Raw genomic sequence first — 45,712 nt, 5'->3', positions numbered from 1 at the left:
CCCCCGCCGAGATCGCCGGCCAACGTGTCTGGGGGCATGCCCCCAGACACGTTGCCATCCCATCAAACAACCATCATGAAAGAGCCAGACTCTCCCTCTGAATGGTAACAATCAGGGGAGCACGTCAGTGAAGTCTTCAATCTCGAATGATGTCGATCTTACGCGCGGACTGTTCCAGTGCGTAAAATATCGTTCAGTGATGGAAGCTGAAAGTGCGTTCAAAGGGGATCGAGTGAGAATTGAAACAAAGTTGGTTGTTGGGAAGGCGTTTCCAGACGTGCTTAAGCCCTTGCAAAACTCATTGGGCGTTGAGGTGATCGAGATCCTTCAACGGTGAATCAGCAACGGGGTCCCAGCGGGGTATCAGGCTCATCAAATGGGCTGCTAGAGACTGAAATGGGCTGCAACGAAATACGGGCAGGCGGGCCGCACAATCGCGTTCCCCAAGCAACGTTTCGCAACGTTATGCAATTGAAAACTAAGAGCTTATGGCCAACTTTTAATCAGTAGGTCGCTGGTTCGAACCCAGCAGGGCTCACCACCGGATTCCCCCCAATTCAGGCCAGCCGATAGGGCACCACGCTGCGGCTGTCGGGATCGACGCTGATCGCGCGGTCGCTGGGGGGGAAGGCGCGCTGGTCGCAGTCGGGGCGGGGGCACAGGCGGCAGGACACGCCGATCCGGGTCGCGGCGCGCTCGCTGGCCAGGTCCAGGCCGTCGGCATAGACGAATTCGCTGGCATGTTCCGCCTCGCAGCCAAGTGCCACGGCATAGCGGCGGGGGCTGCGGGCATAGCTGCCGCTGGGCTTGACCAGCCCCTTGGCCATCGAGACATAGCGCACCCCGTCGGGGGTTTCGGCCAGCTGGACCAGGATCCGGTCGGGGATCGCCACCGCCTCGTGCACGATCCACAGCGGACAGGCGCCGCCGAAGCGGGCGAATTGCAGACGGGTGGCGCTGTGCCGCTTGGTGATGTTGCCGGCCATGTCGACCCGGCAGAAGAAGAACGGCACCCCGCGCGCGTCCTCGCGCTGGAGCGTGGAGAGCCGGTGGCAGGTCTGCTCGAAACTGGTGCCGAAACGCTGCGCCAGCTGGTCGATATCGTGGCGCAGGCTACGGGCCTCGGCGCGGAAGCGGGCATAGGGCATCAGTAGCGCGCCGGCGGCATAGTTGCACAGCCCGACGAACAGCAGCTGGCGGCTGGCCGCGCTGTTGAGCCTGGCTGCTTCCACCACCGCCGCGATCTCGTCCTTGAGCGCCAGCGCGGCGAGCTGATGGGCCAGCTGGAAACGGCGGCTTTCGACCGGCTGGCCGGGATCGATCGTCAGGTGGCCCATCTCGGCGTCGTAGCTGCGCAGACCGGCCTGCCCCGAATAGATCAGCGAAACCGACAGCGCCTGCTTGAGATAGTCCTCGATTGCGTCGGTATCGGGGGAAAGCCCGCCCAGCCGCGCGGCGAGCGCCTCGGCGGCGCGGTCGATCGGATCGACATAGTTGCCGGCCAGGTGGAACCAGTCGCGCACTTCCTCCCACGGCAGGCGCGAGGCCCCGCTTTCGCTGGCCAGCGCTTCATCGACCATCTGCAGGCGTTGCCCGGTGCGGCGATAGGCTTCGTGCAGGGCGATGAAGCGGTCAGCCAGCGCGGGTTGCTGTTCGGCGAGCCGCGCAAGCTGCGCGGCGTCGAGCGGTTCGGGGAACAGCGGATCGGCGTTGGCTTCGCGCAGTGCGGCCAGCCGCGTCTCGGCCTCGCCCGCACCGATCTCGCGCCAGTCGAGCGGGAAGGCGCGGCTGAGGCGCTCGACCAGCACCGGCGTAAGTGGCCGGTCGTCGTGTTCCAGCTGCGAGAGGTAGGACGTGCTGATCCCCAGCAGATCGCCCATCGCCGCCTGGTTAAGCCCCCGCTCGGCGCGGAGCGCCTTCAACCGCTCCCCAGCGAAAATCCGGCGTTTTGCCATCGTCTCTGTTCCTCCATGTCTCCGCGCCTCCGCGTGAGATTGAATGGTTTCACGCGGAGGCGCGGAGACATGGAGATTTATAGGCCGCTTCGCGGAATTTTGCAAAACTGAACTTCGCAACTTCGCAAATTCACATTGGACATTGCGCCTCAGTCGCCGCATCCAGCAGGCTTTGACACGTGGGACGGGGTGCAAATGTCCGCAAATATCGCTGAAATGGAACGCCGCCGCGCCGCTGCCCGCCTGGGCGGTGGGCAGAAGCGGATCGATGCCCAGCACGCCAAGGGCAAGCTGACCGCGCGCGAGCGGCTGTCGATCCTGCTCGATGAGGGTAGCTTCGAGGAAATCGGCTCTTACGTCGAACACAACTGCACCGATTTCGGCATGCCCGATACGACGGTGCCGGGCGACGGGGTGGTGACCGGTTCGGGCACGATCAACGGCCGGCTGGTCTATGCCTATGCGCAGGATTTCACCGTGTTCGGCGGCGCGGTATCCGAACGCCACGCGATGAAGATCTGCAAGATCATGGACGCGGCGATGAAGGTCGGTGCGCCGGTGATCGGCCTCAACGACAGCGGCGGTGCGCGGATCCAGGAAGGAGTTGCCAGCCTTGGCGGCTATACCGAGATCTTCCAGCGCAACGTGCTCGCCAGCGGCGTGGTGCCGCAGCTCAGCCTGATCATGGGGCCTTGTGCGGGCGGGGCGGTCTATTCGCCGGCGATGACCGACTTCATCTTCATGGTGAAGGACAGCAGCTACATGTTCGTCACCGGGCCTGATGTGGTCAAGACCGTGACCAACGAGATCGTGACGCAGGAAGAGCTGGGCGGCGCAGTGACGCATTCGACCAAGACCTCGGTCGCCGACCTTGCGCTTGAGAACGATATCGAGGCGCTGCTGACCGCGCGCGACCTGATCGACTATCTGCCGCTCAACAACCGCACCGGCGTGCCCGAACGCCCGACCAGCGACCCGTGGGACCGGATCGAGGACAGCCTGGATACGCTGATCCCGGCCAATGCCAACCAGCCCTATGACATGCACGAAGTGGTGCGGAAGGTGCTGGACGAGGGCGAGTTCTTCGAAATCCAGCCGGGCCATGCCGCCAATATCATCGTCGGATTCGGGCGGGTTGAAGGGCGCACCGTGGGCGTGGTCGCCAACCAGCCGATGGTGCTGGCGGGCGTGCTTGATATCAACGCCAGCAAGAAGGCCGCGCGCTTCGTGCGGTTCTGCGATGCCTTCGAAATTCCGATCCTGACCTTTGTCGATGTGCCCGGGTTCCTGCCCGGCACCTCCCAGGAATACGGCGGGATCATCAAGCACGGCGCCAAACTGCTGTTCGCCTATGCCGAAGCGACCGTACCCAAGATCACTGTGATCACCCGCAAGGCCTATGGCGGGGCCTATTGCGTGATGAGTTCAAAGCACCTGCGCGGCGATCTGAACTATAGCTGGCCCACCGGCGAAATCGCGGTGATGGGCGCCAAGGGCGCGGTCGAGATCATCTTCCGCCAGGACCTGGGCGATCCCGAGAAGATCGCCGAACGCACCGCCGAATACGAAGACCGGTTTGCCAACCCGTTCGTGGCGGCCAGCAAGGGCTTCATCGACGAGGTGATCCACCCGCGGAATACAAGGCGGCGGATCGCGCTGGGGCTGCGCAAGCTGCGCGACAAGAGCCTCGAGAACCCTTGGAAGAAGCATGACAATATTCCGCTATAGACTGGGCTTTCGGACTTCTGCCCCGATCCAATTTCGGGTGGCCATCTGGCTGTTTTTGGCTGCTGCCATCCTCGGGTTCGGTCTGTCGGGGTATGCCGAAGCGACAGCACAGGCGGCCTTGCTGCCAGTGCCGGGGAAGGATGTGCCCGTTGCCTTCCACGGCAAAAAAATTGTCTACGTTTCAAGTCAGACTGCTTGGCAATACAGTGTCGGCTTGAGGCTCTTCTTCATTGGATGGCTTGCTGGTGCATGCACTCTGGCCGTCGCTGGGATGGCCGGGCACTTGGAACTGAAGGAGCGGGCGTGAACCTGGACCGTCTTGTCAATATCGTCCGCGGCTCCAAGAAGGCCCTTCACCTGAAGAGGAGGGGCTTGGGCTTGAACCTCCCTGTTCCGAACGCAATCAAGGCCTAACCGCATGACCGACCATCTCGATGCCATCGAACGCCTGCACCGCCTGAAGGAATCGGGCGCGCTCAGCGAGGCTGAATTTGCCGAGCAGAAGGCGCGGCTGCTGGCTGGCGCTGACACGCCGGCTGCGCCTGAGGCCTGGTCTGATGCCCCCGCATCGCCCACGCTCAACAAGGGGCTGCTGGCGGGGATCGCGGCGGCGGTGGTGATCCTGGGTGCAGGGGCCTGGTACGGCCTTTCGGGCGGCAGCGATCCGGCGGCGGAGCCGACAACTGCGGCCAGCGATGCGGCGGCGGCAGTGGCCCCCGAGGCGGTCCCCGCGATCGCCAGCCTGCCCGAAGGCGAGCAGCTGCGGCTCGCCTCGCTCGCCGCGCTGGGCTTTGTCGGCAGCCGCACCCGCAAGGAAGGCAGCCAGGCGGTGATCACCAAGGCCGAGCGGCTGCTGCAACTGCCGTTCGGCGCGGTGCTGCTGACCAGCACCCAGCGTCCCGATGGCTGCCATGCCTGTTCGGGCTTTGTCGGGGTCTATTACCTCAAGGACGAAGGCGGCAAGTTCAAGGTAACCGGCAAGTGGCCCGAAGCCGTTTCGGGCTGGGGCTGGGGCAACGTGCCCGAATGGCGGCTGTCGAGCGAATACACCGCCAGCCCGGCGGTGGTGGCCAGCGGCACCGATGGCAACCAGGGCTATTTCTGCGGCGGTACGACGATCACCGAACTGACCGCCAAGGGCCCGGTAACCTCGTTCATCGCCACTTCGACCACCAACGATGGTGCGGTCGATCCCGATACCGGCACCGATATGGGCGGCAATCCGCTGCGCACGCTCGATGGCAAGATCGTGGGCGTGCAGAAGGGCAAGTCGCTGCAGGTCAAGGTGACCGGAACCGAGAGCTTTACCGAAAGCTATGTGATGCGCGGCGGCAAGTACGTGATCGCTTCGGGCGAAACGAAGCTGGGCTGCTGAAAGGAGCGATGATGAAACTGGGCCGACTGAACCACATCGGAGTTGCCACCCCGTCGATCGCGGATTCGATCGTGTTCTACCGCGACGTGATGGGTGCGACGAAGATCCATGACCCGTTCGACCTGCCCGATCAGGGCGTGAAGGTCTGCTTCGTCGATACGCCCGGCGCGGATGGCGCGCTGAACGGCACCCAGATCGAACTGATCGAGCCGCTGCCCGGCAACACCAGCATTGCCAGCTTCCTTGAGAAGAACCCGGCCGGTGGGCAGCACCACATGTGCTACGAAGTGCCCGACATCCACAAGGCCAAGGCCGAATTCGAGGCAATGGGCAAGCGCGTGCTGGGCGAACCCCGGATCGGCGCGCACGGCACGCTGATCTTCTTCGTCCACCCCCGCGACATGCAAGGGGTACTGACCGAAATCATGGAGACGCCGGATAACGCGGCACACTAACCAACACCGTCACCCTGAACTCGTTTCAGGGTCCATCGCGCCGCATGTTCGGTGGATGGTGAGAGACGAAAACGGAGCCGTCCGGTTCCCCAACAGGGCGTCGGGGCGGGACGAGAAATGGACCCTGAACCAAGTTCAGGGTGACGAATTTTTGAATTGGAGAGAGAAATGGCTGATTGCGAAACGATCCTGACCGAGCGCGTGGGCAATGTCCTCAAGATCACGCTCAACCGGCCCGAACGGCTCAATGCCGCCTCGATCCAGCTGGCCGAGGAACTGGGCGCGGCGTTTTATGATCTGGGCGATGCCCGGGCGGTGGTGATCACCGGGGCGGGCAAGGGCTTCTGCTCGGGCGCGGACCTGGCGGCGCGGGGTGATCGCAGCCCGCTGGAACAGAAGGGCGGCAGCCACCGGGCGCTGCAGAACTTCTACAATCCCGTGATCACCCAGATCCTGCGCGCGCCGGTGCCGGTGGTCTGCGCGGTCAACGGTGCGGCGGCGGGCGTGGGCTGCTCGATTGCGCTGGCCGGCGATTTCGTGCTGGCGGGCAAGAGCGCCTATTTCCTTCAGGCTTTCGTCAATATCGGGCTGGTCCCCGATGGCGGCAGCACCTGGCTGCTGGCCCGGGCGATCGGCCGCGCGCGCGCGACACGGATGATGATGCTGGGCGAAAAGATCGGCGCCGAACAGGCCGAGGACTGGGGCCTGATCTACAAGGCGGTCGATGATGCGGCCCTGATGGACGAGGCGATGGCGCTCGCCACCCGGCTCTCCGAAGGGCCGACCGTGTCCTATTCGACGATGAAGCTGAACATCCAGACCGCGCTCGACGGCACCCTGTCGCAGGTGCTGCTGGCCGAGGCTGAAGGTCAGCGGATCGCGGGCGCTTCTGCCGATGCGATGGAAGGCGGCCTGGCCTTCATCCAGAAGCGCAAGGCGGAGTTCAAGGGGCGGTAGAGAAAATCCCTTCCCCCTTGATGGGGGAAGGATACGGAGCCTTGCGAGCTTGCTCGCTAGGCGCAGTTGGAAGGGGGTGAGGGTGCCCTTTGCGCAATGCAGCGCGATCACCCCCACCCAGCTACGACTAGGCGGCACGCCGCCAAGTCTGCGCATCCCTCCCCCATCCAGGGGGAGGAAAGAGGAAGCGATGACGAACGTACAAGACTGGCAGGCCGCAGCGGCGAAAGAGGTCAAGGGCAAGGACCTGACCTGGCAAACCCCCGAGGGGTTCGAGATCAAGCCGCTCTATACCGCCGATGACGCGGGCGATCCCGGCCTGCCGGGCTTCGCGCCGTTCACCCGCGGGGTGCGCGCATCGATGTATGCGGGCCGGCCGTGGACGATCCGCCAGTACGCCGGTTTTTCGACCGCCGAGGAATCGAACGCCTTCTACCGCCGCAACCTCGCGGCGGGACAGAAGGGGTTGTCGGTCGCCTTCGACCTTGCCACCCATCGCGGCTATGACAGCGATCACCCGCGCGTGGTGGGCGATGTCGGCAAGGCCGGGGTGGCGATCGACAGCGTCGAGGACATGAAGATCCTGTTCGACGGGATTCCGCTGGGCGAAATGTCGGTTTCGATGACGATGAACGGCGCGGTGATCCCGATCCTGGCGTTCTTCATCGTTGCCGGGGAAGAGCAGGGGGTCGATCAGGCCCAGCTCGACGGGACCATCCAGAACGACATCCTCAAGGAGTTCATGGTCCGCAACACCTACATCTACCCGCCCGAGCCGAGCATGCGGATCGTCTCGGACATCATCGCCTACACCTCGGCACATATGCCAAAGTTCAACTCGATATCGATCTCGGGCTATCACATGCACGAGGCCGGGGCGACCGCGGTGCAGGAGCTGGCCTTCACCATCGCCGACGGCAAGGAATACGTCCAGCGGGCGATGGCCGCCGGGCTCGATATCGACAAGTTCGCCGGGCGGCTTTCGTTCTTCTTCGGCATCGGCATGAATTTCTTCATGGAAGTGGCCAAGCTTCGCGCCGCGCGCACGCTGTGGCACCGGGTGATGGATGGCCTCGGCGCCAGGGACGAACGCAGCAAGATGCTGCGCACCCACTGCCAGACCAGCGGCGTTTCGCTGCAGGAGCAGGACCCCTACAACAACGTGATCCGCACCACGGTGGAAGCGATGGCGGCGGTGCTGGGGGGCACGCAGAGCCTTCACACCAACGCGCTGGATGAGGCGATCGCACTGCCGACCGATTTCTCCGCGCGGATAGCCCGCAACACCCAGATCGTGCTGGCCGAGGAAAGCGGGATCACCCGCGTGGTCGATCCGCTGGGCGGGTCCTACTATGTCGAGGCGCTGACAAGCACGCTGGTCGATGAAGCCTGGGCGCTGATTCAGGAAGTCGATGGCCTGGGCGGGATGACCCGTGCGGTCGCCAGCGGGCGGCCCAAGGCGCTGATCGAACAGGCCGCCGCCGCCAAGCAGGCCCGCGTCGACAAGGGCGAGGACGTGATCGTCGGCGTCAACAAGTATCGCCCGGCGAGCGAAGAACAGCTCGAAACGCTGGAGGTGGACAACCACGCGGTGCGCGAGGCGCAGATCGCGCGGCTCAAGCAGGTGCGCGCCGCCCGCGACGACAGCGCCTGCCAGGCCGCGCTCAAGGAACTGACCCACGCTGCGCGCGAGGGCGGGAACCTGCTCGAATTCGCAGTCCGCGCCGCCCGCCAGCGCGCCACGCTGGGCGAGATTTCGGACGCGATGGAAGTGGCCTTCGGGCGCTATGGCACTTCGCCCACGCCGGTCACCGGCATCTATGGCAAGGCCTATGCCGAGGATGCGCGGTATCGGGCGGTGGTCGAAGGCGTCGAAGCCGTCACCCGCCGGCTGGGCCGCAAGCCGCGCCTGCTGGTCGCCAAGATGGGCCAGGACGGGCACGACCGCGGCGCCAACGTGATCGCCAGCGCCTTCACCGACATGGGCTTTGACGTCACCAGCGGGCCGCTGTTCCAGACGCCTGAGGAGGCCTGCGCGCTGGCGCTGGCGCAGGACGTCGATGCGGTCGGCGCTTCGTCGCTGGCGGCGGGCCACAAGACGCTGATCCCGCAGCTGATCGGCCTGCTGAAAGAGGCGGGTCGCCCTGACATCAAGGTCACCGCCGGCGGCGTAATCCCGCCGCAGGACTATGATTTCCTGCGCGAAGCAGGGGTGCAGGGGATCTATGGCCCCGGCACCAACGTGGTCGAATGCGCGGCGGACATGCTGCGGCTGCTGGGGCACAACATGCCGCCGGTGGAGGGGTAACGGTGCCGAAGCGCCTTCCCAGAATGTTCGGCTGGGCCGGCGCCGCCTGTATGATCGCGGCGCTGTTCTTCTGGACGCCGCCGTTCGAACGCGCGGCCAGTCTGGAACTGCAGCAGTGCCGGCAGGTGCGGAGTGTGAATACTGTCAATGGCGAGGCGAATCTCACCTCCGCACGATGCCGCGAACTGCTGCGCGAATACGATACCTGCCTTTTGCTGGTGCTCGTTGGCGCGGGCCTGTTTGTTGTTGGTGGAGTGTTGCAGAAAAGGGCTGGCAGATGAGGTCCCGGCAGTTGATGCTCCCCTGTGGAGCAGTCCGACCTGACTTTCCGCGAATGGCTCAGCCACGGGCGTCGACGAATGCCGATTATTACAAACTCGCGGCGGAACTGCGCGTCAGGTCCGCCAAACCGCGCATCTATCTTGCAGAAGGTATCGCTTCATGACCCAGAACCTCGAAACCCTTGCTGTCCATGCCGGGTGTGAGCCCGATCCGACCACCAAGGCCCGGATCACGCCGATCTACCAGACGGCGAGCTATGTGTTCGACAGTGCCGAGCATGCCGCGAACCTGTTTGCGCTGAAGGAATTCGGCAACATCTATACCCGGATCATGAACCCCACCAACGCGGCCTTCGAAGCCAAGGTGGCCGCGCTTGAGGGCGGGGTTGGCGCGCTGGGGGTGGCATCGGGCCATGCCGCGCAGCTCTTGGTGTTCCACACCCTGATGGAGCCGGGCTGCGAAATCGTTGCCGCGAAAAAGCTCTATGGCGGCTCGCTCAACCAGCTGGCCCATTCCTTTGCCAAGTTCGGCTGGAAGACGGTATTCGTCGATGCCGATGATCCCGCCAATGTCGCCGCCGCGATCAATGACAAGACCCGCGCGGTGTTCATCGAAAGCCTCGCCAACCCAGGCGGGGTGGTGCAGGATATCGCAGCGATTGCCGATGTGGCCCATGCCGCCGGAGTGCCGCTGGTGGTGGACAACACCATGGCCACGCCCATGCTGTGCCGCCCGATCGAGCACGGCGCCGATATAGTGGTCCATTCGGCCACCAAGTTCCTCAACGGTCATGGCAATTCGATCGGCGGGGTGATCGTCGATGCCGGCCGGTTCGACTGGAAGGCCAGCGACAAGTTCCCGACGCTGACCCAGCCCAACCCCAGCTATCACGGCGCGGTGCTGGCCGATGCGGTGGGGCCGATCGCCTTCATCATCGCCTGCCGCGTGCTGGGCTTGCGCGATCTGGGCCCGGCGATGGCGCCGATGAATGCCTTCCTGGCGCTGACCGGCATGGAAACGCTGGCGCTGCGCATGGAACGCCACTGCGCCAACGCGCTGCATGTCGCGCAGTGGCTGCAGGCCCATCCCAAGGTTGCGTGGGTGCGCTATGCCGGCCTGCCCGAGGATCCCTACCACCAGCTCGCCCAGCGCTATCTTGGCGGCAAGGGCGGGGCGGTGTTCACCTTCGGGGTCAAGGGCGGGTACGAGGCCGGGGTCAAGCTGGTTCAGTCGGTCAAGCTGTTCAGCCACCTCGCCAATATCGGCGACACCCGCAGCCTGATCATCCACCCGGCCTCGACCACCCACAGCCAGCTCGGCGAAGACGAACTCGCCGCCGCCGGCGCGGGCGCCGACGTGGTGCGGATCTCGGTCGGGATCGAGCACGTTGACGATATCGTTGCCGATCTCGCGCAGGCGCTGGAGGGGGTGTGATTTCCTCCCTGCTCATCCTCGTGTCGGCGGCAACCGCGCCCGCGCTCGATTGCGCGAGCCCACAAACCCAGCTTGCGATGAATGTCTGCTCTTTCCAGGACTATCAGGCGGCCGACAAAGCGCTCAACGCGGCGTGGAAAGCGGCCCAGCAATTCGCGCAGCAAGCCGACCGCGACAGTCCGCCTGCGCGCAAGGCCGATAGCGCCGTGGCTCAGCTGCTCGCCGCCCAGCGCGCCTGGATCGCCTACCGCGACGCGCATTGCCTCGCGCTCGCTGATCAGTACCGCGGCGGCAGCATCCGCCCGCTGATCAAGAATACCTGCATGACCGACCTCACCAAGACCCGTACCGCGCAACTGCGCGAATTCAGCGAGACCAATTGATGTTCAAGAAAATCCTCATCGCCAACCGTGGCGAAATCGCGTGCCGGGTGATCAAGACCGCCCGGCGGATGGGTATCCAGACCGTCGCGGTCTATTCCGATGCCGATGCCCGTGCGCCGTTTGTGCAGATGGCGGACGAGGCCGTCCACATCGGCCCGTCGCCCGCCGCACAAAGCTATCTGATCGCGGACAAGATCATCGCCGCCTGCAAGCAGACCGGGGCCGAGGCGGTGCATCCGGGCTATGGCTTCCTGTCCGAACGCACCTCTTTTGCCGAGGCGCTGGCGAAGGAGGGGATCGAATTCATCGGGCCTCCCGTCGGCGCGATCGCGGCGATGGGGGACAAGATCGAATCCAAGAAGCTGGCCAAGGCGGCCGGGGTCAACGTGGTCCCGGGCTTCGTCGGTGAGATCGAGGATACCGAGCATGCGGTGCGGATCGCCAACGAGATCACCTATCCGGTGATGATGAAGGCATCGGCCGGGGGCGGCGGCAAGGGCATGCGGCTGGCCTTCAACGAAAAGGACGTCCGCGAAGGGTTCGAAAGCGTCAAGCGCGAGGGGCTCAACTCGTTCGGCGATGACCGCGTGTTCATCGAGAAATTCATCGAGGACCCGCGCCACATCGAAATCCAGGTGCTGGGCGACAAGCACGGTACCATCCTCTACCTCAACGAACGCGAATGCTCGATCCAGCGCCGCCACCAGAAGGTGGTCGAGGAAGCGCCCTCACCCTTCGTCAGCCCCGAAATGCGCAAGGCGATGGGCGAACAGTGCGTCGCGCTGGCCCGCGCGGTCGGCTATTACAGCGCCGGTACGGTCGAACTGATCGTTTCGGGCAAGGATCCGACCGGCAAGAGCTTCTACTTCCTGGAAATGAACACCCGCCTGCAGGTGGAACACCCGGTCACCGAATGCATCACCGGGGTCGATCTGGTCGAACAGATGATCCGCGTGGCGGCGGGCGAGAAGCTCGCGATGACCCAGGCCGACGTCAAGATCGACGGCTGGGCGATCGAAAACCGGGTCTATGCTGAAGATCCCTATCGCGGCTTCCTGCCCTCCACCGGGCGGCTGGTGCGTTACAACCCGCCGGTCGATGGCTGGACCGAGGACGAGGATGGCAACGGCCGGCGCGGCGTGGCCGGCGTGCGGGTTGACGACGGCGTCTATGAAGGCGGCGAAGTCAGCATGTTCTATGATCCGATGATCGCCAAGCTGATCACCTGGGGGGCGACCCGCGACGAGGCCGCCGATCTGCAGATCGCGGCACTCGACCGGTTCGAGATCGAAGGGCTGGGCCACAACATCGATTTCGTTTCGGCGATCATGCAGCATCCGCGCTTCCGCTCGGGCGAGCTGACCACCGGGTTCATTGCCGAGGAATATCCCGATGGCTTCACCGGCGCGGCCACTTCTGACGAGGTCCGCAAGCATCTGGCCGCAGTGGCCGGGTTCATCATGACCGCACGCGCCGACCGCGCCCGCCAGATCGACCAGCAACTCGATGGTGAGCTTGAACCGCCCTACGATTGGGCGGTGACGCTGGGCGGCACGACCCACATGGTCAGCCTGGACGAGGCAATCACCGTCGATGGCGAACCGGTCGATCTGGAGATCGAATACACCCCTGGCGACCGGATGGTGGAGGCCTCTATTGCCCATTCGACAGGCTCAGGGTTGTCGGAATACGGAATCAAGGTGGAGGTGACCCGCGCCGGGCTGCGGCTCACCACCCATGGCGCGATCCATCAGGTGCAGGTCCTGCCGGCCCGGATCGCCCCGCTGTCAGGGCACATGATCGAAAAGATCCCGCCCGACCTTTCGAAGTTCCTGATCTGCCCGATGCCAGGCCTGCTGGTGTCGCTGCACGTCAAGGAAGGCGACCGTGTCGAGGCCGGCCAGCCGCTGGCGGTGGTCGAGGCGATGAAGATGGAAAACATCCTGCGCGCCGAAAAGTCGGCCACGGTCAGCAAGGTCAACGCCAAGGCCGGCGAAAGCCTGGCGGTTGACGCGGTGATCCTGGAGCTGGAGTAGCGCCTAGGGTCAGGATTCCTGACCCTAGCCCGCCTTGCGGCCGAAGATCCGGCCCAGCCGATTGCCGCCCGGCGGGGGCGGCGGGGGGATCGGATCTTCGCCGCGGGCGCGCACTTCAAAGCTGCCGCCGATGCCGCGCGCCATCGATTCCTTGGCGCGCCATTCCCCCAGCAGGTCGGCCCGCTCCGCCGGGTTGGCGGGCATCAGGTCGATCGGCGGGCGGGCGTGGTCGATCCGGCGTTCGTCGGGGACATAGTCCGGCGACTGGAAACCGAATTCACGGTGCAGCAGCGGTTCGAGCCGGTAGAGCCCGACTTGCCCGTCCTGCTGCGGCAGGTGTTCGACCCGGTAGGAGATTGTCCGGCTTTCATTGCCGAAAGTATCGCCATCGGGGATGACATATCCGTTGTCGGCCAGCGCGACCCGCATGAACACCAGGATGTTCTCGTAATTGGCAACCCACGGCAGCACGCTGGGTTCGATCTCCACCTCGCGCCCCAGGAAATGCTGGACCCCGAAGGTGCGGATCCCTGCCAGTTCCTCGCCGCCCGGTCCGCGCTGGCCGAACAGGTAGGGATGGACATGCAGCGGGCTGGGCACCCCGGCCTTGGCCAGTTCCTTGAACATCGCCGGGCTGTAGAGCTGGTTGCTGAGCGTCCAGTGGACCAGCGCCGCGCCGGGAAGCCGCAGTGCCAGGCTGCCCAGCCGCGCGGCATAGTCGAGCCGGCGGACGAAGGTGGCATAGGTGTTGCCGGGCAGATCAACGCCCATCTGGGCCAGCATGGCCTGAATTTCGCGTCCGCCCATCGCGCTGTGGCTGACATTGATCAGCACATGGCTGCGATGGCTGGCGATGATCCCTTCGGCTTCGGGCACGGTCAGCCGGGTGACCGGCGAGGCCAGCGTCTGGGCAAAGGCCGCCGCGCTGGCCTGACCCTGAACATGCTCGAAGGTGATCATCAGGTCGTTCGTGCCGAAGTACTGGTAGAAGCAGTCTTCCTTGATCTCGATCGGGTTGTAACGCACGCCGTGGTCGCGCTGTTCATGTTCGAGGAACATGGTGACGATCTGCCGCAGCTGCGTGACTTCGCGGTCATAGAGCACTGCCACCTGGACATCACTTGGATAACGCATCGCCGCACCCCCATTGCCGGCACCCAATTCCGGTATTGTGCCAGCAATGTCTTAAGGATGGCTGATTGGCGCAAAGGGCCTTGCCAAGCGCCGGCAGCGCGGCACAAGAGCCTGGCACCCAACCGGAGATCTGTCCGCAATGCACCTCAATCACGCCCCCGATGCCCCGCGCGGGGCGGACATCACTTTCGACCAGTTCCTGGCCGTGGACATTCGCATGGGCACGGTGCTCTCGGCCGAACCGTTCCCCGAAGCGCGCAAGCCCGCCTTCAAGCTGGTGATCGATTTCGGTCCGGCGATCGGCGTGAAGAAATCGAGCGCGCAGATCACCGATCGTTATGCGCTGGAAGACTTGCCCGGGCGGCAGGTGGCGGCAGTGGTCAACTTCCCGCCGCGCCAGATCGGCAAATTCATGTCCGAAGTGCTGACCCTGGGTTTCGGCGATGCAGACGGCGCGGTGATCCTGTTTTCGCCCGACCGGGCAGTGCCCGACGGATCGCGGTTGTTTTAGGCCGCTTGGCAGAAGCTGTAACCGCGCCCATATTCACCGCGACCCCTCTGCAACCGGGGGCAAGCGGGAGAAAGACCGATGGATTGGACTGACGTGATCCGCCTTGCCCGTGGTGCAGAAAACCCTGCGCCGCGCCGGGATGAGCGAACCGAGGAAGAATGGCGCGCGGCGCTGGACAGCAACCAGTACCAGGTACTGCGGCTGAAGGGCACTGAGCGACCGTTTTCGAGCGAGATGTGCAGCCTGTTCCAGCCCGGGCGCTATGCCTGCGCGGGCTGCCATACCGAGCTGTTCGACAGTTCGAGCAAGTTCGAAAGCGGCACCGGCTGGCCCAGCTTTACCGCGCCGGTGGCGGATGGCGTTGTCGCCTATCATCTTGACGAAAGCCACGGGATGCAGCGGATCGAGGCAATCTGCAACGTCTGCGACGGGCACCTGGGGCATGTCTTCCCCGATGGCCCGGCGCCCAGCGGCCTCAGGTTCTGCATCAATGCGCTGGCGCTGGAGAAGGTGGGCTAGGTCCCATGCCGCTGTGGTCCTTCGACAACAGCCTCGCCCGGGCCCTCGGGGATTTCTGCGTGCCCTGGCAGGCGGCCACCCCGCGTGAGCCGCGGCTGGTGCTGTTCAACGATGCGCTGGCCGCACGGCTGGGCCTGCCCGGGCGCGTGGCGGGTGAGGATGCGCTGGCCGGGTGGCTTTCGGGCCGCGATCCGGTGCCGGGCAGCGAGCCGGTTGCACTGGCCTATGCCGGGCATCAGTTCGGCCATTTCAACCCGCAGCTGGGCGATGGCCGGGCGCTGCTGCTGGGCGAGGTGCTGGCGCCTGACGGGCTGCGTTTCGACCTGCAGTTCAAGGGATCGGGCGCCACGCCGTTCTCGCGCTCGGCCGATGGCAAGAGCACGCTGGCGGCAGCGCTGCGCGAATATCTGATCAGCGAGGCGATGGCGGCGCTGCGGGTGCCCAGCACCCGCAGTCTGGCGGTGGTCGCGACCGGCGAGGGGATCTGGCGCGAAACGCCCCATCCCGCTGCAGTGCTGACCAGGGTGGCGGCCAGCCACCTCAGGATCGGCAGCTTCGAATGGGCCGCCGCGCACAAGGGCCGCGATGCGGTTGCGCAGCTGGCCGACTATGCGCTGGAGCGGCACTATCCCGAACGGATGCATCAGGCCAACCGCCCGCTCGCCCTGCTGGACGCCGTGGCCGAGGCGCAGGCCCGGCTGGTGGCGCGGTGGATGGCGCTGGGCTTTGTCCACGGGGTGATGAACACCGACAATGTGACCATATCCGGCGAAACGATCGACTATGGCCCCTGCGCCTTCCTCGATGGCTATTCGGACCGGCAGGTGTTCTCCTCGATCGATCATCACGGGCGTTATGCCTTTGGCCAGCAGCCGGTGGTCTGCCGCTGGAACCTGTACAAGCTGGCCTCGGCGCTGATCGAGGCGATCGCCGAAGTGGACCAGGCCGATAGCGAAGCGGCGCGGTTGCTGCTCGAACAGTGGCCGGCCCGCTACGAGGCGCACTGGCTGCGCGAAATGCGGGCCAAGCTGGGGCTGGTCGAGGCGCGTGACGGTGACCTGGAGCTGGCGCAGGAGCTGTTCACCAGGCTGGAAGGCCAACAGGCTGACTTCACCCGGCTGTTCCGTGCACTCGCGGTGTCCTTGAGTGACGGCTATGGTGCGCTTGAAGGGGAGTTGAGTGACCGTGGTGTGCTGGTTGAGTGGCACGCGCGGTGGTATGCGCGGCTGGCCGATGAAGGCGGCGATCCGGCCGAACGGGCAGCGCGGATGGACGCGGAAAACCCGCTCTACATCCCCCGCAACCACCTGACCGATGCCGCCCTGACTGAGGCCGAAGCGGGTGATCTTGCCCCGTTCCTTGCCCTGCTCGATGCGGTCACCCATCCCTTCGAGCCGCGCGAAGGTCTGGACCGCTACACCCACGGCGCACCCCAGGGTTCGCCCCGCCATGTAACCTATTGCGGAACCTGACCGAACCGGGAGCGAAGGAGACTACCGATGCTCAAACAGGCCCTTGCCGCCACCCTCCTGCTCGCCGCCCCCGGAATCGCCCGGGCGGATACGATCGTGCTGGCCGGCGGCTGCTTCTGGGGAATGGAAGCCACCTTCGAACACGTCAAAGGCGTGACCAATGTCGTCTCTGGCTATGCCGGCGGCAGCGCTGCGGATGCCAATTATGATGCGGTTTCCTCGGAACGCACCGGTCACGCCGAAGCAATCCGGGTGACCTATGATCCCAAACAGGTCTCGCTTGGCGAACTGCTCGGGGTCTATTTCATTGTTGCTCACGATCCGACCCAGCTCAATCGCCAGACGCCCGACGAAGGCCCCAGCTATCGCAGTGCTGTGTTTCCGCAGAGTGCCCGGCAGCGCCAATTCGTCGATGCCTATCTGAAAACGCTCAACGCCCGCGCGCCGTTTTCCGGGCGGATCGTGACGCGGATCGAAAGCGGGACGTTCTTCCCGGCCGAAGCCTATCACCAGGACTTCATGAGGAAGAATCCGCGCCACCCCTATATCCTGCGCTGGGACGTGCCCAAGCTGGCAAAGTTGAAAGCGACCTATCCCGCGCTTTACCGCGGCAGGTAGAGCGTCTTCCAGGCGGTGTCGAAGGCCCGGTCAAGCTCGGGCTTCCAGCGGGCATATTCGCACTTGTCGAGCAGGTCTGGCGGCGGGAACAGCACCGGGCTGGTCTGATATTCAGCGGCCATCATCGCCTTGGCGGCCAGGTTCGGGCTGGGGAACAGGATCGTTTCAACGATCCCGCTACCGGCTTGCCCGCCCAGTACGAAGTCGATGAATTGGTGAGCATTGCCGGAATTGGCAGCACCCTTGGGAATGCACAGGCTGTCGGTGGTGAGCTCGCTGCCTTCTTCGGGCATGACGAAGGCCAGGTCCGGATCTTCAAGGATCACCTGCGCCAGATCGCCGTTGAAATCTGCGACCAGATCGACCTGCTTGTCGAGCAGCAGGTCCTGCCCGTCATCGCTGTGGAAGGCCTTGATCCGGGGCAGCTGGGCCTTGAGCAATCCGGCCAGCGCCGGGATATCGGCCTGGCCCACCGCATTGGGACCCTTGCCCAGCACCCGCGCGGCGATCCGGAACAGGTCGGCGGGATCGGAAGGCAGTGCGATCCGCCCGGCAAAGGCCGGGTTGGCGAACAGATCCTTCCAGCCCTTGGGCGGCACAGGCACCGCCGACTTGCGATAGCCGATGCCATAGACCAGCCAGGTATAGGGCACTGAATACCTGTGTCCGGGATCGTAGGGTGGATTGGCAAAGCGCGGGTCGAGGTTGCGCAGGTTGGGGATCCGCGCCTGGGTCAGCGGGGCGAGCAGTCCGGCTCCGCTCAGCCGCTCAACCATCCGGTTCGATGCGATCACCAGGTCGGGCACTTCGCTGCCCTTGCTCAGCTGGTCGAACAGCGCATCCTCGCTGGCGATCACGCTCAACTTGGTGTCGACCCCGCTGGCATCCTTGAAGTCGGCCAGGGTTGTTTCGCCCAGGTAGCTGTCCCAGTTGGCGAAGGTCAGCGCGGTCCGCTCACCGCAACCGGCCAGCGGGGCAAAGGCCAGCGCCGCTGCGCCCGCACCAAGTCCGCGCAGCACGCCGCGGCGGCGAATATCGAAGGACCCGTTCATAGCCCGATCCTAGCCTGCCCCTGCGGGCTTGCAAACCGTGTGCCCCGGCGCGGCTGTGGATCGGTCTTGTCCAGGGTCAAACCATCCGCCCGGCAGATGGCCTAAGACACTTGCCTGCGCGCCCTGCAAGGATCACCCTGCAATCATGACTCACCCGCTTTCGCTCACCTTCCACGGATCGGCCCGCACGGTCACCGGTTCGTGCCACGAATTCGCGCTGGGCAGCACCCGGGTGCTGGTCGATTGCGGGATGTTTCAGGGATCGCGGACGCTTGAAGGCCTGAACCAGGGCGCGTTCGGGTTCGATCCGCGCAAGCTAGATGCGGTGATCCTGACCCACGCCCATATCGACCATTCGGGCCTCTTGCCGCGGCTGGTGGCTGAAGGCTTTGAAGGGCCGATCTGGTGCACCCAGCCAACCGCGGATCTGCTGGAATACATGCTGGCCGATGCCGGGCGGATCCAGGAGGCCGATACCGCCCGGCGCAACCGCCGCCGCGACCGCGCCGGCGAAGATCCGTTCGAACCGCTCTATACCGAAGCTGACGCGCTCGCCGCCTGGGGGCAATGTTCACCGGTCGAGTTGGAGGAATGGTTCGAGCCTGCACCCGGGTTTCGTGCGCGGCTGTGGAATGCCGGGCATATTCTGGGTTCGGCCTCGGTCGAACTGGAAGCGGGCGGCGCGCGGGTGCTGGTTTCGGGCGATCTGGGGCCAGACAACAAGGCGTTCCATCCCGATCCCGAAAGCCCGGCCGGGTTCGATCATGTGCTCTGCGAAAGCACTTATGGCGACCGTGAACGCGAGGCGATCAGCATTGCCGCCAGGCGGAAAGAGCTGGAAGCCGAAATTCGCGGCGCGCTGGCGCGCGGCGGCAACCTCGTGATCCCCACCTTTGCGCTGGAACGCACGCAGGAACTGCTGCTCGACATTGCCGAGCTGGTGCGCAGCAAGGCGATCGGCAATGTCCCGGTGTTCATCGACAGCCCGCTGGCCAGCCAGGCCACCCGGGTGTTCGAACGTCACGCGCATGATCTTGAAGACGTCCACCCCGATTGCACGTTCAACTGCAGCAATTTCCACTTCGTCGACAGCGTCCAGGAATCGATCCGGCTCAACAGCATCTCGGGTGCGATCATCATGGCTGCCTCGGGCATGTGCGAGGCAGGGCGGATCCGCCATCACCTGATCCACAACCTGCACAAGCGCGAAGCGACGGTGCTGTTCGTCGGGTACCAAGCCGCCGGCAGCCTGGGCCGGGTGATCCAGGAAGGCGCCGGGCGGGTGCGGATTTCCGGGCAGGACGTGATGGTCCGCGCGACGATCCGGCGGATCGATTCCTATTCGGCCCATGCCGATCAGGGCGAACTGCTCAACTGGATCGCCGAACGCGCGCCGGTGGCGGGCAACCTGTTTCTGGTCCACGGTGAAGGCCCGGCGCTGGAGACCCTGGCCGGCCTGGCCGCGCAGCGCGTGCCGGGGCTGAAGGTGCTGATCCCCGAAATCGGCGAAAGCTATGACCTGCCGGGCGGTGCGCCGGCCCGGCGGACCAGGACCGGACGGACCGACCTGACCGAGGCCCTGGGGCGCGACTGGCAGAATTCCTATGCCGATTTCGTGACCGGGCTGAAGCGCGACCTGGCCGCAATCGAGGATGAGGCCCGCCGCCAGCAGGCGATCGCTGACATGCGCAAGGTGCTGCAAAGTTATGCCGCGCACCGCGACAAGCGCCGGGACAAGGGCCGCCACTGATGGATCGGGGCGAGGTGATCTATCGCACCCTTGGCCTCACCAAGTCCTATGGCGAAGGCGCCACTGCGGTCCATGCGCTGCGCGGGGTGGATCTCAGTGTCCACAAGGGCGAGCTGCTGGTGCTGCTTGGTCCCTCGGGATCGGGCAAATCAACGCTGCTCAACATTCTGGGCGGGCTTGATACGGCAAGCTCGGGCCAGGCCTGGTTCGGCGATCTTGAGCTGACCGCGCTCGATGCTGATGGCCTGACCGAATACCGCCGCGCCTCGGTCGGGTTCGTGTTCCAGTTCTACAACCTGATCGCCTCGCTCACCGCCCGTGAGAATGTCCAGCTGATTACCGACATAGCCGAGGATCCGATGCTGCCCGAAGAAGCCTTGGCGCTGGTCGGGCTGGGCGACCGGCTCGACCATTTTCCCGCCCAATTGTCGGGTGGCGAGCAGCAACGCGTGGCGATTGCCCGGGCGATTGCCAAGCGCCCGGCGGTGCTGCTCTGCGATGAGCCAACCGGCGCGCTGGACAGTGCCACTGGTGCACGGGTGCTGTCCGCGCTCGATACGATCAATCGCGAGGTGGGCACCACCGTGTTCATCATCACCCACAACGCGGTGATCGCCGACATGGCCGATGAAGTTATCCGTTTTGCCGATGGCGCGATTGCGTCGCACAGCCGCAATCCGGTTCGTCGCAGCCCGGCCGAGCTGAGCTGGTGAAACGCCTGCCGCCGCTTACCGCCAAGCTGCTGCGCGACCTGTGGCGGCTGCGCGCCCAGGCGCTGGCGATCGCGCTGGTGATGGCGGCGGGGGTAGGCATGGCGGTGATGAGCTTCGGGATGATCCGCTCGCTTGAGGCGACCCGGGCCGACTATTACGCGCGCTATGTCCTGGCTGACCTGTGGGTGCCGCTGCGGCGCGCGCCGGACAGCACAGCGCGCGATTTGCGTCAGATTCCGGGGGTGGCCGGGGTTGAAAGCCGGATCGGCAGTGCGGCCATGCTCGATATCGCGGGGATTGCCGAACCGGTCACCGCGCGGCTCCACTCCTTGCCGGTATCGACCAACCAGCTGGTGCTGCGATCCGGGCGCCTGCCGCGCCGCGATGCGCCCGATGAAGTGGTGGCCAGCGAATCCTTCGTGCGCGCCGCCCGGCTTGAGCTGGGCAGCACTCTGCCGGCGCTGGTCCATGGCAAACGGATCACGCTGCGGCTGGTTGGCACCGCGCTGTCACCCGAATATGTCTATGCGGTCGCGCCTGGACAGATCTTTCCAGACAACCGCCGCTTCGGGGTGCTGTGGATGGCGCGCGAGCCTTTGGCTGCTGCGCTCGACCTGCGCGACGGGTTCAACGAGGCGCTGGTCCGGCTGGCCCCCGGTGCGGACCGGGCCGAGGCGATCCGCCGGATCGATCTGGCCACCGCGCAATACGGCGCGACCGGCGCCTTCGGGCGCGACATGATGGTTTCCGACCGCTTCGTTTCAAGCGAGATCGACCAGTTGCGCACCACCGTTGAAATCCTGCCGCCGGTCTTCCTGGGCGTTGCGGCTTTCCTGCTCAACATTCTGCTCGCCCGGCTGGTCGATACCGAGCGCGAGGTGATCGGGCTGCTCAAGGCCTTCGGTTATCGCAGTGGTGCGATTGTCGCACACTATGCCCAGCTTGCGCTGCTGCTCTCGTTGGGCGGAGTGCTGGCCGGCTGGGGTCTGGGGACCTGGATGGGGCGCGGGATCGCGGAGCTGTATCAGGAGTATTTCTCGTTCCCGTTCCTGACCTTCATTGCCGGGCTGGACATCTATCTTGGCGCGGCCGGGCTGGCGCTGCTCGCCGTATTGGCGGGTGCCGCCGGATCGGTCTGGCGCGCACAGCGGCTGACCCCGGCCGAAGCAATGCGTCCGCCCGCCCCGGCGCACTTTTCCGCGCATGGACTGACCGGGCGGCTGGTGCCGCTGCTGCCCGATGAGCCATCGCGGATGATCCTGCGCGGGCTGGCCCGCCGCCCGCTGCGTTCGCTTGCCAGCATTGCCGGGCTGGCCGCCGCGCTGGCGCTCTATGTCGCCTCGGCCAGTTCGACCGACAATGTCGACAAGATGATCGAGCTGACCTTTGATCGCGGCCAGCGCGCCGACCTGTCGATCGCCTTTGCCGAGCCGCGCGATGCCCATGCCCTGCACGAGCTGGCCGCGCTGCCCGGCGTCCAGCGGATCGAACCGTGGCGCGGAGTTTCTGCCGACCTGTCGAACGGCCCGCGCCAGCAGCGTGAGGCGCTGTTGGGTTTGCCGGCCGGTGCGCAGCTGATGCGGCTGGTTACGCTGGACGATGAAGTAATCGAACCCGGCCCCAATGGCGCGATCGTATCCAGCCAGCTTGCTCGCAAACTGGCACTGAAGCCTGGTGACAGCATCGCGGTGCGGGTGACCGAAGGTGAGCGGGTGCGCTTCACCCTGCCTGTGGCGCGGGTAGTCGATGTGCCGCTGGGGGCGGCACTGGTGGTCGAGCGCGGTTTGCTCAACCGTCTGCTGCGCGAAGGCGATGTGGCGAGCGGGGCCTATGTCATGGCCGATGCGGCGGGACGCGATGCGCTCTTTGCCCGGCTCAAGCAGGTGCCGATGGTCGCCGGAGTCTCGGTCGCCAGCGCCGCACTGCGCGGAATTCGTGAGACGATTGGCCAGTCGATGGGGATCGTGACCCTGTTCAACACCATATTTGCCATGCTGATCGTTGCCGGAGTGACCTATACTTCGGCGCGGATCAGCCTGTCCGAGCGTGCCCGCGATCTCGCCTCGATGCGGGTGCTGGGCTACCGCAAGGCCGAGGCTGGCTTTGTCCTGCTGGGCGAACAGGCGCTGCTGGCGCTGGCCGCGCTGCCGCTGGGGCTGGCGCTGGGGATCGCGCTGTCGCGCTATATCGCCGCCAGCTTTTCCTCCGACCTGTTCCTGATCCCGTCGGCGGTCAGCACACGCACCCTGGGCGAGGGGGTGCTGGTGGTGGCTCTGGCCGCCGCTGCCACCGCCTGGCTGATCCGCCGCAGCGCAGACCGGCTTGATCTGGTAAGAGCGCTCAAGACTCGGGAGTGACCATGAAAGCCAAGATGTTCACCGGTCCACGGATCGTCGGTCTGCTGATCGTGCTGGCGCTGGCTCTGGCGGCCTGGATGATGCTGCGTACGCCCGCGCTGGAGGTTGAGGCCGCCAAGGTCACGCGCGGGCCGCTGGCAGTGACGATCGACGATCTGGGCGAAACCCGGGTGCGCGATCTCTACACCGTTGCCGCCCCGGTTACCGGCGAGCTGCTGCGTGTCCCGTTCAAGGCCGGGGCGGTCGTCACCCGCGGACAGACCCTGCTGGCCGAAATCCAGCCGATTACTTCAGATCCGGTCGATGCCCGCAGCTATTCGACCACCGTGGCCAATATTGGCGGGCTACAGGCTCAGCTGGCCGGGGCCCGGGCCCGCGTGCAGGAAGCCCGTGCGGCCGAGCAGCTGGCTCTTGCGGACTATAACCGGGTCAATGCGCTGCTGCCCGCCGGGTTCGTCTCGCGCGCCCGGTTCGATCAGGCCAGGGCCGCGCTGGCCCAGGCCCGCGCTGCTCGGGCTGAGGCGAGCCAGGCCCAGGATGCGGCACTCCATGCGCTGCAGGCGGCCCAGGCCAGTTTGCGCGGAGCGGCGGCTCCACCGCGCGGCCAGATTGTGCGGGTGCTGGCGCCGATTTCCGGCACAGTGCTGCGCGTGCTGGAGGAAAGCCGCAGCCCGGTGGTTGCGGGTACCCATCTGATGGAACTGGGCGATCCCGGCGCGATCGAGATCGTGTCGGACATGCTTTCGGCCGATGCGGTCAAAGTTCGCCCGGGCGCGGCGGTGGCGATCGATGCCTGGGGCGGCGATGCACCATTGCGAGGGCGGGTGCGGCTGGTCGAACCATTCGGTTTCACCAAGATCTCGGCGCTGGGGGTGGAAGAACAGCGGGTCAACGTGGTGATCGACCTGGTCGATCAGCAGGCGGCCTGGCAGCGCCTGGGGCATGGTTTCCGGGTGACGGTGCGGATTGAGCTGTGGTCGGCGCCCGACGTACTGCAGGTGCCGCTGGGCGCGTTGTTCCGCCAGGGCCAGGGCTGGGCGGTCTTCACGATCGGCAGCGATGGCCGCGCGCGACTGAAGGCGGTCAAGGTCGGGCACATGAACGACAGTGCTGCCGAAGTGTTGAGCGGATTGGGCGCGGGCGATCAGGTAGTGCTCCACCCCGGCGAAAAGGTGAAGGACGGCATCAAGGTTCGACCGACCGGCGGATAAGTTTGCCGATACAACAAGGCGATGGCATAGTCTGACGATGGACGACGAGGACGACTTCAATCCCGATCCGCCACCGCGCACCAAGCTGGGCGTTGCGCTGCTGGTGATCGCCGCGCATGTTCTGGTGATCCTGGGGCTGGTTCGGGCTTTCGCACCCGATTTCACCGCCAAGGCGGTCGAAAAGGTTCTCTCGACTTTCACCGTCACGATCACCACCCCGCCGCCCAAGCCGCCTCCGGCGCAGCAGCCCGACGCGGCCGGCAAATCGGGCGAAGCGGGCAAGAAGGCGATCGCCAGCGCCAGCAAGGCCCCGGCGCCCAAGATAGCAATTGCGCCCAAGCCCGCGCCCAAGGCCGCCAGTACCGGCAGTGCGGTAACTTCGGGCGCGGCCAGCCAGGGCAATGGCACCGGCGCCGGCGGGCCCGGCAATGGACCGGGTTCGGGTAATGGCGGCGATGGATCGGGCGGCGGCCGGGCGACCAAGGCAGTCCACATCTCGGGCCAGATCGACCGCGCGGGGGATTTCCCGCTGCCCCCTGGCGGACGCGAGGCGCGGATCGGCAAGTCCAATATCGTCGCGCTGACGATCAGTCCCAGCGGCCGGGCAACCGCTTGCCGGGTCTATCGGTCAAGTGGCTTTCCCGATACCGATGCGGTCACCTGCCGGCTGGCGATCGAGCGGCTGCGCTTCAAACCCGCCACCAATGGCGCGGGCGATCCGATTACCTCGACCTTTTACTGGCAACAGAAGTTCTTCTTCTGACTGCGGTCAGGGCTGGCGGGTGATCCGCAGCATCGCGGTGTCATAGCCCAGCGCCCGCGCCCGGGCGATCAGCGCATCAAGCTGGACCTGGCCGGGCTGGGCCTCGCGGGTCAGGATCCACAGGTATCGGCCCGATGGCTCACCAACGATTGACCAGCTGTAGTCCTCCGCCCGGTCGAGCACCCAGTAGTCGCCATAGAACGGCCCGAAGAAGCTGACCTTCAGTTTGGCGCCCGTGGCGGTATCGACCAGCTTGGCCTTGCCTTCGGCTTGCTTGCGCTTGCCATCGGGCTTGCGGCAGGCGTTGAGCACCGAAATCTTGCCATCGGGGCGCAGGGCATAGTCGGCGGTCACCCCGTCGCAGTCCTTCTGGAAGGCCTGTTCATAGCGCGCCACTTCGTACCACCGCCCAAGATAGCGGTTCAGCTCTACCGACTTGGCCGGCTGAGGCACTGCGGTGTTGCCAACCGGATGCTTTGACAGCACCGCGCAGCCCGACAGCGCCAGGGCGGCGAGGGCAAGGGCGGGAAGGAGAAGCTTGCGGGTCATGGGTGCTCCATTGGCAGAGTCAGGCTGAATACAGGATTACAAGTGGCTTTGCGCAGACCTCTGCTCCAGCTAGGTATCTGCCCATGATCGCCCAGACTATCCAGCTCGCGCTCGCTCCGGTCTTCGTGCTGGTGGCGATCGGCAACATCATGAACCTCTTGTCGACCCGGCTGGGCCGGGTGGTCGATCGCTCGCGCCATTTGCAGGGACTGCACATGGCGACCGAGGGGCCGGAACACGACATGGTCGTCGCTGAAATCCGTCTGCTTGATCGGCGGATCCGTCTGATCACCCGCGCGATCGGGTTGCTGGTTTCCAGCGGCCTGGCGATCGGCACCACGGTGGCAGTGCTGTTCCTGCAGGAACTGGCCGGGCTAGAGCTGCAACGCCTGGCTGCCGGGACCTTCATGGTCGCGGTCGCCTTGATGATGTGGGCGCTGCTGCTGTTCCTCAGCGAGACCCGGATCGCGGCGCAGCAACTGAAGATCCCGCGCGACTACCTGGAGCTGGAGCGCGACCTCTAGGTCAGCAGCTTGCGCGCCTTCTGCTCCACCGCGCCGCGGATCATCGGCTCGACAAAGGACAGTGCGGGCGGCAGGTCGATCACGAAGGTTACCGTGCTGTCGGCGATCTCTACCTGACCGGCGACGCTCTTGCCCATCGCGGTGACGTGCAGGTCCATCTGGTCCTCGTGCGGCCAATCGACCTTGACGTCGGCCATGCCGCCCGGGAACAGCCCGGCGATTTCGCCGCTGCGCGATTGCAGGCGGCGGCGGGCCTCGTCACGGCCCAGGCTGTGCGGGATCGGGATGCGCATCAGGCGGGCCCCGATCCGCCTTCGTCGGCTTCACCGTACTTGTATTCCAGATAGCGGGTCTGGATCGCCAGATTGTCGATCGGCCCCATCGCCAGCTGGCGGGTGACGCTGTCGATCTCGGCGCTGATCGTCTGCAGCCCGTCCAGCAATTGCTTGTTGGGGCTCGATCCGGCGCGTTCTTCATAGCGCAGGTGCTCGGGGATCTGGCGATAGCCCTGGACCAGCCCGGGCAGGTGTTCGCCCACCAGCTTGCGCACTTCGCCGGCCTTGGGGTGATCCTGGTCCGACTGCGCCAGCTGCGCGCCCAGCACGTCCAGCTGCAGGCCGATGTGATCGACCAGTTGCACCGCCGGAGGCGGCAGCGCGGCGCGCTGGCCTTCCAGCCACAGCTCGGTCTGGCCAACCAGCCGGCGCACGTCGGTCTGCGCCGGGTTGAGGTCCTCGATCCCGGGCATCTTCATCTGCGGATACTTGCCGAACAGCCAGACCGCCCCGGCCGTGGCCAACGCGCCCAGCATCAGCCCGGAAAAACCGATCCCTTCGATCACCGTGCCGACGATCGACAGCCCGATCCAGATCGCGCCCACCGCCAGCGCCACATTGCGCAGCTTGCGGCCCAGGTGGCCCCGGCGGATCTGCCGCGCGCCTTGTGGCAGCACCCGGCGGCCGCCGGCGCGCTGGTCCACCAGGCTGCGCCGGGCCGCGCCGATGATCATGTCAGACTGGTGGGCTTCGCCGGCCACTTACCCCTCCAGGCTCAGCAGGCCGGGCGCATCGTGCATCGCCTGGGCCTGCGCGGCGCCTTCGGCGCGGGCGATGTAGCCCTTGCTCTTTTCCAGCTCGGCCGACAGCGTGGTGACCGTCTGCTTCATGCTGTCGAGCGCCTTGACCTTGAACTGGTCGATATTGTCCATCGTGTCATAGATGTTCTGGAAGGCGCGCTGCAGCACTTCGACCGGAATGGTCGAGCTGGCGGCCTGTTCGTGGATCCGCCCGGTCTGCTCGCGCAGCAGGGTGCTGGTCGAATCGATGATATTGGCGGTGGTCGAATTGAGCGCGGTGATCTGTTCCAGCACCAGTCGCTGGTTGGTCAGCGCCTGGGCCACGGTCACCGCGGTGCGCAGCGCGCCAACCGTGGTGGTGCTGGCGCGGTCAACGCCCTTGACCAGTTCGACGTTGTTCTTCTTGACCAGGTCCAGCGCCAGGTAACCCTGCACCGAAACCGCCATCTGGGTCAGCAGATCCTGGGTGCGCTGGCGGACATAGAACAACGCGCTTTCGCGGATCGCCTTGGCCTTGGCCGGATCGGTCGAATCGAGGTCGTTCGCGGTGGTTTCCAGCTTGGCGTCGAGCGCCTTGGAAATGTGGATCATCTGCTCCAGCTGGCCCATCGCCTCCCACAGCTTCTGCCGTTCAACATCGATCGCGGCATTGTCCATCAGCAGCTCATCCTTGCCCGAGGCGAGGTGGGTGAGGATCGACTGGATGTGGGTCTGGGCCGACTGGTACGATTCGAAATAGCGCTTCATCGTGTTGCCGAACGGGATGAAGCCCAGGATCTTGCGCCCGGTCGAAAGCTGGCCGTGCTTGCCCGGATCGAGCGTTTCGACCGTGCGGCGCAGTTCGGCCAGGTTCGCACCGACCCCGGCGTCCTTGTCCATCGCGCGCACCGGGCGATCGAGGAAGCGGTTCGACATGCCCGCCGCCGCCGCAATCTCCTTGCGGCCCATGTTGGTGATCTGATCGACCTTCTTGCCGAATTCGGGCGAATTCGAATCCGAAGCGATCAGATCGGCAACGAAGGCATCGACCTTGGTATCAAGCTTTGACTTGTCGGCCGCTGAAACCGGTACAAGCCCGGCCGCCGCTTCGGGCGCAACCACCGGCACCGGATCGGGCGGGGTAAGGTTGAGCGGGGTGGCGGTGGCGGTATCGACAGGCGTTGTGGCCATGGGTTCACATTCCGTAAGCAGTTGTCCTCACCCCAATGTGGAGTGCAAGCGGCCAAGATGCAAGCTGTGTTATCATAGTAAGACACGTGCGGCAAGGTGATGATTCAAATTGATTTGCTGCCGGTGCGGGCAAGTGCGGAAAATGCAAGTTGATGAAACACATGCGCGGCGTTCCTGAATTGCGGGCCATAGGCCAGGCCCAGATGCGCCAAAGCCGCGCTGGTGGCGCGGCTTTGGGAAGGGGGCAGGGCAGGATCACACCGGGAATCATCGCGGCTTCGCAGCTCTTTGCATCAGATCAGCATGCCTGCCCGCCGCGATGTAGGAAAGGACTTAGCCGAACCAGCGGCCAAACAGCCCCCGGCGTGGCCGCGGCGGGGTGTTGCCGCTGACTTCGTAGAGATAGTTGGCCAGCACTGCGGCTTGTTCGCGGGTCATCAGGATGTGATGGTCGTCCAGCGCCGCGCGGTCTGCGCAGCGGGTCGATCCGGCACATTGCAGCTTGAGATCGAGCTTGGACCCCAGCGTCTGCATCCCCCAGTTGACCAGGACGCCATAGCTTTCGTTTTCGGGCACACGATTGTCCATTGCCAACTCCCCCGGCGGCAATCTTGGACGACCCTGTGAGCATGTAGTCCGATGCGAATGCACGATGCAATGGCCCAGTCAGTCCCGTTAGAGGACATATCCCCTGCCTGTTCAGGCAAACCCAACAGGCACGATTGTCTGGCAGATCACTTTAACCTGCGCCTGAAATCAACTAACAACGGTCATTGCAACCAATAGACCAACTCTTTCAGGAGAGAAGCCATGGCGTTGTCCATCAAGGTTCCAAAAAAGGTTGCCGACCGCATAGTCGCCGGGATTCGACGGTATCAGGGAATTGCCAAGAAGGCTGTCGAGAAGGACGTATCGGAAGCCGACACGGTCACGATCGTCAAGGACATGTTCTGCGACATCTTCGGCTATGACAAATATGGCGAACTGACCAGCGAGCAGCAAATCAGAGGTACTTATTGCGATCTCGCCGTCAAGGTTGGCGGCAAGGTTCATTATCTCTGCGAAATCAAGTCAGCTGGAACGACACTGAACGAAAACCACATTCGCCAGGCAGTCAACTATGGCGCCCACAATGGAATTGAATGGGTAATCCTTTCCAACGCGATCAGTTGGAAGGTCTATCGCATCAAATTTGCCCAGCCGATCGATTGGGAAGAGGTCGTTTCGTTCGACATGGCAACGATCGGTCGCAGTCAGGAAGATGTAGCCAGGCTTTACATGCTCTGTCGTGAAGCGATCACCAGCGAAACACTTGATGCGTTCCATCGGCAGGCGCAGATCGTGAATCGCTATGTTATCGCTGAAACCTTGCTGTCAGAGCCCGTGATCGGTGCCATCCGCAAGGAGTTTCGCCGTCTCTTCGATGGCTTGAAGGTCGCCGATCACGAATTGCGAGATATTCTGGTGGGCGAAGTGATCAAGCGTGACGCGCTTGATTCAGAGCCTGCCAAAGCTGCGCGCGCCGTCATCAAGAAAGCTGAAAGCAGCCTCAAGCGCAAGGCGGCAAAGGCGGCGAAATCGGAACTCACTGCCTAACGGGAAATGGCGAAGTCATGTTTCACTCCAAGACCTCCTCGTCCTGAGCCGGGTGAAAGGCGTCTCAACACATTCAACCGTCGCGCAACTACCTTCGACAAGCTCAGGGAGAGCGGGGCTGGGGCAGACTACCGGCACAGCAGTCTATCCGACGAGTTTCGTGTACATACAGCACCGGCCCGCCCAGCTGGCAGGGCGCGGCCTTGATCCAGAAAGTTGGAATCCCCGGTTGTGTCCCGGAAGCTTCTGTCTAGGTAGCTTTGCATGAGCCGCCCGAACGACAATCAGGCACCGCAGCCGAAGGTTCCAGTGGATGATGCCATCGCTCGCGATGGACGCGCCTGGGCATGTCTGTTCCTGGCCTGGGGCATCGCCACCATCTCGGCGCTGGGTGTCTTGTTCGTCGGCGAAGTGATGGGGCAGACGCCTTGCAGCCTGTGCTGGTTTCAACGGGCCTTCATGTTCCCGCTGGCAGTCATTCTGGGAATCGCCGCGCTGCGCAGCGACTTTACGATCTGGCGCTATGCCATGGCGCTGGCCGGCCTGGGGGCGTTCGTCGCGCTTTATCACTCGCTGGTCTACGTTGGCGTCATCGCTGAAAGTCTGGCCCCCTGCAGCCAGGGTGTTTCTTGTGCGAGTGCCGATATGACCATCTTCGGGGTGTTGCCGCTGCCATTCCTTGCGCTTGGCGCATTCCTGGGCATTGCGGCGCTGATGTACTTTTCAAATCGGAAGGCTGAATCATGACACGGCGAACGATCGTAGCGCTGTTCGGCATTGCCGCGATTGCTGTCTTTGTGCTGGCCGCCGCACTGTATACCAAGCCCGCACCTGATCTTGCGCAAGATGTTGATGTCAATGGTGAAAGCGTGCTGTTCCGCAGGTACTCACCAGTGCTTGGCCCGGTTGACGCAAAGGTGACCTTGACCGAATTTTTCGATCCGATGTGCGAGACGTGCCGCGATTTCTTCCCGGTGGTGGAGGAGATCGTCGCGGATCACCAGGGCAAGGTGCGGGTTGTGCTGCGCTATGCCACTTTCCACCCGGGATCCGAAAATGCCGTCAGGCTGCTTGAAGCGGCGCGCCGGCAGAACAAGTTCGAAGCCGTTCTCGTTGCCCTGCTGGAACGGCAGAGCGAGTGGGCGTCGCACGAAGGGATCAATACTGCGCTAATGTGGGAGCTGGCTGGTGGAGCCGGCCTGGACATCGCCAAGGCCAAACAGGATGCTGCATTGCCGGAAATCGACCTGCTTATCCAGCAGGACATGGCCGACGCCAAGGCGGCCGGTGTGACCAAGACGCCGACCTTCTTTGTCAATGGCAAGCCATTGCAATCATTCGGAAAGCAGGAGCTTTACGATATGGTCGTGGAAGAGGCGGCGCCCCCCGGCGCGAACTGAAGCGACGGTTCCCGAATGCGCCTGCGGCGCAATCGGGACGCCCAGCTTTCTCCCGGTTTCCGCCTAACTGCCGGTCGCCCCTCAGGCCCCAGCTTGATCGGTTCGATCGCGCCCGAAAGATACTGCTTCTTGGCCTTTGCGCGTGATCCCTGTTTTGGCGCGTTTGCGCACTGGGTGGGCTGGCGATGGGTTAGGCGGAATCAAGGCCTTCAAGCCGCCGCAGCGACATCACTTTCGCATTTCAGATGCATGCCCAGCGCGGACATCACCTTGAGCAGCGTCTCCAGCGTCGGATTGCCGTTCTCGCTGAGTGCGGTGTACAGTGCCTGCCGGTTAACACCGGTTTTTTCCGCGATCTTGCTCATACCCTCTGACCGCGCCGCAACACCAAGCGCGTTGGCGATATAGGGGACATGACCGCTTTCAAAGGCGTCGTTGATCAGGTCAATCACGCTGTCGGGCGTGTTGATGTATTTTGCCGCATCGAAGGAGGTTGTTGCAGGCTTCGTCATGATCCGTTTCCTTATGCTCCAATCTTCCCAAGGGGTGAGCAAGCCCTCGCTTGAATTCAAAAATCTTTTGCCAACCGCTGCGCCAACTTGATTGCCCGGTCCTGTCCGCGCTTGTCACTGCCACACAGCAAGATCACGACCGTCTGATCGCGAATGGTGTAATAGAGGCGATAGCCCGGCCCATAGTCGATGCGCACTTCGCTGACGCCATTGCCGACTGTTTTCCAATCTCCCAGCAGGCCCGACTGGATACGCACCAGCCGAGTGGCAATTGCCGTCTGCGCACGTTGATCGCGCAGGGCGTCCAACCAGGCTGCGAACTCGGCAGTTTGCTCAAGGTTGTACATTGTCGTTCATATACGACAATTTTTGTGGAGCGTCAATCTTGGAGGTACCAACCAACGGCCTTTGGCCGCCAGGCAATTTTCCGTGCCCTATGCCGCCAGCTTGATCGGTTCGATCTCGCCCGAAAGGTACTGCTTCTTGGCCTTGGCCCGGCTGAGCTTGCCCGACGAGGTGCGCGGCAGGGTGCGCGGGGGGACCAGTTCGACGATCGCCGGGTGGCCCAGGATCGAGCGGACCTTGTCGCGGATCGTGTCGTGCAGGCGTTGGCGTTCCTCGGGGTCGGAAACCCGGCAGTGGACCAGCACCGCCACCGATTCCTCGCCGCTGTCGGTCTCTACCGAGAAGGCGGCAATGTCGCCGTGGTTGAAGCCGGGCAGCTGTTCGACCGCCCATTCGATATCCTGCGGCCAGTGGTTCTTGCCGTTGATGATGATCATGTCCTTGGCGCGGCCAACGATGAACAGATAGCCATCGACCATGTAGCCCATGTCACCGGTGTCCAGCCAGGCGCCCTTGCCGTCATCGCCCGGCACCATGCAGGCCTCGGTCGCTTCGGGATCGCGGAAATAGCCGACCATCACCGACGGGCCCCGGCACCAGACCTTGCCGATCTGGTGATCGCCCAGCGCCTTGCCGTTGCCATCAAGGATCGCCAGTTCCATGTCCTTCACCGCCTTGCCGCAGTTGACGATCGCGCGGTAGCGGGCCGGGCGCGACAGATCGCGCGCCGTGCCCGAAAGGCGTTCTTCCTCAACCAGCTCGACGCGAATTCCTTCGCCCGGCGGCATGATCGTGACCGACAGGGTCGCTTCGGCCAGGCCATAGCTGGGCAGGAACGCGCTGGCCTTGAACCCGGCGGGGGCAAAGGCGTTGACGAAGCCCTGCATCACGTCGGGGCGGATCATGTCGGCGCCATTGCCGGCGATCCGCCAGCGCGACAGGTCGAAGCGTTCGGTGACATTGCTCTGGCTGGAAATCCGGCGCGCGCAGATGTCATAGCCGAAGGTCGGCGAATAGCTGAGCGTGGTGCCCGGATTGCGGCTGACCATGTCGAGCCAGGCCAGCGGGCGGCGGGCGAAATCCTCGGTCTTAAGGTAATCGGCCGAAACCTGGTTGGCGATCGGCGAGAGGAAGCAGCCGACCAGTCCCATATCGTGATACCATGGCAGCCACGATACGCAGCGATCGCTTTCGATCAGCTTCATGCCCTCGCCATGCCCGGCCAGGTTGTTGAGCAGGCTGGCATGGGTCACCGCAACGCCGTGCGGGAAGCGGGTCGATCCGCTGGAATACTGCAGATAGGAAATGTCGTCGGGATCGGCCTGGGGCAGGTCGCAATCCGGCGCGGGACGCGCGGCAAGATCCTGGAACGACATCCCTTCGCAGCCCTGCCGTTCGGCGGCGGGGTGGCTCAGCCCGGCGATTTCCTCGGGGTAGAACAGCACCTTGGGATCACTGCTGGCCAGCTGGACCGCCAGCTGATCGACATAGGCGTCCTTGCCGCCAAAGCTGGTTGGCAGCGGCAGCGGCACCGGCCAGGCCCCGGCATAGACGCAGCCGCAGAACAGCGCGGCGAATTCCGGCCCGGTTTCGGCGATCAGCGCCACCCGGTCACCCTTGCGGATGCCGTGGGCGATCAGCCGGCGGGCCATGCCCAGCGCATCCTCGCGCAGTTCGCTGTAAGGATAGACCCGCTTCAGCGTGCCGCGCGGATCGTGGAAATTGAGCCCGCGCTTGCCCCGGGCCGCATAGTCCAGCGCATCGCCGAAAGTGGCGAAATTGGACAGGCGGCGGGGCAGATCGTCTTCATTCGGCGTGGGAACAAGGGCCTGTTCGGCCTGGCTCTCAAGCGTGGCGGCATCGGTCATGCGCGATAAAACCCGTTTCTTATCAGTGCGAAACGCCCGAATTGCTGGGCGTTCCGCACATTGAATCCACCGCGGGCCACAAATGGCCCGCATCCCCGGCCTCCCCATTTGCCCGCGACTGTGGCACGAATAAGGCCAATGGTAACCAACGCGTCACAGTCTGGCCGCGCCAAACGGCCGCCCCGGCCGCTCGATTCGGCCCGGCTTGAAGAGCTGGCGCTGGCCTATGTCGCGCGCTTTGCCACCTCGGCCGCCAAGCTGGAACAGTACCTCAACCGCAAGCTGCGCGAGCGCGGCTGGGAAGGGGAGGGCGAGCCGCCGGTTGCGCCGCTGGTCGATCGTTTCGTGGGCGCGGGCTATGTCGATGATGCCGCCTTTGCCCGGGCCAAAAGCTCCAGCCTGCTCCGGCGCGGCTATGGCCAGCGGCGGATCGCGCAGGCGCTGGGCGCGGCGGGGATCGGCGAGGCCGAGCGCGAGGCGGCGCGGGCCAGCCAGACGGCCCAGCGCCGCGCGGCACTGGCCATGGCCAGGAAACGCCGGTTCGGTCCGTTCGGCCCGGACCTGCCCGATCGCGAGCGCCGCGAAAAGCAGCTGGCGGCGATGCTGCGCGCCGGCCATCCGCTGGATTTTGCGCGGCTGCTGGTGAGTGCCCAGGATGCCGACACGGTTGAGGAATGGGCTGAACAGGGAGAGGGCGAGCAATGAAGCGGTGGATGATCCTGGCTGCGGCGGCGCTGGCGCTGGCGGCCTGCAAGGGTGGGGCCGGGCCCGGCTCGCCCACGGCCGGCGAGGCGCCTGCGCTCCATCCCGAAAGCGGGCTGCCGGTTGCGCCGCTGACGATCGAGCGGGGCGAGAAGACCTACCACTTCCGCGTCGAACTGGCGCAAACGACCCAGCAGCAGGCCCAGGGGCTGATGTTCCGCACCAAACTGGGTCCGGCTGAAGGCATGCTGTTCCCGCTCGATCCGCCGCGCACGGCCAGTTTCTGGATGCGCAACACGGTGATCGGGCTGGACCTGCTGTTCATTGCCGCCGACGGGCGGATCGCCAACATTGCCGCCAATGCCAAGCCCTATGACGAAACGCCGCTCAGATCGGCCGGGCCGGTCAAGGCGGTGCTCGAGCTGCCGGGCGGCCGCGCCGCCGAACTGGGGATCGTCGCCGGGGACCGGGTCAGCTGGTGAAGCATGCGGCGCCGCTGCTGCCGCCGACTGGTCACTGAATTTCAACGGCTTTCGGCTAGACCCCGCGCAATGGGGGAGGCTGAATGGTCAAGTTCCTGATTACCTATCTGCTGGTGACCGGGATCGGCGCGTTTTTGGCGCTGGCCATGCCATGGCTGGTGGTGATCGGCCTGTTCTTGCTGATCGTTCCCGGGCTGGTGCTGGCCCTGATGCCCACGGCCTTTCTCTATGGTGTCATCTTCTCCGCCGGATCGCTGCCGGTGCTGTGGCTGACCGGAAGCGAGGTGGCGGCCACATTCGCCGGGTTTGCCATGCTGCTGCTGGTTACGTCCACCACCACCCGGCCGGTCCGCCAGCGCGACCTGGCCCGGTATCGCGCCTCGATCCTGCCCGATGTCACCCCCGATCAGACGATCGCGCTCAGCGGAGTGGTGCGGCTTGAAATGCGCAACCCAAGGCGCGAGAAGGTCGGCGGCGTCAAGCAGGCCGGATATGCCTGCGACGGATATTGCCTGGCCGCGCTGTTCACGCCGGGGGTAACCGCGGTGACGATCGACCGGTCCATCGGGGGAGAGCACTCCGCGCCGTCGCCAGAAGCGCGAACCTATCGCCTGGCTCCCCGGCCCGGCAGCACCAGCAATGCCCAGGTCAATTTCGATGCGATCACCCCGCCGCTACAGAACGAGGCGGCCAGGGGGATGCAGGACTACGAGGCCGGAAAGCAACTGGTGGCCAGCTGGGCGCTGCGTCTGGCCAACGAATACTGCCTGATCGAGGAACCGGCCCGCGAACACGCCGATTTCACCATCGTCCAGCGCGAAAGCAGCGATGCCGGCGTGATGCCGAACTGGAAGTTCGGGCCGGGCAGGCTGAGTACCGAAACGGTCGATATCTACCATGGCGAGGACCTTGTCCTGCGGTCGCACCAGAGCACGATCACCACACTTGCCGCGATCCTGCAGATCGGGACCAGCGGGGGGATCGAGAATTTCCGGTTCCAGTGGGCGCGCTCCACCACGCACAGCAAGCGCGGCCATGGCTCGGTCGATCTGTCCCGCCTGCTGGGGCAGCATACCAACCTGGCGGGCAAGCCGGGGCGCGATCTTGATGCCCAGCGGCAGGCCAATCTGCCGCTCTTCCGGGCGCAGCTGGCAAAGGCGCTGGACGATCCCGCGCTGACCAGCAGCAGCCCCGACTTCAAGGTGCTGACCGGCTATTTCCAGGCTGTGGGCAAGGCGGCGCAGCCAGAGGATGTTGACCTGATCGCGCGGCTGGTGGCCGACACGCGGCTGCCGGAATATCGCGGGATCTACCAGCTTGAGCTTACGCTGGAGCAGGTTCGCCCGATCTACGCCGCCTATTGCGCCCGGGCGGCACGCAGCGATGCCACACTGGCGCTGCGCAACAGCTCGGTCGGGCAGCTGGTCAAGCAACTCCGTGCCGATGCCCTTGCACTGATCGGCCCGGAACAGGAAGCCCTGCTGTCCGATCCGGCCAGGCGGCTGCTGGTGCCAGAGCTGGTCCGCGCGCTGGGCTATGGCGGCAGCGCTGAAGGGCGGCGCTTGCTGGACATGCTGAAAGAGCATGCCGAGGTGCTGGCCGGGATCCGTGAGCAGCGCCGTACCCGCAAAATCGGCAGCTATGGCCGCCAGGACGAACGTGATGCGAATATCGCGCTGGTCGGTGCCGCCAAGGAAGGGCTGTGCCTGCTGGGCCCCAAGGCGGGCGAGCTGCGCGACGAGCTCGATAGCTTCCTGACCAGCGGCACCTTGCCGGAAAACCTGGTGGGCGGGCATGAAATGAGCGAATGGGACCTGATCCTGGCCCGGATGGGCAAGCCGATCGAAGCGATTGCCAAGCCCAGAACCCTCGGCGGGACCGAGGAAAACTATCGCCGCAATCTTCGTGACCGGGTTGAGCGGTGGAAGCCCGATCGCCGTTAACCTCCGCCTACTGGTGCCATTTCACCGCCAGCCCCTTGCCTTCCCCCGCCCAGTTCCTCTAACGCGCCCACATGGGAATCCTCGGCAAGATCTTCACCTGGTGGGATGGCGCGACCTTCAGCACCGCGTTCAACTCTGGCCTGACCGGCGTCAAGGTTGGCTCCGATGCGCAGGGCAACACCTATTTCCGCGCGAAAAAGCCCTATCCCAAGGGCCATCCCTTTGCCGGCAAGGAACGCCGCTGGGTGATCTACAACGGTGCCAACGATGCCAGCCGGGTTCCGGCCGAATGGCACGGCTGGCTGCACGGCGCCTTTGACGGCGTGCCCGAATCGAACCTGCCGCCGCCGCGGATCTGGGAAGCCGATTATACCCCCAATGCCACCGGCACGGCCAAGGCCTATCGCCCGGCGGGCGCCACCGGCCAGCGCGCCGCGGCAACGGGCGACTATGAATCCTGGTCGCCGCAGGGCGACAATCTCAAAGCGTCGCCGGACGCCTGAGCCAGATGCGCGGCCGCGCCCTCCTGCTGGCCGCGTGCGTGGCGCTATCCGCCTGCCAGGGCGGTGACGAACCCGATGCCACCGCCACCGAAGTGCCCAAGGCGGTTGCCGCCAATGGCGCCGCTGCGCAGGTGGTCGAAAGCGAATACGGCACCCCGGTGAAGGACCGCGTGGCAACGCTGGGCCTGCTCAACAAGCGCAACAATTCCAGCCAGGACGTGGTGCTGAAGGTGGGCGAGGCCAAGCGCGTGGGCAACGTGGTGCTCAAGCTGGCAACCTGCGAACGCTCGCTGCCGTGGGAAAAGCAGGTCGAAGCCGGCGCTTTCGTGCAGGTCTTTGTCGAAGAACGGGCGAGTGCGGACCAGCCGCTGAGCTGGCGCAAGGTCTTTTCGGGCTGGCTGTTCAAGAATTCGCCCGGCCTCAACGTGGTTGAGCACCCGGTCTATGACGTCTGGGTCAAGGACTGCGCGATGAAGTTCCCGGGTGAGGAAGACAGCCCGGCCCCGGCGGCATCGGCCAGCAGCGCGGCGAATCCGGCCGGCAGCCCGGCCCCGGCGGCCAGCGCTTCGCCCGCGGCCAAGCCTGCCGCAGCGCCCTCTCCCAAGCCTTCGCCCAAGCCATCGGCCAAGCCGCCGACCGCGCCATCGCCCTCGGTCGGGATCTGAGCGGCGCGCAGCCGCTCCAGGTATTCGCTCTGGCTGATTTCGACCGCGCCCAGCGAGGCGAGGTGATCGGTCATGAACTGGCAGTCGAGCAGTTCGGCGCCCACCCGCCGCAGCGCCGCGACCAGCCAGGCCAGCGCCACTTTCGAAGCATCGGTGCGGCGGCTGAACATCGATTCGCCGCAGAACACCCGGTCAAACCCCACGCCATAAAGCCCGCCGACCAGCTCGCCCTGGTCCCAGCATTCGATCGAATGGGCCAGCCCCAGCTGGTGCAGCGCGATGTAGCTGTCCTCAATCCGGTTCGAGATCCAGGTTTCGCCTTCATCGCGGCGCGGCGCGGCGCAGGCTTCGATCACCCGGGTGAAGGCGCGGTTGCAGGTTACTTCGAACGAACCGCGCTTCAGCACCTTGGCCAGCGAACGCGCGCAATGGAAATTGTCCAGCGGCAGGATCGCCCGGCGGCGGGGTTCAACCCAGAAGATGTCCGGATCGTCGCGCCGGTCGGCCATCGGGAAAACCCCGCCGCGATAGCCCAGCAGCAGGATCTGCGGATCGATCGGTGAAGGCGATTGCGGGGCATGCACAGTGTTTGTGCATATGAACCTTTGCAGATCGCTTGTCATCCGGCAGACTTGTGGCTAGAGGCACCCCCGCCCGCAGGAGTGTAGCTCAGTTGGTAGAGCATCGGTCTCCAAAACCGAGGGCCGCGGGTTCGAATCCTGCCACTCCTGCCATGCTTCCTTTCCTTTCTTCCCCCGCCACCCCCCGCCAGGGCCTGATCCTGGCGCTGCTGCTGGCCGTGCTGGCCATGCTGCCGTTCGTGGTTTCGCACTATCCGCAGCAAGGCGATTTCGCCTCGCATCTGGCGCGTTACCGCGTGATGATGGCCGGGGCCGGCGATGCCGACCTGCTGCGCCACTATGCCTTCGAATGGCGGCTGGGGGGCAATCTGGGGGTCGATCTGCTGGTCGCCGCGCTGGCCCCGCTGCTGGGGCTGGAACGCGCCGCCTGGGCAGTCTCGGCGGCGATTCCCGTGCTGACCGGGCTGGGCCTGATCGCAGCCGAATGGACGCTGCGGCGGCGAATCGGTCTGGGCACCATGCTGGCCATGGCCACGATCTGGTCACCCGCGCTGTCGCTGGGGTTTGCCAATTTCTGCCTGGCGCTGGCGCTGGCGCTGTTCGGACTGGCGCTGTGGGTGCGGCTGGAGGGACGCTGGTGGCGCGGCGGAGTGATGCTGGTGTGGGGCCTGATGACCTGGCTGTGCCACCTGGCGGGCTGGGGAGTGCTGGGCGTGCTGGTGGCCGGATACCAGTGGAGCCGCGACAAGAGCCTGCGCGCCCTGCTGGCCTGCTGGCCGCTGGCGCTGCCGCTGCTGCCGGTGCTGCTGGGCCAGGGCGGCGGCACGCACGTGGCCGAATATGGCCAGCCGCTGCTGGGCTACAAGTTGGGGATCTGGATCAAGGCGCTGCGCGACCGGGTTTTCATGCTCGATTTCCTGACCCCGCTGCTGCTGCTGCTGGCCATGGCAATGGCCGCGCGGCGCGGGCGGTTCGACATGCGGCTGGGCTGGGCGGCGCTGGCCCTGACCGCGCTGACCCTGCTGCTGCCGCGCCATCTGGCGGGCGGTGACTATGCCGATTACCGGCTGGTCGCGGTGGCGCTGATGGTCGGCGCGCTGGCGATCGACTGGGAGGCGCCGCTGCCGCTGCTGGCGCTGGGCGCCACGCTGTTCCTAGTGCGCCTGATCGCGACCACGCTGGCCTGGCAGGCCGAATCGAGCCAGCTCGATACCCGGCTGGCGGTGCTTGACCGGCTGCCGACCGGCGCACGGGTGGCCGGCGCGGTGGCGATCGACCAGGCGCAATGGGCGCTCGACCCGTTCGAACATGCCCCCAGCTATGCCGCGGTCCGGCGCGCTGCGCTGGTCAATTCGCACTTCGCGCGCGACGGGTTCCACCTGTTGCGGCTGAAGGATGCCAGCCTGGAGTTCACCGACCCGTCGCAGCGCCTGCTGCTGGCGCCGGGCGAAGCGCCGGATCTTGCCAGTTTCGCCCCGGCCCGCGAGGCCGATTATCTGTGGTACATCGGCACGCCCGCGCCGCGCAGCCTGCCGGCCGGGGCCGTGCTTGTCGCTCGCACGCCGGGCAGCTTGCTGCTACGCCTTGCCAGCACCGGCAAGCCGCACTAGTTCGCGCGGCTTCCCCAGCTTTCGGAATCACTTGCGCTTGGACACCACCGCCCAACCCAGCCCCGAGCCGATTGCCGCGCCGCCGCGCCGCCGCCTGGGCTGGCTGCGCGACGAACCGGGCACGCGCGAGATGTGGTGGTTCGCGCTGGTGCTGACGGCGCTGTCCACACTGCCGTTCTTCACCAGCATCTATCCGCAGATGGTGGACTATCCCGCGCATCTGGCGCGTTTCCACATCATGCTGAACCGCGATGCCAGCCCGTTCCTGCAGGAATACTATGGCTTTGGCTGGCGCTGGATGGGCAACCTGGGCGCCGATATCCTGATCCGGCCGCTGGCCCGGGTGATGCCGCTGGAGAGCGCGGGCTGGCTGATCGCGATGATCCTGCCGCTGATCAACGGTGTGGCGATCCTGACGGTCGAATGGACCCTGCGCAAGCGGATCGGGCTTGCCTCGATGCTGGGCTTCTCGTTCATCTGGTCGCCCTCGCTGCTGCTGGGCTTCCTCAACTTCATGATTGCCCAGGCGCTGGCGCTGTTCGCCTTTGCGCTGTGGGTGAAGATGGATGGATCGCGCTGGCGCAATCCGCTGTTCATTCCGATCGGGCTGGTGGTCTGGCTGGCCCACGTCTCAGGCTGGGGGATCCTGGGGCTGATGGTGTTCGGCTATGAATGGAAGAAGGACAAGTCGTGGCGGGCCTTCCTGGCGCCCTGGCCGCTGTTCTTCCCGCTGCTGGCGCTGGTCGCGGGCGGCAGCGTGGGCAAGCCGCCCAGCTATGGCCCGCGCCCGGAAATCTACAAATGGGCGATCTGGAAGCAGGCGATGCGCGGCACCCTGCAGTATTTCGACTATGCCAACACGATCCTGATCGGGCTGATCCTGTTTGGATCGATGCTGTTCAGGCGGTGGGACTGGCGGCTGGGCTGGGCCGCGCTGATGATGCTGGCGGCATCGCTGGCCATGCCGCGCCACATCTTTGGCGGCGATCTGGTCGATGCGCGGATGATCTCGGCCGGGCTGATGGTCGGCTGCATGTCGCTGGCCTGGCGCGCGCCGCGCTGGCTGGTGCTGGCAGCGGCGGCGCTGTTCCTGGGGCGGCTGGCCTATACCACCATGGACTGGCAGCGCGATGCGCGCGAAACCGCCGAAATGCTCAAGGCGCTGGATGACCTGCCGCAGGGGGTGCAGATCGCCAGCTACATGGTCACCGAACGGCGCGAATGGGGCTATAACAGCCAGGAACACATCTGCGGCTATGCGGTGGTGCGCAAGGACGCGCTGATCAACTGCAATTTCGCGCTGCCCGGCATCCACATGATGACGATCCGCAAGGGCGGCGATTTCTTCCGCGATCCGTTCCACAAGCTCAACCACCGCGCGGGCAAGCCGATCGACACCTATTTCTACGAACCGGCGATGCACACCGACTGGTTCTGGTTCATGGGCCAGGAAGATCCCTCGCGGCTGGCCTATGGCTTCAAGGAAGTACGGCGCGGGCGGCACTGGATCCTGGCCAAGCGGGTCAAGCCCAAGCTCGATTGACGCTGCCATCTTGCAAATCGGCCCCCGGATAGCTAAGTGCCGCCGTGTCTTCCGACACAAGGAGTACATTTCGCCCCTCCCGGTCCCGCCGGGGCGGCGATGAGGCCTTGGCGAAAGACACGAGGAATGGCTCATAGCGAGAGTGACAGGCTGATGGCGAAGTTCAATCCCGGCGAATTCATGCGCCAGGTCCAGGCGGAGGCCCGCAAGGTGGTGTGGCCGAGCCGTCAGGAAACCACGACCACGGCAATTTTCGTGGGGATCATGATGTTGATCCTGGCCATCTTTTTCCTCGGCATCGATTCGCTGTTCGGCTGGGTCGTGAAGTCCCTGCTGTCGCTGGCCTAAGCGCCGGTTTCCCATCTAAAGAAGAGACGTTCCATCATGGCTCGCTGGTACATCATCCACGCCTATTCGGGCTTCGAAAACAAGGTGAAGGAATCGATCCTTACCGAAGCCGAACGCAAGGGGCTTGAAGCCCTGGTCGAGGCGGTCGAGGTTCCGCATGAAACCGTGACCGAAGTGAAGCGCGGCAAGAAGGTTCAGGTCGAACGCAAGACCATGCCCGGCTATGTGCTGGCCAAGCTGACCATGAACGACGATGTCTATCACCTGGTCAAGAACACCCCCAAGGTCACCGGGTTCCTGGGCCATGCGGGCAAGCCGCAGCCGATCACCGATCGCGAAGCCGCGCGCTATTTCGGCGCCCGCGAAGCTGCCGCAGCCGAACCCAAGAAGCACATCCACGTCGATTACGAGATCGGCGATTCGGTCAAGGTGCTCGACGGTCCGTTCAACTCGTTCACCGGCGTGGTGGAAGAGCTCGACTTCGACAAGAACCGGGTCAAGGTTTCGGTCTCGATCTTCGGCCGGGCCACCCCGGTCGAACTGGACTTCGAACAGGTCGAACTGTCCAAGTAAGGATTGGCGGCAGCCTGAGCGCTGCCGCAGCCTACTTCTTCTTCAGGCCCTTTTTCAGCGCCTCAAGCTCGGCCTCAAGCCGGGCTTCGCGTTGCAGCGCGGCCAGTTCCTCGTCGAGCGCGGCGGCCTTGGCGCTGCCGCCTTCGCTGGCCTGGGCAAAGGCGATCCGCTTTTCCAGCGTGGCGATCCGGTCACCCAGGGCGTCGACCTTGTCGGTGGCAGCGGCGGCAACCGCTGCGCCCGCGCTGGGTTTGGCCGCATCCTGGGCGGCCTGTTCGGCGCGCAGGCGGGCACGGGTTTCGGCCAGCTTGGCTTCCAGATCGGCAATCGCGCCGCGCAGCGCGGCGGCTTCAGCCTCGGCATCGGCCTGTGCCTGGCGCATGGTCTTGCCGCCGGCCTCGGCATTGGCACGCTCGTCGAGCGCGCCGCGGGCCAGATCCTCGCGGTCCTTGGAAAGCGCCAGCCTGGCCTTGTCGTGCCAGTCCTTGGCGGCCTTGTCGTGCGCGCGGGCGCTGGTCTCTGCGTGACGGCCACGGCGTTCGGCCAGGGCCGCATCGCGGGTCAGGGTGATGATCGCCTCTTCGATCTCGACCTGCAGCAAGCGCAGCATCTTGGCCGGGCTGGATGCCTTTTCGACAAGTGCATTGAGATTGCTTGACGCCAGTTCTTTGACGCGCACTGCCACTTCAAACATCGATGTCCCCTGCCAGCCCAATTGCCTGAACAGGGCATAGTCTAGTTCGATTAACGACTTGTGGCCAGCGCAGCGGTCTAGTTGCTGCAGACTGCGGAATTGCCGGGTTCGGTCGACAGCCGCGTGGCAAAACTGGAATCCAGCCTGATCACCACGTCCTGGCTGCCGCATTTGCGCAGCTGGAAGCGGACCTTGCGGTTGTGAAAATCGAGGCTGACCTTGCGGAAATTCTCCATCAGGTCGGTTCCCAGCAGCAAGGCCGGCTGCTGGTCGAGCCCGAACACCGCAAAGGGCGGGATATCGGCAAAGGCGATTGGCACATTGGTCAGCAGCACCGATCCCAGCTTGAGCTTGTCGATCACCGCCACTTCCATCGTGGCCTTGGCCCCGGTCACCCCGATGACTTCGACCTTCTGCAACGGGGTACGGCCGCGCTTGACCACCCGGTCGCGCAGGGCGCGGTTGCCGATCGTGATTTCGGATCCGGTATCGACCACGGCATTGAGCGCCAGGCCGTTGGCCTTCACCTGGGTCAGGATCAGCTGCCCGCGCTTGAGCCGCGCGGTGACCACGATCTCGCCATCATAGCGCGGGGCCGGGCGGCGCCCGTCATCGACGCTGATCTTGCGCTTCTCGAAATCGAGCATCAGCCGCTGTTCGACCAGCGCATCCAGCCCGATCATCCCGACCGCGCCGATATCAGTCTCGTCAAGACGCGGCAGCTCAAGATCCTCGGTGATTGTCGGCCCCAATTGCAGCGACCGGACCTTGACCCGATCGACCGTGCGGCTTTCGGTAATCCCGTTGAGCATCACCGGCTCGCCAGTCGGCATTTGCAGCGCCTTGGCCAGCCGCGTGCTGACCACCGAAGTATCGGCGCCGCTGTCGACCACAAAGCGATAGGGCCCCGATCCGTTCACGCCAACTTCCACCGTCAGGCGCGAATGCAGCTTGCGCGCGGCGATCTCCTCGCCGCCGATGGTCAGATCATCGTCGATCACCGCCGGGGTCAGCGGCGGCATGGTCGAGACCGGCGGGGCAGGCTTGCGCGGGCGCGAAACGGCAGGTCCGGTGCACAGGGCCAGCAGGGCGCCGGCAACGGCCAGGCGGAACAGCGGGTGACGGCGCAGGGCATTTGCTGGTTTCATCGCTGGCAGCTATACCGTGGTTGCCGCGCAACCTGGCATGGTCATTCGACAAAGGTTGCATTTATTCCGACATTCGCCTAGGCGCGCGCCTTCGCTTGGGCTTTGCCCCGGGCGATTCCGTGCGGGAGATGGGCCAGTCCCATTGCTTGACCGCTTGATCTGAGGCTTGCGGCTGAAACAGTGCTGCGGGCCAACAGGAAGAAAGGAGGCCCTTCGTGGCCAAGAAAATTGAAGGCTATATCAAGTTGCAGGTGCCTGCGGGCAAGGCAACTCCGTCGCCGCCGATCGGCCCTGCGCTGGGTCAGCGCGGTGTGAACATCATGGAATTCTGCAAGGCGTTCAATGCCGCCACGCAGGAACTTGAAAACGGCATGCCGATCCCGACGATCATCACCGTCTATGCCGATCGCAGCTTCACCTTCGTCACCAAGACCCCGCCGGCTTCGTTCCTGATCAAGAAGGCCGCCAACCTCAAGTCGGGCTCGAAGGAGCCGGGCAAGGTTTCGGCCGGAACCATCGCGCGTTCGAAGCTCGCCGAAATCGCCCAGGTGAAGATGGCTGACCTTTCGGCCAACACCATCGAACAGGCGACCAAGATCATCGAGGGCTCGGCCCGTTCGATGGGTCTCGAAGTGGTGGAGGGCTAAGACATGGCAAAGCTGACCAAGAAGCAGAAGAGCCTTGCCGAAAAGCTGGGCGACAACCAGCAGCTGCACGGCGTTGATGCCGCGATCCAGCTGCTCAAGGATCTCAAGACCACCAAGTTCGACGAAAGCCTCGAAGTTTCGCTGAACCTGGGTGTTGACCCGCGTCACGCCGACCAGATGGTCCGCGGCATGGTCGTGCTGCCTTCGGGCACCGGCAAGGA

Annotated in this window: 47 protein-coding genes, 1 tRNA gene and 1 pseudogene (1 of these 49 cut by a window edge); 35 read left to right on the top strand and 14 right to left on the bottom strand. The window is 64.9% G+C overall.

Annotated elements, in window-relative coordinates:
- Window positions 1-557 precede the first annotated feature (557 nt).
- A complete protein-coding gene (locus IT549_RS11910) occupies window positions 558-1,955 on the bottom strand; it encodes a helix-turn-helix transcriptional regulator (protein WP_292973433.1) in 1,398 nt (465 codons plus the stop codon).
- 195 nt (window positions 1,956-2,150) lie between these two features.
- Between IT549_RS11910 and IT549_RS11905 the strand changes: the two genes are divergently transcribed.
- The 10 genes from IT549_RS11905 (at window position 2,151) to IT549_RS11860 (ending at window position 12,913) form a co-directional block, all read left to right on the top strand.
- Entirely contained in the window at window positions 2,151-3,683 is a 1,533-nt protein-coding gene (locus IT549_RS11905; protein ID WP_292973431.1) for an acyl-CoA carboxylase subunit beta, read from the top strand.
- 37 nt (window positions 3,684-3,720) lie between these two features.
- A complete protein-coding gene (locus IT549_RS11900; RefSeq protein ID WP_292973429.1) occupies window positions 3,721-3,990 on the top strand; it encodes a hypothetical protein in 270 nt (89 codons plus the stop codon).
- Window positions 3,991-4,101: 111 nt separating this feature from the next.
- Entirely contained in the window at window positions 4,102-5,058 is a 957-nt protein-coding gene (locus IT549_RS11895) for an SHOCT domain-containing protein (RefSeq protein ID WP_292973427.1), read from the top strand.
- 11 nt (window positions 5,059-5,069) lie between these two features.
- Window positions 5,070-5,513: a methylmalonyl-CoA epimerase gene (gene mce, locus IT549_RS11890; RefSeq protein ID WP_292973425.1), complete on the top strand. Its 444-nt coding sequence runs from the start codon at window positions 5,070-5,072 to the stop codon at window positions 5,511-5,513.
- A 168-nt stretch (window positions 5,514-5,681) separates the two neighbouring features.
- The gene (locus IT549_RS11885) at window positions 5,682-6,470 is read left to right on the top strand and encodes an enoyl-CoA hydratase-related protein (protein WP_292973423.1); all 789 of its coding nucleotides are present in this window, start codon (window positions 5,682-5,684) and stop codon (window positions 6,468-6,470) included.
- A 190-nt stretch (window positions 6,471-6,660) separates the two neighbouring features.
- Window positions 6,661-8,778, top strand: a complete 2,118-nt coding sequence (gene scpA, locus IT549_RS11880) for a methylmalonyl-CoA mutase (RefSeq protein ID WP_292973421.1) — start codon at window positions 6,661-6,663, stop codon at window positions 8,776-8,778.
- 50 nt (window positions 8,779-8,828) lie between these two features.
- Window positions 8,829-9,059, top strand: a complete 231-nt coding sequence (locus IT549_RS11875; protein ID WP_292973419.1) for a hypothetical protein — start codon at window positions 8,829-8,831, stop codon at window positions 9,057-9,059.
- 160 nt (window positions 9,060-9,219) lie between these two features.
- The gene (locus IT549_RS11870; protein WP_292973417.1) at window positions 9,220-10,494 is read left to right on the top strand and encodes an O-acetylhomoserine aminocarboxypropyltransferase; all 1,275 of its coding nucleotides are present in this window, start codon (window positions 9,220-9,222) and stop codon (window positions 10,492-10,494) included.
- On the top strand, window positions 10,491-10,877 hold the full coding sequence (locus tag IT549_RS11865) for a lysozyme inhibitor LprI family protein (RefSeq protein WP_292973415.1): 387 nt from the start codon (window positions 10,491-10,493) through the stop codon (window positions 10,875-10,877). The genes IT549_RS11870 and IT549_RS11865 overlap by 4 nt, the downstream gene beginning before the upstream one ends.
- Window positions 10,877-12,913, top strand: coding sequence for an acetyl/propionyl/methylcrotonyl-CoA carboxylase subunit alpha (locus IT549_RS11860; protein WP_292973413.1), 2,037 nt, complete (start codon window positions 10,877-10,879; stop codon window positions 12,911-12,913). The genes IT549_RS11865 and IT549_RS11860 overlap by 1 nt, the downstream gene beginning before the upstream one ends.
- Window positions 12,914-12,937: 24 nt before the next feature.
- Here the strand turns inward: IT549_RS11860 and IT549_RS11855 are convergent, their stop codons facing one another.
- Window positions 12,938-14,047 carry a hypothetical protein gene (locus tag IT549_RS11855; RefSeq protein ID WP_292973411.1) on the bottom strand — a complete coding sequence of 370 codons (1,110 nt, stop codon included), beginning with the start codon at window positions 14,045-14,047 and terminating at the stop codon, window positions 12,938-12,940.
- A gap of 139 nt (window positions 14,048-14,186) precedes the next feature.
- Here IT549_RS11855 and IT549_RS11850 point away from each other — a divergent pair, with 139 nt between their 5' ends.
- The 4 genes from IT549_RS11850 to msrA all read left to right on the top strand — a co-directional run bounded on the left by IT549_RS11850 (window position 14,187) and on the right by msrA (window position 17,167).
- Window positions 14,187-14,558, top strand: a complete 372-nt coding sequence (locus IT549_RS11850; RefSeq protein ID WP_292973409.1) for a tRNA-binding protein — start codon at window positions 14,187-14,189, stop codon at window positions 14,556-14,558.
- Window positions 14,559-14,636: 78 nt separating this feature from the next.
- Window positions 14,637-15,077 (top strand): peptide-methionine (R)-S-oxide reductase MsrB, encoded by a 441-nt coding sequence (msrB, locus tag IT549_RS11845; RefSeq protein ID WP_292973407.1) that lies wholly within the window; start codon window positions 14,637-14,639, stop codon window positions 15,075-15,077.
- 5 nt (window positions 15,078-15,082) lie between these two features.
- Window positions 15,083-16,549 (top strand): protein adenylyltransferase SelO, encoded by a 1,467-nt coding sequence (locus IT549_RS11840; protein ID WP_292973405.1) that lies wholly within the window; start codon window positions 15,083-15,085, stop codon window positions 16,547-16,549.
- Between the two features lie 27 nt (window positions 16,550-16,576).
- Window positions 16,577-17,167 (top strand): peptide-methionine (S)-S-oxide reductase MsrA, encoded by a 591-nt coding sequence (gene msrA / locus IT549_RS11835; protein ID WP_292973403.1) that lies wholly within the window; start codon window positions 16,577-16,579, stop codon window positions 17,165-17,167.
- On the opposite strand, the gene IT549_RS11830 is transcribed toward msrA, so the two are convergent.
- Window positions 17,152-18,219 (bottom strand): spermidine/putrescine ABC transporter substrate-binding protein, encoded by a 1,068-nt coding sequence (locus IT549_RS11830; protein WP_292973402.1) that lies wholly within the window; start codon window positions 18,217-18,219, stop codon window positions 17,152-17,154. The two genes, msrA and IT549_RS11830, sit on opposite strands and share 16 nt — an antisense overlap.
- A gap of 145 nt (window positions 18,220-18,364) precedes the next feature.
- On the opposite strand from IT549_RS11830, the gene IT549_RS11825 reads away from it, so the two are divergent.
- From IT549_RS11825 to IT549_RS11805, 5 genes are read left to right on the top strand one after another with little or no spacing between them, the layout of a single operon-like run.
- The gene (locus IT549_RS11825) at window positions 18,365-19,969 is read left to right on the top strand and encodes an MBL fold metallo-hydrolase (RefSeq protein WP_292973401.1); all 1,605 of its coding nucleotides are present in this window, start codon (window positions 18,365-18,367) and stop codon (window positions 19,967-19,969) included.
- Window positions 19,969-20,682 carry an ABC transporter ATP-binding protein gene (locus tag IT549_RS11820; protein WP_292973400.1) on the top strand — a complete coding sequence of 238 codons (714 nt, stop codon included), beginning with the start codon at window positions 19,969-19,971 and terminating at the stop codon, window positions 20,680-20,682. Before IT549_RS11825 ends, IT549_RS11820 begins: the two co-directional genes overlap by 1 nt.
- Window positions 20,679-23,039: an FtsX-like permease family protein gene (locus IT549_RS11815; protein ID WP_292973399.1), complete on the top strand. Its 2,361-nt coding sequence runs from the start codon at window positions 20,679-20,681 to the stop codon at window positions 23,037-23,039. The genes IT549_RS11820 and IT549_RS11815 overlap by 4 nt, the downstream gene beginning before the upstream one ends.
- 2 nt (window positions 23,040-23,041) lie before the next feature.
- Window positions 23,042-24,250, top strand: coding sequence for an efflux RND transporter periplasmic adaptor subunit (locus IT549_RS11810; protein ID WP_292973397.1), 1,209 nt, complete (start codon window positions 23,042-23,044; stop codon window positions 24,248-24,250).
- A gap of 37 nt (window positions 24,251-24,287) precedes the next feature.
- Window positions 24,288-25,013: an energy transducer TonB gene (locus IT549_RS11805; protein WP_292973395.1), complete on the top strand. Its 726-nt coding sequence runs from the start codon at window positions 24,288-24,290 to the stop codon at window positions 25,011-25,013.
- Window positions 25,014-25,019: 6 nt separating this feature from the next.
- Here IT549_RS11805 and IT549_RS11800 read toward each other — a convergent pair whose 3' ends face one another.
- Entirely contained in the window at window positions 25,020-25,562 is a 543-nt protein-coding gene (locus IT549_RS11800) for a lipocalin family protein (protein ID WP_292973393.1), read from the bottom strand.
- Window positions 25,563-25,645: 83 nt separating this feature from the next.
- Here IT549_RS11800 and IT549_RS11795 point away from each other — a divergent pair, with 83 nt between their 5' ends.
- Complete coding sequence (locus tag IT549_RS11795) at window positions 25,646-26,086, top strand: DUF2721 domain-containing protein (RefSeq protein ID WP_292973391.1); 441 nt, start codon at window positions 25,646-25,648, stop codon at window positions 26,084-26,086.
- On the opposite strand, the gene IT549_RS11790 is transcribed toward IT549_RS11795, so the two are convergent.
- From IT549_RS11790 to IT549_RS11775, 4 genes are all read right to left on the bottom strand, one after another.
- Window positions 26,083-26,379 (bottom strand): polyhydroxyalkanoic acid system family protein, encoded by a 297-nt coding sequence (locus IT549_RS11790; RefSeq protein ID WP_292973390.1) that lies wholly within the window; start codon window positions 26,377-26,379, stop codon window positions 26,083-26,085. The genes IT549_RS11795 and IT549_RS11790 overlap by 4 nt on opposite strands.
- Window positions 26,379-27,122: a hypothetical protein gene (locus IT549_RS11785; RefSeq protein WP_292973389.1), complete on the bottom strand. Its 744-nt coding sequence runs from the start codon at window positions 27,120-27,122 to the stop codon at window positions 26,379-26,381. The genes IT549_RS11790 and IT549_RS11785 overlap by 1 nt, the downstream gene beginning before the upstream one ends.
- On the bottom strand, window positions 27,123-28,331 hold the full coding sequence (locus IT549_RS11780; protein WP_292973387.1) for a toxic anion resistance protein: 1,209 nt from the start codon (window positions 28,329-28,331) through the stop codon (window positions 27,123-27,125).
- 333 nt (window positions 28,332-28,664) lie between these two features.
- Complete coding sequence (locus IT549_RS11775; protein ID WP_292973385.1) at window positions 28,665-28,919, bottom strand: hypothetical protein; 255 nt, start codon at window positions 28,917-28,919, stop codon at window positions 28,665-28,667.
- Between the two features lie 222 nt (window positions 28,920-29,141).
- Between IT549_RS11775 and IT549_RS11770 the strand changes: the two genes are divergently transcribed.
- The 3 genes from IT549_RS11770 (at window position 29,142) to IT549_RS11760 (ending at window position 31,327) form a co-directional block, all read left to right on the top strand.
- The gene (locus IT549_RS11770; RefSeq protein WP_292973383.1) at window positions 29,142-29,927 is read left to right on the top strand and encodes a type I restriction enzyme HsdR N-terminal domain-containing protein; all 786 of its coding nucleotides are present in this window, start codon (window positions 29,142-29,144) and stop codon (window positions 29,925-29,927) included.
- Window positions 29,928-30,191: 264 nt separating this feature from the next.
- The gene (locus tag IT549_RS11765) at window positions 30,192-30,674 is read left to right on the top strand and encodes a disulfide bond formation protein B (RefSeq protein WP_292973381.1); all 483 of its coding nucleotides are present in this window, start codon (window positions 30,192-30,194) and stop codon (window positions 30,672-30,674) included.
- The gene (locus IT549_RS11760; RefSeq protein ID WP_292973379.1) at window positions 30,671-31,327 is read left to right on the top strand and encodes a thioredoxin domain-containing protein; all 657 of its coding nucleotides are present in this window, start codon (window positions 30,671-30,673) and stop codon (window positions 31,325-31,327) included. Before IT549_RS11765 ends, IT549_RS11760 begins: the two co-directional genes overlap by 4 nt.
- Window positions 31,328-31,536: 209 nt before the next feature.
- On the opposite strand, the gene IT549_RS11755 is transcribed toward IT549_RS11760, so the two are convergent.
- The 3 genes from IT549_RS11755 to IT549_RS11745 all read right to left on the bottom strand — a co-directional run bounded on the left by IT549_RS11755 (window position 31,537) and on the right by IT549_RS11745 (window position 34,052).
- Window positions 31,537-31,839 carry an addiction module antidote protein gene (locus IT549_RS11755; protein WP_292973377.1) on the bottom strand — a complete coding sequence of 101 codons (303 nt, stop codon included), beginning with the start codon at window positions 31,837-31,839 and terminating at the stop codon, window positions 31,537-31,539.
- 56 nt (window positions 31,840-31,895) lie between these two features.
- Window positions 31,896-32,186 (bottom strand): type II toxin-antitoxin system RelE/ParE family toxin, encoded by a 291-nt coding sequence (locus tag IT549_RS11750; protein WP_292973375.1) that lies wholly within the window; start codon window positions 32,184-32,186, stop codon window positions 31,896-31,898.
- 87 nt (window positions 32,187-32,273) lie between these two features.
- On the bottom strand, window positions 32,274-34,052 hold the full coding sequence (locus tag IT549_RS11745; RefSeq protein WP_292973373.1) for a fatty acyl-AMP ligase: 1,779 nt from the start codon (window positions 34,050-34,052) through the stop codon (window positions 32,274-32,276).
- 138 nt (window positions 34,053-34,190) lie between these two features.
- Between IT549_RS11745 and IT549_RS11740 the strand changes: the two genes are divergently transcribed.
- From IT549_RS11740 to IT549_RS11720, 5 genes and pseudogenes are all read left to right on the top strand, one after another.
- Window positions 34,191-34,757: a RecX family transcriptional regulator gene (locus tag IT549_RS11740; protein WP_292973371.1), complete on the top strand. Its 567-nt coding sequence runs from the start codon at window positions 34,191-34,193 to the stop codon at window positions 34,755-34,757.
- Window positions 34,754-35,236, top strand: a complete 483-nt coding sequence (locus IT549_RS11735) for a DUF192 domain-containing protein (RefSeq protein WP_292973369.1) — start codon at window positions 34,754-34,756, stop codon at window positions 35,234-35,236. Before IT549_RS11740 ends, IT549_RS11735 begins: the two co-directional genes overlap by 4 nt.
- A gap of 83 nt (window positions 35,237-35,319) precedes the next feature.
- Window positions 35,320-37,179, top strand: coding sequence for a hypothetical protein (locus IT549_RS11730; RefSeq protein ID WP_292973367.1), 1,860 nt, complete (start codon window positions 35,320-35,322; stop codon window positions 37,177-37,179).
- 71 nt (window positions 37,180-37,250) lie between these two features.
- Window positions 37,251-37,682 (top strand): NADH:ubiquinone oxidoreductase subunit NDUFA12, encoded by a 432-nt coding sequence (locus IT549_RS11725; protein ID WP_292973365.1) that lies wholly within the window; start codon window positions 37,251-37,253, stop codon window positions 37,680-37,682.
- 5 nt (window positions 37,683-37,687) lie between these two features.
- A pseudogene (locus IT549_RS11720) lies at window positions 37,688-38,089 on the top strand (DUF2155 domain-containing protein); the annotation flags it as partial.
- A gap of 35 nt (window positions 38,090-38,124) precedes the next feature.
- Here the strand turns inward: IT549_RS11720 and aat are convergent.
- The gene (aat, locus tag IT549_RS11715) at window positions 38,125-38,931 is read right to left on the bottom strand and encodes a leucyl/phenylalanyl-tRNA--protein transferase (RefSeq protein ID WP_292973363.1); all 807 of its coding nucleotides are present in this window, start codon (window positions 38,929-38,931) and stop codon (window positions 38,125-38,127) included.
- 74 nt (window positions 38,932-39,005) lie between these two features.
- Here aat and IT549_RS11710 point away from each other — a divergent pair.
- The 5 genes from IT549_RS11710 (at window position 39,006) to nusG (ending at window position 43,002) form a co-directional block, all read left to right on the top strand.
- Window positions 39,006-39,081 (top strand) — tRNA-Trp (locus IT549_RS11710).
- Window positions 39,081-40,538, top strand: coding sequence for a hypothetical protein (locus tag IT549_RS11705; RefSeq protein WP_292973361.1), 1,458 nt, complete (start codon window positions 39,081-39,083; stop codon window positions 40,536-40,538). Before IT549_RS11710 ends, IT549_RS11705 begins: the two co-directional genes overlap by 1 nt.
- A gap of 37 nt (window positions 40,539-40,575) precedes the next feature.
- Entirely contained in the window at window positions 40,576-42,081 is a 1,506-nt protein-coding gene (locus IT549_RS11700) for a hypothetical protein (protein ID WP_292973359.1), read from the top strand.
- A 153-nt stretch (window positions 42,082-42,234) separates the two neighbouring features.
- Complete coding sequence (gene secE, locus IT549_RS11695) at window positions 42,235-42,429, top strand: preprotein translocase subunit SecE (RefSeq protein ID WP_292973357.1); 195 nt, start codon at window positions 42,235-42,237, stop codon at window positions 42,427-42,429.
- A 36-nt stretch (window positions 42,430-42,465) separates the two neighbouring features.
- Complete coding sequence (gene nusG, locus IT549_RS11690; protein ID WP_292973355.1) at window positions 42,466-43,002, top strand: transcription termination/antitermination protein NusG; 537 nt, start codon at window positions 42,466-42,468, stop codon at window positions 43,000-43,002.
- 31 nt (window positions 43,003-43,033) lie between these two features.
- On the opposite strand, the gene IT549_RS11685 is transcribed toward nusG, so the two are convergent.
- Both IT549_RS11685 and IT549_RS11680 read right to left on the bottom strand, forming a co-directional pair.
- A complete protein-coding gene (locus IT549_RS11685; RefSeq protein ID WP_292973353.1) occupies window positions 43,034-43,696 on the bottom strand; it encodes a PspA/IM30 family protein in 663 nt (220 codons plus the stop codon).
- Between the two features lie 77 nt (window positions 43,697-43,773).
- Window positions 43,774-44,844: a retroviral-like aspartic protease family protein gene (locus tag IT549_RS11680; protein WP_292973351.1), complete on the bottom strand. Its 1,071-nt coding sequence runs from the start codon at window positions 44,842-44,844 to the stop codon at window positions 43,774-43,776.
- Window positions 44,845-45,059: 215 nt separating this feature from the next.
- On the opposite strand from IT549_RS11680, the gene rplK reads away from it, so the two are divergent.
- Together rplK and rplA are read left to right on the top strand one after the other, a co-directional pair.
- Complete coding sequence (gene rplK / locus IT549_RS11675) at window positions 45,060-45,491, top strand: 50S ribosomal protein L11 (RefSeq protein WP_292973349.1); 432 nt, start codon at window positions 45,060-45,062, stop codon at window positions 45,489-45,491.
- A gap of 3 nt (window positions 45,492-45,494) precedes the next feature.
- Window positions 45,495-45,712: the 5' end (the start) of a 50S ribosomal protein L1 gene (gene rplA / locus IT549_RS11670; RefSeq protein ID WP_292973347.1), read on the top strand. It continues 484 nt past the right edge of the window; 218 of the gene's 702 nt are visible here — the first part of the coding sequence; it begins with the start codon at window positions 45,495-45,497; its stop codon lies off the right edge, out of view.

It is taken from the genome of Novosphingobium sp., assembly GCF_020852455.1.
Classification (GTDB): domain Bacteria; phylum Pseudomonadota; class Alphaproteobacteria; order Sphingomonadales; family Sphingomonadaceae; genus Novosphingobium.
The sequence above is the reverse complement of the archived record's forward strand: the minus strand, read 5'-3'. Positions and strand labels throughout refer to the sequence as shown.

Excerpts from the sequence above, each read along its gene's own strand:
- mce (WP_292973425.1), top strand. The coding sequence starts at position 5,070 with ATGAAACTGGGCCGACTGAACCACATCGGAGTTGCCACCCCGTCGATC.
- IT549_RS11770 (WP_292973383.1), top strand. The coding sequence starts at position 29,142 with ATGGCGTTGTCCATCAAGGTTCCAAAAAAGGTTGCCGACCGCATAGTC.
- IT549_RS11805 (WP_292973395.1), top strand. The coding sequence starts at position 24,288 with ATGGACGACGAGGACGACTTCAATCCCGATCCGCCACCGCGCACCAAG.
- IT549_RS11895 (WP_292973427.1), top strand. The coding sequence starts at position 4,102 with ATGACCGACCATCTCGATGCCATCGAACGCCTGCACCGCCTGAAGGAA.
- IT549_RS11730 (WP_292973367.1), top strand. The coding sequence starts at position 35,320 with ATGGTCAAGTTCCTGATTACCTATCTGCTGGTGACCGGGATCGGCGCG.
- IT549_RS11875 (WP_292973419.1), top strand. The coding sequence starts at position 8,829 with ATGATCGCGGCGCTGTTCTTCTGGACGCCGCCGTTCGAACGCGCGGCC.
- IT549_RS11750 (WP_292973375.1), bottom strand. The coding sequence starts at position 32,186 with ATGTACAACCTTGAGCAAACTGCCGAGTTCGCAGCCTGGTTGGACGCC.
- IT549_RS11825 (WP_292973401.1), top strand. The coding sequence starts at position 18,365 with ATGACTCACCCGCTTTCGCTCACCTTCCACGGATCGGCCCGCACGGTC.
- IT549_RS11740 (WP_292973371.1), top strand. The coding sequence starts at position 34,191 with ATGGTAACCAACGCGTCACAGTCTGGCCGCGCCAAACGGCCGCCCCGG.
- IT549_RS11840 (WP_292973405.1), top strand. The coding sequence starts at position 15,083 with ATGCCGCTGTGGTCCTTCGACAACAGCCTCGCCCGGGCCCTCGGGGAT.
- IT549_RS11745 (WP_292973373.1), bottom strand. The coding sequence starts at position 34,052 with ATGACCGATGCCGCCACGCTTGAGAGCCAGGCCGAACAGGCCCTTGTT.
- IT549_RS11780 (WP_292973387.1), bottom strand. The coding sequence starts at position 28,331 with ATGGCCACAACGCCTGTCGATACCGCCACCGCCACCCCGCTCAACCTT.
- IT549_RS11755 (WP_292973377.1), bottom strand. The coding sequence starts at position 31,839 with ATGACGAAGCCTGCAACAACCTCCTTCGATGCGGCAAAATACATCAAC.
- IT549_RS11735 (WP_292973369.1), top strand. The coding sequence starts at position 34,754 with ATGAAGCGGTGGATGATCCTGGCTGCGGCGGCGCTGGCGCTGGCGGCC.
- IT549_RS11760 (WP_292973379.1), top strand. The coding sequence starts at position 30,671 with ATGACACGGCGAACGATCGTAGCGCTGTTCGGCATTGCCGCGATTGCT.
- IT549_RS11725 (WP_292973365.1), top strand. The coding sequence starts at position 37,251 with ATGGGAATCCTCGGCAAGATCTTCACCTGGTGGGATGGCGCGACCTTC.
- IT549_RS11800 (WP_292973393.1), bottom strand. The coding sequence starts at position 25,562 with ATGACCCGCAAGCTTCTCCTTCCCGCCCTTGCCCTCGCCGCCCTGGCG.
- IT549_RS11810 (WP_292973397.1), top strand. The coding sequence starts at position 23,042 with ATGAAAGCCAAGATGTTCACCGGTCCACGGATCGTCGGTCTGCTGATC.
- IT549_RS11910 (WP_292973433.1), bottom strand. The coding sequence starts at position 1,955 with ATGGCAAAACGCCGGATTTTCGCTGGGGAGCGGTTGAAGGCGCTCCGC.
- secE (WP_292973357.1), top strand. The coding sequence starts at position 42,235 with ATGGCGAAGTTCAATCCCGGCGAATTCATGCGCCAGGTCCAGGCGGAG.
- IT549_RS11790 (WP_292973390.1), bottom strand. The coding sequence starts at position 26,379 with ATGCGCATCCCGATCCCGCACAGCCTGGGCCGTGACGAGGCCCGCCGC.
- IT549_RS11685 (WP_292973353.1), bottom strand. The coding sequence starts at position 43,696 with ATGTTTGAAGTGGCAGTGCGCGTCAAAGAACTGGCGTCAAGCAATCTC.
- IT549_RS11905 (WP_292973431.1), top strand. The coding sequence starts at position 2,151 with ATGTCCGCAAATATCGCTGAAATGGAACGCCGCCGCGCCGCTGCCCGC.
- scpA (WP_292973421.1), top strand. The coding sequence starts at position 6,661 with ATGACGAACGTACAAGACTGGCAGGCCGCAGCGGCGAAAGAGGTCAAG.
- msrA (WP_292973403.1), top strand. The coding sequence starts at position 16,577 with ATGCTCAAACAGGCCCTTGCCGCCACCCTCCTGCTCGCCGCCCCCGGA.
- IT549_RS11850 (WP_292973409.1), top strand. The coding sequence starts at position 14,187 with ATGCACCTCAATCACGCCCCCGATGCCCCGCGCGGGGCGGACATCACT.
- IT549_RS11765 (WP_292973381.1), top strand. The coding sequence starts at position 30,192 with ATGAGCCGCCCGAACGACAATCAGGCACCGCAGCCGAAGGTTCCAGTG.
- IT549_RS11795 (WP_292973391.1), top strand. The coding sequence starts at position 25,646 with ATGATCGCCCAGACTATCCAGCTCGCGCTCGCTCCGGTCTTCGTGCTG.
- nusG (WP_292973355.1), top strand. The coding sequence starts at position 42,466 with ATGGCTCGCTGGTACATCATCCACGCCTATTCGGGCTTCGAAAACAAG.
- IT549_RS11820 (WP_292973400.1), top strand. The coding sequence starts at position 19,969 with ATGGATCGGGGCGAGGTGATCTATCGCACCCTTGGCCTCACCAAGTCC.
- IT549_RS11870 (WP_292973417.1), top strand. The coding sequence starts at position 9,220 with ATGACCCAGAACCTCGAAACCCTTGCTGTCCATGCCGGGTGTGAGCCC.
- msrB (WP_292973407.1), top strand. The coding sequence starts at position 14,637 with ATGGATTGGACTGACGTGATCCGCCTTGCCCGTGGTGCAGAAAACCCT.
- IT549_RS11860 (WP_292973413.1), top strand. The coding sequence starts at position 10,877 with ATGTTCAAGAAAATCCTCATCGCCAACCGTGGCGAAATCGCGTGCCGG.
- IT549_RS11855 (WP_292973411.1), bottom strand. The coding sequence starts at position 14,047 with ATGCGTTATCCAAGTGATGTCCAGGTGGCAGTGCTCTATGACCGCGAA.
- IT549_RS11830 (WP_292973402.1), bottom strand. The coding sequence starts at position 18,219 with ATGAACGGGTCCTTCGATATTCGCCGCCGCGGCGTGCTGCGCGGACTT.
- IT549_RS11885 (WP_292973423.1), top strand. The coding sequence starts at position 5,682 with ATGGCTGATTGCGAAACGATCCTGACCGAGCGCGTGGGCAATGTCCTC.
- IT549_RS11705 (WP_292973361.1), top strand. The coding sequence starts at position 39,081 with ATGCTTCCTTTCCTTTCTTCCCCCGCCACCCCCCGCCAGGGCCTGATC.
- IT549_RS11680 (WP_292973351.1), bottom strand. The coding sequence starts at position 44,844 with ATGAAACCAGCAAATGCCCTGCGCCGTCACCCGCTGTTCCGCCTGGCC.
- IT549_RS11775 (WP_292973385.1), bottom strand. The coding sequence starts at position 28,919 with ATGGACAATCGTGTGCCCGAAAACGAAAGCTATGGCGTCCTGGTCAAC.